The organism is Phreatobacter aquiterrae (assembly GCF_053471285.1).
Map to the genome: position 1 here is coordinate 1 of NZ_JBJPHW010000012.1, position 55800 is coordinate 55800.

50 protein-coding genes (1 of these 50 only partly in view) are annotated in these 55800 nt (G+C 67.6%); 23 read left to right on the top strand and 27 right to left on the bottom strand.

The genetic code is table 11. The annotated features are described in order from the left end of the window. Window positions 1–208: 208 nt before the first annotated feature. From ACJ4V0_RS17180 to ACJ4V0_RS17195, 4 genes are all read right to left on the bottom strand, one after another. Complete coding sequence (locus tag ACJ4V0_RS17180) at window positions 209–1147, bottom strand: YiiG family protein (RefSeq protein WP_448300825.1); 939 nt, start codon at window positions 1145–1147, stop codon at window positions 209–211. 159 nt (window positions 1148–1306) lie between these two features. Then, window positions 1307–1783 (bottom strand): transcription elongation factor GreA, encoded by a 477-nt coding sequence (greA, locus tag ACJ4V0_RS17185; protein ID WP_448300952.1) that lies wholly within the window; start codon window positions 1781–1783, stop codon window positions 1307–1309. A 106-nt stretch (window positions 1784–1889) separates the two neighbouring features. Beyond that, the gene (gene carB, locus ACJ4V0_RS17190; protein ID WP_448300826.1) at window positions 1890–5219 is read right to left on the bottom strand and encodes a carbamoyl-phosphate synthase large subunit; all 3330 of its coding nucleotides are present in this window, start codon (window positions 5217–5219) and stop codon (window positions 1890–1892) included. A gap of 269 nt (window positions 5220–5488) precedes the next feature. Then, window positions 5489–6052, bottom strand: coding sequence for a hypothetical protein (locus ACJ4V0_RS17195; RefSeq protein ID WP_448300827.1), 564 nt, complete (start codon window positions 6050–6052; stop codon window positions 5489–5491). A gap of 183 nt (window positions 6053–6235) precedes the next feature. Here ACJ4V0_RS17195 and ACJ4V0_RS17200 point away from each other — a divergent pair, with 183 nt between their 5' ends. Both ACJ4V0_RS17200 and ACJ4V0_RS17205 read left to right on the top strand, forming a co-directional pair. After that, window positions 6236–6955: a response regulator gene (locus ACJ4V0_RS17200; protein ID WP_448300828.1), complete on the top strand. Its 720-nt coding sequence runs from the start codon at window positions 6236–6238 to the stop codon at window positions 6953–6955. Continuing rightward, entirely contained in the window at window positions 6955–8286 is a 1332-nt protein-coding gene (locus tag ACJ4V0_RS17205; protein ID WP_448300829.1) for an ATP-binding protein, read from the top strand. The genes ACJ4V0_RS17200 and ACJ4V0_RS17205 overlap by 1 nt, the downstream gene beginning before the upstream one ends. A gap of 6 nt (window positions 8287–8292) precedes the next feature. Here ACJ4V0_RS17205 and ACJ4V0_RS17210 read toward each other — a convergent pair whose 3' ends face one another. The 4 genes from ACJ4V0_RS17210 to ACJ4V0_RS17225 all read right to left on the bottom strand — a co-directional run bounded on the left by ACJ4V0_RS17210 (window position 8293) and on the right by ACJ4V0_RS17225 (window position 11813). Then, entirely contained in the window at window positions 8293–9150 is an 858-nt protein-coding gene (locus tag ACJ4V0_RS17210) for an SGNH/GDSL hydrolase family protein (protein ID WP_448300830.1), read from the bottom strand. After that, on the bottom strand, window positions 9078–10277 hold the full coding sequence (locus ACJ4V0_RS17215; RefSeq protein ID WP_448300831.1) for an OpgC family protein: 1200 nt from the start codon (window positions 10275–10277) through the stop codon (window positions 9078–9080). The genes ACJ4V0_RS17210 and ACJ4V0_RS17215 overlap by 73 nt, the downstream gene beginning before the upstream one ends. A 117-nt stretch (window positions 10278–10394) precedes the next feature. Beyond that, on the bottom strand, window positions 10395–11234 hold the full coding sequence (locus tag ACJ4V0_RS17220) for an alpha/beta fold hydrolase (RefSeq protein WP_448300832.1): 840 nt from the start codon (window positions 11232–11234) through the stop codon (window positions 10395–10397). A gap of 99 nt (window positions 11235–11333) precedes the next feature. Further along, a complete protein-coding gene (locus ACJ4V0_RS17225) occupies window positions 11334–11813 on the bottom strand; it encodes an Lrp/AsnC family transcriptional regulator (protein WP_448300833.1) in 480 nt (159 codons plus the stop codon). Between the two features lie 248 nt (window positions 11814–12061). On the opposite strand from ACJ4V0_RS17225, the gene ACJ4V0_RS17230 reads away from it, so the two are divergent. The 3 genes from ACJ4V0_RS17230 (at window position 12062) to ACJ4V0_RS17240 (ending at window position 14789) form a co-directional block, all read left to right on the top strand. Beyond that, complete coding sequence (locus ACJ4V0_RS17230) at window positions 12062–12700, top strand: 2OG-Fe(II) oxygenase (protein WP_448300834.1); 639 nt, start codon at window positions 12062–12064, stop codon at window positions 12698–12700. Window positions 12701–12902: 202 nt separating this feature from the next. Next, window positions 12903–13865, top strand: coding sequence for a thioredoxin-disulfide reductase (gene trxB, locus ACJ4V0_RS17235; protein ID WP_448300835.1), 963 nt, complete (start codon window positions 12903–12905; stop codon window positions 13863–13865). 33 nt (window positions 13866–13898) lie between these two features. Continuing rightward, on the top strand, window positions 13899–14789 hold the full coding sequence (locus tag ACJ4V0_RS17240; RefSeq protein WP_448300836.1) for a LysR family transcriptional regulator: 891 nt from the start codon (window positions 13899–13901) through the stop codon (window positions 14787–14789). A gap of 28 nt (window positions 14790–14817) precedes the next feature. On the opposite strand, the gene ACJ4V0_RS17245 is transcribed toward ACJ4V0_RS17240, so the two are convergent. Then, a complete protein-coding gene (locus ACJ4V0_RS17245) occupies window positions 14818–15072 on the bottom strand; it encodes an accessory factor UbiK family protein (RefSeq protein WP_448300837.1) in 255 nt (84 codons plus the stop codon). Window positions 15073–15187: 115 nt separating this feature from the next. On the opposite strand from ACJ4V0_RS17245, the gene lgt reads away from it, so the two are divergent. From lgt to ACJ4V0_RS17265, 4 genes are all read left to right on the top strand, one after another. After that, complete coding sequence (gene lgt / locus ACJ4V0_RS17250; RefSeq protein WP_448300838.1) at window positions 15188–16003, top strand: prolipoprotein diacylglyceryl transferase; 816 nt, start codon at window positions 15188–15190, stop codon at window positions 16001–16003. Further along, entirely contained in the window at window positions 16000–17076 is a 1077-nt protein-coding gene (locus ACJ4V0_RS17255; RefSeq protein ID WP_448300839.1) for a class I SAM-dependent methyltransferase, read from the top strand. Before lgt ends, ACJ4V0_RS17255 begins: the two co-directional genes overlap by 4 nt. Window positions 17077–17109: 33 nt before the next feature. Continuing rightward, window positions 17110–17877 (top strand): peptidoglycan editing factor PgeF, encoded by a 768-nt coding sequence (gene pgeF, locus ACJ4V0_RS17260; protein ID WP_448300840.1) that lies wholly within the window; start codon window positions 17110–17112, stop codon window positions 17875–17877. A 164-nt stretch (window positions 17878–18041) separates the two neighbouring features. After that, window positions 18042–18992 (top strand): ribose-phosphate pyrophosphokinase, encoded by a 951-nt coding sequence (locus ACJ4V0_RS17265; RefSeq protein ID WP_448300841.1) that lies wholly within the window; start codon window positions 18042–18044, stop codon window positions 18990–18992. Window positions 18993–19059: 67 nt separating this feature from the next. On the opposite strand, the gene ACJ4V0_RS17270 is transcribed toward ACJ4V0_RS17265, so the two are convergent. Continuing rightward, window positions 19060–19653, bottom strand: coding sequence for an NAD(P)H-dependent oxidoreductase (locus tag ACJ4V0_RS17270; RefSeq protein WP_448300842.1), 594 nt, complete (start codon window positions 19651–19653; stop codon window positions 19060–19062). A gap of 71 nt (window positions 19654–19724) precedes the next feature. Between ACJ4V0_RS17270 and ACJ4V0_RS17275 the strand changes: the two genes are divergently transcribed. Next, the gene (locus tag ACJ4V0_RS17275) at window positions 19725–21536 is read left to right on the top strand and encodes an ABC-F family ATP-binding cassette domain-containing protein (protein ID WP_448300843.1); all 1812 of its coding nucleotides are present in this window, start codon (window positions 19725–19727) and stop codon (window positions 21534–21536) included. Window positions 21537–21542: 6 nt separating this feature from the next. Here the strand turns inward: ACJ4V0_RS17275 and phoB are convergent, their stop codons facing one another. From phoB to ACJ4V0_RS17305, 6 genes are all read right to left on the bottom strand, one after another. Continuing rightward, a complete protein-coding gene (phoB, locus tag ACJ4V0_RS17280; RefSeq protein ID WP_448300844.1) occupies window positions 21543–22247 on the bottom strand; it encodes a phosphate regulon transcriptional regulator PhoB in 705 nt (234 codons plus the stop codon). 32 nt (window positions 22248–22279) lie between these two features. Continuing rightward, window positions 22280–22987, bottom strand: a complete 708-nt coding sequence (gene phoU / locus ACJ4V0_RS17285; protein ID WP_448300845.1) for a phosphate signaling complex protein PhoU — start codon at window positions 22985–22987, stop codon at window positions 22280–22282. A gap of 174 nt (window positions 22988–23161) precedes the next feature. Then, on the bottom strand, window positions 23162–24487 hold the full coding sequence (locus ACJ4V0_RS17290) for an ATP-binding protein (RefSeq protein WP_448300846.1): 1326 nt from the start codon (window positions 24485–24487) through the stop codon (window positions 23162–23164). Between the two features lie 65 nt (window positions 24488–24552). Continuing rightward, window positions 24553–25314 carry a TIGR02186 family protein gene (locus tag ACJ4V0_RS17295; RefSeq protein ID WP_448300847.1) on the bottom strand — a complete coding sequence of 254 codons (762 nt, stop codon included), beginning with the start codon at window positions 25312–25314 and terminating at the stop codon, window positions 24553–24555. After that, the gene (locus ACJ4V0_RS17300; protein WP_448300848.1) at window positions 25311–26243 is read right to left on the bottom strand and encodes a sulfite exporter TauE/SafE family protein; all 933 of its coding nucleotides are present in this window, start codon (window positions 26241–26243) and stop codon (window positions 25311–25313) included. The genes ACJ4V0_RS17295 and ACJ4V0_RS17300 overlap by 4 nt, the downstream gene beginning before the upstream one ends. Window positions 26244–26339: 96 nt before the next feature. After that, window positions 26340–27509: an acyl-CoA dehydrogenase family protein gene (locus ACJ4V0_RS17305; protein ID WP_448300849.1), complete on the bottom strand. Its 1170-nt coding sequence runs from the start codon at window positions 27507–27509 to the stop codon at window positions 26340–26342. 154 nt (window positions 27510–27663) lie between these two features. Here ACJ4V0_RS17305 and ACJ4V0_RS17310 point away from each other — a divergent pair, with 154 nt between their 5' ends. The 4 genes from ACJ4V0_RS17310 to ACJ4V0_RS17325 all read left to right on the top strand — a co-directional run bounded on the left by ACJ4V0_RS17310 (window position 27664) and on the right by ACJ4V0_RS17325 (window position 35327). Further along, complete coding sequence (locus ACJ4V0_RS17310; RefSeq protein WP_448300850.1) at window positions 27664–30984, top strand: transglutaminase family protein; 3321 nt, start codon at window positions 27664–27666, stop codon at window positions 30982–30984. A gap of 7 nt (window positions 30985–30991) precedes the next feature. Then, on the top strand, window positions 30992–33493 hold the full coding sequence (locus ACJ4V0_RS17315) for a circularly permuted type 2 ATP-grasp protein (protein ID WP_448300851.1): 2502 nt from the start codon (window positions 30992–30994) through the stop codon (window positions 33491–33493). Beyond that, complete coding sequence (locus ACJ4V0_RS17320; RefSeq protein WP_448300852.1) at window positions 33493–34374, top strand: transglutaminase family protein; 882 nt, start codon at window positions 33493–33495, stop codon at window positions 34372–34374. Before ACJ4V0_RS17315 ends, ACJ4V0_RS17320 begins: the two co-directional genes overlap by 1 nt. A 128-nt stretch (window positions 34375–34502) precedes the next feature. Next, window positions 34503–35327 carry a nitrogen regulation protein NR(II) gene (locus ACJ4V0_RS17325; protein ID WP_448300853.1) on the top strand — a complete coding sequence of 275 codons (825 nt, stop codon included), beginning with the start codon at window positions 34503–34505 and terminating at the stop codon, window positions 35325–35327. Window positions 35328–35403: 76 nt separating this feature from the next. On the opposite strand, the gene ACJ4V0_RS17330 is transcribed toward ACJ4V0_RS17325, so the two are convergent. Then, window positions 35404–35658 (bottom strand): hypothetical protein, encoded by a 255-nt coding sequence (locus ACJ4V0_RS17330; RefSeq protein ID WP_448300854.1) that lies wholly within the window; start codon window positions 35656–35658, stop codon window positions 35404–35406. 65 nt (window positions 35659–35723) lie between these two features. Further along, window positions 35724–36524, bottom strand: coding sequence for a creatininase family protein (locus tag ACJ4V0_RS17335; protein ID WP_448300855.1), 801 nt, complete (start codon window positions 36522–36524; stop codon window positions 35724–35726). Window positions 36525–36646: 122 nt separating this feature from the next. On the opposite strand from ACJ4V0_RS17335, the gene ACJ4V0_RS17340 reads away from it, so the two are divergent. After that, a complete protein-coding gene (locus ACJ4V0_RS17340; protein ID WP_448300856.1) occupies window positions 36647–37819 on the top strand; it encodes an amidohydrolase/deacetylase family metallohydrolase in 1173 nt (390 codons plus the stop codon). Between the two features lie 88 nt (window positions 37820–37907). On the opposite strand, the gene ACJ4V0_RS17345 is transcribed toward ACJ4V0_RS17340, so the two are convergent. Then, complete coding sequence (locus tag ACJ4V0_RS17345) at window positions 37908–39578, bottom strand: methyl-accepting chemotaxis protein (protein ID WP_448300857.1); 1671 nt, start codon at window positions 39576–39578, stop codon at window positions 37908–37910. A gap of 169 nt (window positions 39579–39747) precedes the next feature. Between ACJ4V0_RS17345 and ACJ4V0_RS17350 the strand changes: the two genes are divergently transcribed. After that, a complete protein-coding gene (locus tag ACJ4V0_RS17350) occupies window positions 39748–41115 on the top strand; it encodes an FAD-binding oxidoreductase (protein WP_448300858.1) in 1368 nt (455 codons plus the stop codon). 57 nt (window positions 41116–41172) lie between these two features. Next, window positions 41173–41757, top strand: a complete 585-nt coding sequence (locus ACJ4V0_RS17355) for an NAD(P)H-dependent oxidoreductase (protein WP_448300859.1) — start codon at window positions 41173–41175, stop codon at window positions 41755–41757. Between the two features lie 2 nt (window positions 41758–41759). Here the strand turns inward: ACJ4V0_RS17355 and ACJ4V0_RS17360 are convergent, their stop codons facing one another. From ACJ4V0_RS17360 to ACJ4V0_RS17370, 3 genes are read right to left on the bottom strand one after another with little or no spacing between them, the layout of a single operon-like run. After that, on the bottom strand, window positions 41760–42644 hold the full coding sequence (locus ACJ4V0_RS17360) for an ABC transporter permease (protein WP_448300860.1): 885 nt from the start codon (window positions 42642–42644) through the stop codon (window positions 41760–41762). Further along, complete coding sequence (locus tag ACJ4V0_RS17365) at window positions 42641–43420, bottom strand: ABC transporter ATP-binding protein (RefSeq protein WP_448300953.1); 780 nt, start codon at window positions 43418–43420, stop codon at window positions 42641–42643. The genes ACJ4V0_RS17360 and ACJ4V0_RS17365 overlap by 4 nt, the downstream gene beginning before the upstream one ends. Window positions 43421–43451: 31 nt before the next feature. After that, window positions 43452–44486: an ABC transporter substrate-binding protein gene (locus ACJ4V0_RS17370; protein WP_448300861.1), complete on the bottom strand. Its 1035-nt coding sequence runs from the start codon at window positions 44484–44486 to the stop codon at window positions 43452–43454. 247 nt (window positions 44487–44733) lie between these two features. Between ACJ4V0_RS17370 and ACJ4V0_RS17375 the strand changes: the two genes are divergently transcribed. Beyond that, window positions 44734–46119, top strand: a complete 1386-nt coding sequence (locus ACJ4V0_RS17375; RefSeq protein ID WP_448300862.1) for an FAD-binding oxidoreductase — start codon at window positions 44734–44736, stop codon at window positions 46117–46119. 197 nt (window positions 46120–46316) lie between these two features. Here ACJ4V0_RS17375 and ACJ4V0_RS17380 read toward each other — a convergent pair whose 3' ends face one another. Next, window positions 46317–47072 (bottom strand): SDR family oxidoreductase, encoded by a 756-nt coding sequence (locus ACJ4V0_RS17380; RefSeq protein ID WP_448300863.1) that lies wholly within the window; start codon window positions 47070–47072, stop codon window positions 46317–46319. A gap of 71 nt (window positions 47073–47143) precedes the next feature. Between ACJ4V0_RS17380 and ACJ4V0_RS17385 the strand changes: the two genes are divergently transcribed. Continuing rightward, window positions 47144–47776, top strand: coding sequence for a TetR/AcrR family transcriptional regulator (locus tag ACJ4V0_RS17385; protein WP_448300864.1), 633 nt, complete (start codon window positions 47144–47146; stop codon window positions 47774–47776). Window positions 47777–47883: 107 nt separating this feature from the next. Here ACJ4V0_RS17385 and ACJ4V0_RS17390 read toward each other — a convergent pair whose 3' ends face one another. Both ACJ4V0_RS17390 and ACJ4V0_RS17395 read right to left on the bottom strand, forming a co-directional pair. After that, window positions 47884–48813, bottom strand: a complete 930-nt coding sequence (locus ACJ4V0_RS17390) for an N-carbamoyl-D-amino-acid hydrolase (protein WP_448300865.1) — start codon at window positions 48811–48813, stop codon at window positions 47884–47886. Further along, entirely contained in the window at window positions 48810–49988 is a 1179-nt protein-coding gene (locus ACJ4V0_RS17395; RefSeq protein WP_448300866.1) for a diaminopropionate ammonia-lyase, read from the bottom strand. Before ACJ4V0_RS17395 ends, ACJ4V0_RS17390 begins: the two co-directional genes overlap by 4 nt. A gap of 319 nt (window positions 49989–50307) precedes the next feature. Between ACJ4V0_RS17395 and ACJ4V0_RS17400 the strand changes: the two genes are divergently transcribed. From ACJ4V0_RS17400 to cynS, 4 genes are read left to right on the top strand one after another with little or no spacing between them, the layout of a single operon-like run. Continuing rightward, the gene (locus ACJ4V0_RS17400; protein WP_448300867.1) at window positions 50308–51690 is read left to right on the top strand and encodes a CmpA/NrtA family ABC transporter substrate-binding protein; all 1383 of its coding nucleotides are present in this window, start codon (window positions 50308–50310) and stop codon (window positions 51688–51690) included. A gap of 4 nt (window positions 51691–51694) precedes the next feature. Beyond that, window positions 51695–52540 (top strand): nitrate ABC transporter permease, encoded by an 846-nt coding sequence (gene ntrB / locus ACJ4V0_RS17405; protein WP_448300868.1) that lies wholly within the window; start codon window positions 51695–51697, stop codon window positions 52538–52540. A gap of 6 nt (window positions 52541–52546) precedes the next feature. Next, window positions 52547–53440, top strand: a complete 894-nt coding sequence (locus ACJ4V0_RS17410; protein ID WP_448300869.1) for an ABC transporter ATP-binding protein — start codon at window positions 52547–52549, stop codon at window positions 53438–53440. 37 nt (window positions 53441–53477) lie between these two features. Further along, window positions 53478–53966 carry a cyanase gene (gene cynS / locus ACJ4V0_RS17415; RefSeq protein ID WP_448300870.1) on the top strand — a complete coding sequence of 163 codons (489 nt, stop codon included), beginning with the start codon at window positions 53478–53480 and terminating at the stop codon, window positions 53964–53966. Window positions 53967–53975: 9 nt separating this feature from the next. On the opposite strand, the gene ACJ4V0_RS17420 is transcribed toward cynS, so the two are convergent. Next, window positions 53976–55505: an aldehyde dehydrogenase family protein gene (locus ACJ4V0_RS17420; protein WP_448300871.1), complete on the bottom strand. Its 1530-nt coding sequence runs from the start codon at window positions 55503–55505 to the stop codon at window positions 53976–53978. Next, window positions 55502–55800: the final stretch of an NAD(P)-dependent oxidoreductase gene (locus ACJ4V0_RS17425; RefSeq protein ID WP_448300872.1), read on the bottom strand. It continues 577 nt past the right edge of the window; 299 of the gene's 876 nt are visible here — the last part of the coding sequence; its start codon lies off the right edge, out of view; the stop codon is at window positions 55502–55504. The genes ACJ4V0_RS17420 and ACJ4V0_RS17425 overlap by 4 nt, the downstream gene beginning before the upstream one ends.

Genomic DNA, 55800 nt, shown 5'->3' on the forward strand with positions numbered 1-55800 from the left:
TGGAAACGCGGCCGCCCCGGCTGCGAAACCCTGGCCAGCTACGCCGGGGCGGCCGCTCGCATCTGCGCCCTCAATGGGGGCCTGCTTTGGACGCGAAATAGGGGTGGCGATTGGAAGCGATTTGACAACCGATGCCCCATCAACGCAAGAACGGCCCCGACAGACCAGCCCGCGCCGCTCACGCCTTCGTGAGGCGGCCGGAAGCGCATCAACGGCGCGTTCTCAGGCGCATATCCGACATGCTGACCATCATGTTGTAATTGTTGACGATCCAGGTGCGCTCATGGCCCCCGGCGCGGCGTGCGTCGCCCCGCGCGCGGGCGAGCTTCTGGCGATATTCGCGCAGCGAGCCCAGCCAGGAGCCAGCCTGGCTGTCGAGCATCGAGGCACCCTCGGGATCGGTCTCCTTGAGCTTGTCGAGATCGCGCAGCGCCGCCGCATAGCGCTGGATGGCCTCGTCGAAGGCCGCCATGTCGACCACGGGCCGCTCGTTCGAGGGCATGAGGTCCATGACGCCGCGGGCCGCGATCATGACGTTGCGGACATTCCAACGCGCAGAGCGGCCTTCGCGGCGCTCGATATCGGCCAGTTCGCGGTTGTTCAGGTCGGCGCGAAACGCCCGCATGGCGCGCTCCACATCGGCGCGATCCTTCAGGAAGGCCTCGGCGGCCGGCACCATCTCGCGGTGCAGCTCCCGGCCCAGCGCCGCGCCATCGTCCTGATAGTCCTTGCGCTCGTAATAGACGTTTGCCCGGGTGATCAGGGGGGCGAGCGTCCGGTAGGACTGGATGTAGCGCCGCATCGCGTCGTCGAGGTCGGGCAGCGCCGGCTCCTGCGTCACCGCCTGCTCGGCCTTCTCGATCTCGCCGCGGACGTCATAGAGGCTGTAGAGGCCATAGACGATGTAGCGCTCGCGACCGGTCGGGCCGCGCTGCATATTCACCCAGCTGCGATAGCGGTCCCAGGATTCGACCGCGCGCAGGGTGCGGTTGAGCAGCGCCGTATAGGCGTTGGACTTGACGATGGCCGCCTGCAGTGCGGCGTCCGGTGCAGGTCGATCCTGGGCGAAGGCAGGCGCACTGACGCCAGCGGCCGCGGCGAGAAGCGCGCCGAGAAGGGCGTCGCGTCGGGCAAGAACGAGGGTCATGGATCGGGCTCCCGTTTGAACAGGCACACAAGATCATGCACCGGCGTTTCAGAACAATCCCGATCGGCCGTGGCCTGCGTTTCAGGACGCAGGCACTCCGTGACATGAAAACGGCGCCCCAGGGGGCGCCGCAGTCAGGCCAGACAAGGGGCATCCGGCTCAGCCCCAGCGGATTTCCAGAACCTCGTAGCTCTGGGCGCCCTTCGGTGTGTTCACCTCGACGCTGGTGCCGGCGCTCTTGCCGATGAGGGCGCGGGCGAGCGGCGAGGAAATCGAGATGCGGCCTGCCTTAGCGTCAGCCTCGCTGTCGCCGACGATCTGCCAGACGCGCTCCTCCTCGGTGTCCTCGTTGACGAGTTTCACCGTGGCGCCGAACTTCACCGTGGTGCCGGAGAGCTTGGTCACGTCGATCACCTCGGCGCGCGCGATCAGGCTTTCCAGCTCGGCGATCCGGCCCTCATTGAGCGACTGCTGCTCCTTGGCGGAATGATATTCGGCGTTCTCGGACAGGTCGCCGTGCGAGCGGGCCTCCGAAATCGCCGCGATGATGCGCGGGCGCTCCACTTGCTGGCGTTGCTTCAGCTCGACTTCGAGCTTGGCGAAACCGCCGACGGTCATTGGAACCTTTTCCATGATGCTCGCCCTGACCTTTCAACGACGAATAGAGGATCGGGAGCCGAGGACGCCGGCCCCGCGAACCTTCAGGGTGGATACGAAACGCAGTTTCGGCAGGACCCGAAGATCAGGAATTGCCGAAATAGCTCTGCAGCGCGCGCACCTCAAGGTCCCCCTCAAGATAGGCCTTGATGCCCTGCGCGGCGGCAACAGCTCCTGCAAGAGTGGTGTAATAGGGGACCTTCTGCAAGAGGGCCGCACGGCGGAGCGAGCGCGAGTCCGACAGCGCCTGGGCGCCCTCGGTGGTGTTGAACACCAGCTGCACCTCGCCGTTCTTGATTGCATCGACAATATGCGGGCGGCCTTCGAGGACCTTGTTGATCTTGCCGCAGGGCACCCCCTCCTCGACCAGATAGCGCTGGTTGCCCGAGGTGGCGATGATCTTGAACCCCATGCCGTGCAGCGACCGGATCGCCTCGAGGATGCGCGGCTTGTCGTCGTCGCGCACCGAGACGAACACCGTGCCCGATGTCGGAACGATGACCCCGGCCCCGAGCTGGCTCTTGGCGAAGGCGGTGGCGAAGGTGCGGTCGAGGCCCATCACCTCGCCGGTCGAGCGCATCTCGGGCCCCAGCAGCACGTCGACGCCGGGGAAGCGCGCGAAGGGGAACACGGCTTCCTTGACGCCGATGTGGCCGAGCGTCTTCGGCTTGAGGCCGAAGGATTCAAGGCTCTCGCCCGCCATGATGCGTGAGGCGATCTTGGCGATCGGCTCGCCGATGACCTTCGCCACGAAGGGCACCGTGCGCGAGGCGCGCGGGTTGACCTCGAGCACATAGACGTCGCCGTCCTTCAGCGCGTACTGGACGTTCATCAGGCCGCCGACGTCGAGGGCGATCGCCAGCGCCTTGGTCTGGCGTTCCAGTTCCGCGATCGTCTCCGGCGACAGCGAATAGGGCGGCAGCGAGCAGGCCGAATCGCCCGAATGGATGCCGGCCTCCTCGATGTGCTCCATGATGCCGGCAACGTAGGAGGTCTTGCCGTCGGCGAGGCAGTCGACGTCCACCTCGATGGCGTCCGACAGGTAGCGGTCGAACAGCAGCGGGTTCTTGCCGAGGACGGTGTTGATCTGGCCGGTCTTGTCGTTGGGATAGCGCGCCTTGACGTCGGCCGGCACCAGTTCGGGAAGCGTCCCCAAGAGATAGTCGCCCAGCTGGCCTTCCTCGCGGATGATCTGCATGGCGCGGCCGCCCAGCACGTAGGACGGGCGGACGACCAGCGGATAGCCGAGCTCGCCGGCGATCAGGCGGGCTTGCTCGACCGAATAGGCGATACCGTTCTTCGGCTGCTTCAGGCCGAGCTTGTCCAGCAGCCGCTTGAAGCGGTCGCGGTCCTCGGCGAGATCGATGGCGTCCGGCGACGTGCCGAGGATCGGGATGTCAGCCTCCTCCAGCGCGCGGGCGAGCTTCAGCGGCGTCTGGCCGCCGAACTGGACGATGACGCCCTTCAGCGTGCCGTTGGTCTTCTCGCGCTCGAGGATCTCGAGCACGTCCTCGGCGGTCAGGCTCTCGAAATAGAGCCGGTCGGAGGTGTCGTAATCGGTCGACACGGTCTCCGGGTTGCAGTTGATCATGATCGTCTCGAAACCGGCGTCCGAGAGCGCAAAGCAGGCGTGGCAGCAGCAATAGTCGAACTCGATGCCCTGCCCGATGCGGTTCGGTCCGCCGCCGAGGATGACGATCTTATCGCGATCCGTGGGTCGGGCCTCGTCGGCGAGCGCCCCGGCGAACGGCGTCTCGTAGGTCGAGTACATGTAAGCGGTCGGCGAGGCGAACTCGGCGGCGCAGGTGTCGATCCGCTTGTAGGCGGGGCGCACGTCGAGCGCCCGGCGCGCCCTTGAAACCTCGGCCTCGGTCTTCTCGGTCAGCACGGCGAGGCGCGCGTCGGAAAAGCCCATGGCCTTCAGGCGGCGCAGCGCGCCGGCCGTCGTCGGCACGCCCTTGGCGCGGATTTCGGCCTCCATATCGACGATGCCGCGGATCTGCTCGAGAAACCACGGGTCGATGCGGCAGTAGGAATGGATTTCCTCGTTGGAGATGCCGAGGCGCATGGCCTGCACCACCTTCAGCAACCGGTCGGGCGTCGGCGTGCCGAGGGCGGCGCGGATGGCGTTCTTGTCGTCACCCTTGCCGAGGCCCTCGATCTCAATCTCGTCGAGGCCGGTGAGGCCGGTCTCCAGGCCGCGCATGGCCTTCTGCAACGATTCCTGGAAGGTGCGGCCGATGGCCATGACCTCACCCACCGACTTCATCGAGGTGGTGAGCACCGGGTCGGCGCCGGGGAATTTCTCGAAGGCGAAGCGCGGCACCTTGGTGACGATGTAGTCGATCGTCGGCTCGAAGGAGGCCGGCGTCGCCCCGCCCGTGATGTCGTTGCGCACCTCGTCGAGCGTGTAGCCGACGGCGAGCTTGGCCGCGACCTTGGCGATGGGAAAGCCGGTCGCCTTGGAGGCGAGCGCCGAGGAGCGCGACACGCGCGGGTTCATCTCGATGACGACGAGGCGGCCATCGGCCGGGTTGACGGCGAACTGGACGTTCGAGCCGCCGGTCTCCACCCCGATCTCGCGCAGGACGCGGATCGAGGCGTCTCGCATCATCTGGTATTCCTTGTCGGTCAAGGTCAGCGCCGGCGCGATGGTGATCGAATCACCAGTGTGGACGCCCATCGGATCGACGTTCTCGATGGAGCAGACGATGATGGCGTTGTCCGCCTTGTCGCGGACCACCTCCATCTCGAATTCCTTCCAGCCGAGCACCGATTCCTCGACCAGCACCTCGGTGGTCGGCGAGGCGTCGAGGCCGCGCTCGACGATCTCGATGAACTCGGCCTTGTTGTAGGCGATGCCGCCACCCGTTCCGCCCATGGTGAAGGACGGGCGGATGATCGCCGGCAGGCCGATGTCGTCGAGGACGTCGAGGGCGGCGCCCAGCGACTGCACGACGTGGCTCTTCGGCGTCTGCAGGCCGATCTTGGTCATCGCCTGGCGGAACCGCTCGCGGTTCTCGGCCTTGTCGATGGCGTCGGCCTTGGCGCCGATCATCTCGACGTCGAACCGGGCGAGAACGCCCATCTCCTCAAGCTTCAGCGCCGTGTTCAGCGCCGTCTGGCCGCCCATGGTCGGGAGGAGCGCAAAGCCGCCGGGCAGGATGTTGCGCTCCTTCTCGATGATCTTGGCGACGATCTCGGGCGTGATCGGTTCGATATAGGTCGCGTCCGCCAGGTTGGGATCGGTCATGATCGTCGCCGGGTTGGAGTTCACCAGGACGATCCGGTAGCCCTCCTCCTTCAGCGCCTTCACCGCCTGGGTGCCGGAATAGTCGAACTCGCAGGCCTGTCCGATGACGATCGGCCCCGCGCCGATGATCAGGATGGAGGAGATGTCGGTGCGTTTCGGCATGGGGCTCCGGCCCTTTTGAGGCTCGTTCGTGTCACAGGGGACGTGCGGCGCAAAAAAAGAGGCCGGACCCGTATCGAGCCAGCCTCCCGCAACCGCATACCCTGACAGTCGGGTCGCGTGATTAAGCGGCCCCTATAGACGGCTTTCCCGCCGATGGGAAGCCGCAGCGGTGTCGCCACCAACAGGTTCCCCGCCGGCTGACATGGCAAGGCCGCCGCGGGGGTCTTCGCGGCGGCCAGGATGACAGGCGGAAAGTCTGCGTCCCTCCATCAGGCCGAAACGTCGAACAGGAGCGAGGACGAGGTGCCGGAGGTCGACTGACCGGCGGTGCCGTAGCCCGACGCGAGCTTTTCATGAAGCTGCTTCAGGAAGTCCTGCAGCGCCTTGCCGACGGACGAATCATCGGTAGTGATGCTGAAGGTCGTCGTGCCGTTGCCGCTCTCCCCGCCCGGCGGCGGGTCGGGGGGCGGACCACCGGGACCACCGGGACCGCGCCCCCCGCCCGGACCCTGCGCGAAGGTCTCGGAGAAGATCTCCTTCAGCTCGGCGGCCTGGTCCTCGGTGAGGGTGCCGGCCTCGACCTGTTCGGCGATCAGGCTGTCGATCTTGGCCTTTGCCTCGTCCGGGCTGGGCGGCGCCGTCCGCGTCGCCGAGAACGAACCGCGTTCGGCCTTCATGGCCTTGTCGATGGAATCGAGCGCCGTGGACAGGGCGCTTTCGTCGGATGCGGAGACCTCGCCGGTCGAAACCTGCGAGGCCAGCGTATTCTGCAACATCTCGCGCGGCGACAGCCTTTGCGAGCTGAACGATGACGATGATATCGTCGTCGTCATGGGGACCTCCTTGTGTGGCGGTGACGGACTGTACTGACATGTTGCAGGACGCGCCGGGATGCTTAATGAGCGCTTAGCGCCGATCACCACTTGGTTTCCTTTTGTTTCCAGACCCGGCATGCGAAACACAGGGAAACAATTTTCGTGTTCGCGGCGCGGCCGCCCTCGCCTATCTGTGCCCCGATGTCATCCGAACCCCACATCCTGATCGTCGAGGACGACCGCGAGATTCGCGGCCTCATCGCCCGTCTGCTGAAGTCCAGCGAGTTCCGCGTCTCGACCGCCGGCGACGGCCGGGAGATGGACCGCATCCTCGCCGACAGCCGCATCGACCTGATCGTCCTCGACGTCATGCTGCCGCAGGAGGACGGGCTGTCAATCTGCCGGCGCCTGCGGGCCCAGACGAAACTGCCCATCGTCATGGTCTCGGCCAAGGGCGAGGAACTCGACCGCGTCCTGGGTCTCGAACTCGGCGCCGACGACTATCTGGTCAAGCCCTTCGCCTCACGCGAACTGCTGGCGCGGGTGCGCGCGGTGCTCCGCCGCTCGTCCGGCGCGCAGGAGGATCCCGTCGCCGACACGGTCCACACGTTCCGCTTCCACGGCTGGACGCTCGATTCCCTGCGCCGCAGGCTGACCGATCCTGCCGGCGCCCAGGTCTCGGTCACGGACGGCGAATTCGACCTGCTGCGGGTCTTCTGCCAGCGGCCCGGACGGCTGCTCAGCCGCGACCAGTTGATCGACCTGACCCAGGGCCGCGCCGCGGGCCCTAACGAGCGCAGCATCGACATTCTCGTGGTGCGCCTGCGCCGCAAGATCGAGACCGATCCGCAGCGTCCCGACTTCATCAAGACGGTGCGGTCGGGCGGCTACATGTTCACACCGGACGTCGAGGCCGCGTGATGCCGGACACGCGGCAACGCGCGCGCTGGCAGCGGGTATGGCCGCCCGGGATCGCCGGCCAGCTCGCCATTCTCATCATCGTCGCCATTCTCGCGATCAACACCATCCTCACCCTGTCGTTCATGCTCGCGAACACGGCCCCGCGGGCTCATCCCGCCGAGACGACGGGCCGCCAGGCTGCGGTCGTCGAATTGCTCGACCGTGCCGGGCCGTCCGAGCGCCGTGCGTTGCTGGGAGCCGTTCGGGACGCCTTTCCGGAGTTTCGTGTCTCCCTCGCGTCCGCGGGCGCAACCTTCGACGAAGCCGCGGCGCCGGCTCCGCCGGCGCGCCATCTCGGCCGGCTCCTCGGCGCGGGCTTCAGGGTGTCGTCCATCCGGACCGATCGCGCGGTCACTGACGAGGCCGGTGAGGACCTCCTCGTCCGGCTCCGGGACGGGTCGCTGCTGCTTCTGTCATCGCCCCGCCCGTCGCCTCCGCCCGGCGGTCCTCTTGCGCTCATGATCGGCTTCATCGCCATCACGGCCGTGCTGCTGGGGATCTGGGCTGTTCTGGCTCTGACCAAGCCGCTGCGCGCCATCGAGGCGACGGTCGAGGCCTATGGACCCGATCAGACCTTCAGCCCGATCCCAGAGACCGGACCGCGCGAGATCCGCACCCTCGCCCGCGCCTTCAACCGCATGCAGGAGCGCATCGGCCGCCTCATGGACGACCGCACACGAACGCTCGCCGCGGTCGGCCACGACCTGCGCACGCCCATCACGCGCCTGCGGCTGCGGGCGGAGCTTCTCGACGACAGTCCGGAAAAGGCCCGGATGATTGCCGATCTCGACCAGATGGACGCCCTGGTGCAGAGCGCCCTCACTCACCTGCGCGACGGCCGCGGCGACGAGGCATCGAGCACGCTCGACCTGCAAAGCCTCCTGCAGTCGATCGCCGACGGCTATACCGATCTCGGCAAGCCGGTGGAGATGGCCCCGTCGGCGCGTCTCGCGATCCGCGGTCGGCCACTGGAGCTGGAACGCGCCATCACCAACATCGTCGACAATGCGATCAAGTACGGCTCGGGAGCATCCATCTCGCTGCATCGCGACGGCGATTGGGCGCTGATCGAGGTGGCCGACCGCGGGCCGGGCATTCCAGAGGCGATGCGCGCTACCGTGCTGGAGCCCTTCGTGCGGGGCGAGGCCGCCCGGACCATGAACGAGGCCGACGGTTTCGGCCTCGGCCTGACGATCGCCCGCTCCATCATCGAGGCCCACGACGGGACGATCACCTTCGCCGACGGAAATCCGGCAGGTTTCGTCGTCCGGATGAGCCTGCCGGTGGCCTGAACGTCGTCAGCGCGGCTCGGAGACGGCGCGGGGGGAGAGCTTCTCGGCGAGCGTCCGCGCCAGAGCGACTCCGACGCAGTAGTAGCTGGCATCGACCAGATGCTGGCTTCCCATGGGGAGGAGTTCTTCGGGCCTGAGACGGTGCTCAGCCAGCAGCACGGTCAGCATGGCGTTGCGACGGAACACCGGCGTGCCCGTCTCGACCGCAACCTCGTGAAGCGCGGCCACATAGGCGGCAAAGGCCGGAAACCGCTCGGCGCGTGGCAGAGGGAACTGGTCCATCAGCACGACATCCGCGCCGCCTTCGCGCAGTTGGGCAATGCCCTTGCGCAGGATGCGCTTGAACTTCTCGACGCCGATATCGTGGATCGCGTCATAGACCCCGGTCTGCCAGACGACCAGGCCCGGACTTTCCGACAGCACGTCGGCGTCGATGCGCTGGTACATCTGGTGCGCCGAATTGCCGCCGATCCCGGCATTGGTGACCTCGATCTCATGGCCGGGCATCAGGCGGGTCAGTTCGTCGCGCATGACGGCCGGATAGGCCCGGTCGATGGAGGAGGCCCCGGTTCCCAGCGTCGAGGAGGAGCCGAGGGTCACAATGGTAAGCTTCTGGCCCGCAGCAATGGCCGCCCGCGCCTGAGGCAGGTCGCCGGCAAAACTCCTCAGCTCGCGCGCAACGGTACAGCCAGGCTCGAATGGCGCACGCGGTTCCGATGCGCGGGCGGACATACCCGCGACAGCAAGCACCACGAGACTGGCCCAAGCGAGCCGCATCGACCGCTTCCCTCTCACGCCACCTTCACCTCGCCGGTGCCCGGCGGGCTCTTGGCCGGCGCCCTGGCGACTGACGTCCGATACCATTCAAACACTTGCGCCGTGGCAAGCAAGAGGACAATGCCGATCGCGTTCACGGCAATCTGCATCAGCGGCCCACGGCCGATCTCGGTGAAGGCAAAGGTGCCGAGCAGCGAGAGGATCACGCCGAAGCAGAACAGCGGCAGCGAATGTCGTCCGGCCTGCTCAAGAAGCCGCGCGACCGCAGAACTCAGCCAGGCGGCGGTCCTGGGCACATGGGCGGCAACGAGATAGGCGAGCGACAGCGCGTGCGCCAAGCGCCACAGCGACAGGTTGGTCTTGTCGAGATCGAGGCGCCATTGGTCCGGCAGGATGACACCCTCGAAGCCGGCGATCACCGCCCAGGGCGCCGCGCTGACGAGACCGAACAGCACGATCGCCACCGCGGCGATGGTGATCCACGGCGCACGCGGCAGGGCAACGCCGCGCAGCGCGCCATGTCCGGTGATCATGCCGACCGTGAAGAGAAGCTGCCAGGCGAAGGGATTGAAGAACCAGGCGCCGCCCGTCGACATGTTGGGAATTGCCAGCCCGAACCACCAACTCGCCGCATAGAGCCCCACCGACGCGGAAACGGCCAGGACCGGGGCGATGCGCGCCATCACCCAGAGGACGGGCAGCATGGCCAGCAGGACGACGTAGAGCGGCAGGATGTCCAGATAGTTCGGAAGGAAGATCAGCGCCGCCGTCTGCAGCAGCGTCGTCGCCGGATCCTGGAAGAACGGCAGGATCGAGACGTGCTCGTAGTAGAGCGGGTTGCCGAAGCGGACCGCCATGAAGGCGACGGCCACCGCGGTGAACACGAACAGGCCGAGATGGGCGAGATAGAGCTTCCAGATGCGGGCGACGACCTGCGCCGAACCGGTGACGAAGCTGCGGCGGTCGATCACCGACCCATAGGCCAGCGCCGCCGAGAAGCCGGCGAGCAGCACGAAATATTCGGCGGCATCGGAAAATCCCATGGACGTCGGAGTGATCCGCGTCAGCACGTTGCCGGCGACATGGTCGACGAAGATGATCAGCAGCGACAGACCGCGGAAGATGTCGACGCGCACGTCACGGTCGACGCGCACAGGCGAGGCCGGCGCGGCGCCAAACAGGAACCAGGAGCGGAAGGCGATCGGAGCGGACATCGTGACCGGTTGCATGGGTGGGACAATGCGACGTCGGAGCTTCGCATCTGGGCATTGTCCATACGCCGCAAAAGTGTCCGGGTTGCATCCGCCGCGATCACATGCCGCTGAAACTGGTCACGTCTTCGCGAGCATGCCGGCGAGGACAGCCCGGACATGGTCGGGCTGTTCCATCGGAAAGAAATGCGTCGTGCCGGACAGCGTCTCCGCGACGACGCGGGGAGCCACCCGTCGCACCCTGCCGAGCCCGCCGACCACGGTCGATCCCTCGCCCGCGGCGATCAGATGCACCGGCATGCGGAGCCGCCGCAGCGCCGCCCAGGAGCGATGGCGATGCGCGGCGAAGGTCGCCGACTCCCAGGCTGGCGGACAACCGAGGCGGACGCCTTCGGGATCATCGACGAAGCCGCCTTCGACATAGCCCTCCAGGAAGCCCGGCTGCCAGGTTGAGAAGGCCTTGCGGGTGCGGTAGGTGGAAAGCGCCTCCTCCTTCGACGCAAAGACCGGTCGCCGTTTTGCGGCGCCGACGGCAAGTCCGAAACGGCGCGCTTTGGCCCGGCCCCACGGCGTGAAGAGTGCCAGGCGCATGGTCACCGGCATCAGCACCGGGTCGAGCAGGACGAGGCCCCTCACCGCGCGCGGGCGCTCGGAGGCGGCGAGCAGCGCCACGATCCCGCCCATCGAATGGCCCGCCAGAACGACGGGCGGCGCGCCGTCCGGCACCCAGCGGTCGAGAAGAAGGATCAGGTCGCGGGCATAGGGCCACCAGTCGACCAGCCCTTCCGGATCCGTCGGCAGGCGCGTCAGCCCGTGACCGCGCTGGTCGAGCGCCGCGATCCGGTGCTCCGTCGCCAGCGGCGCGAGCAGCGGCCCATAGGTCTGGGCATTGAAGCCGGTGGCATGGAGGAAGACGAGGTCGAGCGGGCGATCGCCTGCGCCCCATTCGAGGACGGACATCGTCCCGTCCGGCATGGTTTCGGATCGCCGCGCGGCAGGAAGGCTGGAAAGTGTCGTCATGCAGGTTCTGCCTCGCGAGCGGCTCCGGTCGCCAGCCTCTCAGTCGGCCGGAGGTATCTCGAGCGGCACGCCGGCCTCGTCCTTGACCTGCCCGAGCGTGAGGACCGTGCGGACGTTGCGCACGTTCGGCGTCGCCGTCAGGTCGGAGACGAAGTGCTGGACGCTGGCCAGATCCGGCGCCACGCATTTCATGACGAAATCGAAGTCGCCGGAGACCGTGTGGCACTCGCGGACGACGGGCCAGTGCCGGACCCTGTCAGAAAAGGCATTGAGGTCCGCCTCCGCCTGGCTCGCCAGATGCACCATGGCGAAGACGGTCACGCCATAGCCGAGCTTCTCGCCGGCGAGCAGGGCCCGGTAGCCGCGGATGATGCCCATTTCCTCCAGCGCGCGCACGCGCCTGAGGCAGGGCGGCGCCGAAATCCCGACCCGGCTGGCAAGTTCCACATTGGTCATGCGACCGTCGGCCTGCAACTCCCGCAGAATCTTCCAGTCGATGGCGTCGAGGCGGGCCTTCACGGGACCAAGTCTCCAGGAGTGGCGGATGAGCGGCAACGGCGACGGGAAACCGCCGCGCAGGGCTCCCGCGCGACGCCCAAGCCGGATAGCGCAGCGCACCCTTGCGCGCAACAAAATTTCGCCGCGCGGCCGCACAACGAAACGGGACAGACGTGCCGACAGCCGCCAACTCACGAGGTCCGGCCAATGTGGACGACACCCTGACACCCGCCTATATGTCCGGTTATCTGTTCCCGGGAGGTTGTTTCATGACGTTTCTCGATATTGAGCGCCTGAAGTCCACGCCGCGCGAAACCAGTCCTTACGACTATGTCGTTGTCCGCAACTTCGTGAAGCCGGAGAAGCTCCAGGACGTTCTGAAAGACTATCCAGATGTCCCCGGCCCCGGCTCCCATCCGCCGTCCGTTCTCGACATTCGCGGTGACTTCAAGGGATTGATGGAGGAACTCGACCAGGAGCCCTTCCGCAAGGCCATCGAGGAGAAATTCGGGGTCGACCTCACCGGCAAGCCGACCATGTACACGGTGCGCGGCTTCACGCGTGCGACAGACGGCAAGATCCATACGGATTCCGAGACCAAGATCATCACCGTCCTGCTCTACATGAACGACTCATGGGACTCTGACGGCGGGCGGCTGCGCGTCCTGAACAACGGCACCGATCTCAACGACTACGCCGCCGAGATTCCGCCCGACGGCGGCACGCTCCTCGTCTTCCGGCGATCCGACAGATCGTGGCACGGGCATGAGCCCTTCACCGGCAAGCGCCGCGCCGTCCAGATGAACTGGGTAACCAGCCAGGCGGTGGTGGACCACGAGCAGGGACGGCACGCGCGATCGAGCCGATTGAAGAAGCTCATCCGATTCATCACCGGCAAGGCCGCCTGATCGATCCGGATCGCATCGCATATCGCTAGTCTTGTATCGACATGCGATGCGATCCATTCCGTTTTGTGACGTTTTCCATCAACGCATTTCGTTGACAAGATGAAGAAGTCCATGGAATGAGCCTTGCGTCAAGCGCATAGCTGCTCCAGATTATCGGTCGTGAAGGGGCTATCTCTCCCCTTGTTTCCCCCGGCCGGACATCATGGGCACCCAGCACGAGCGCGTCGTCATCATCGGTTCCGGCCCGGCGGGCTACACCGCTGCCATCTACGCCGCGCGCGCCATGCTGAAGCCGGTCCTGATCCAGGGCATCCAGCCCGGAGGTCAGCTCACGATCACTACCGACGTCGAGAACTATCCCGGATTTGCCGACGTCATCCAGGGTCCCTGGCTCATGGAGCAGATGGAGAAGCAGGCGGCCCACGTCGGCACCCGCATCGTCTCCGACCATGTCGCGAGGGTGGACCTCAAGCAGCGCCCGTTCCGCATCGAGTGCGAGTCCGGCGACGTCTATGAGGCCGAGGCGCTGATCGTCTGCACGGGCGCGCAGGCGAAGTGGCTGGAGCTGCCGTCCGAGCAGAAATTCCGCGGCTTCGGCGTCTCCGCCTGCGCCACCTGCGACGGCTTCTTCTATCGCAACAAGGAGGTGCTGGTCGTCGGCGGCGGCAACACCGCGGTCGAGGAAGCGCTGTTCCTGACCAATTTCGCCTCGAAGGTCACGGTGGTCCACCGCCGCGACGCCTTCAAGGCCGAGCGCATCCTGCAGGAGCGCCTCTTCGCCCATCCCAAGATCGAGGTGATCTGGGATTCCGCGCTCGACGAGATCATCGGCCGCGAGGACCCGATGGCGGTCACGCGCGCACGGCTGAGGAACGTCAGGACCGGCGAGACGCAGGAGCGCGCCGTCGACGGCGTGTTCATCGCCATCGGCCATGCCCCGGCCGTCGAGCTCTTCCAGGGACAGCTGCGGCAGAAACCGTCGGGCTACCTGTGGACCGCCCCCGATTCCACCGCCACCGACGTTCCCGGCGTCTTCGCCGCGGGTGACGTCACCGACGACATCTACCGCCAGGCGGTCACCGCCGCCGGCATGGGATGCATGGCCGCCCTCGAAGCCGAACGGTTTCTCGCCCACCACGCGACGATCCGCCAAGCCGCAGAATAAAGCGGGCAACGCAGCCGGCTCCGGGAGACACCGATGGACTGGGACAAGCTGAGGATTTTCCACGCCGCTGCGGCTGCGGGCAGCTTCACGCATGCGGCCGATACGCTCGGCCTGTCGCAATCGGCCGTCTCACGGCAGGTATCGTCGCTGGAACAGGACCTGAAGGTTCCCCTCTTCCACCGTCATGCCCGCGGCCTGGTGCTCACCGAGCAGGGCGAACTTCTCTACCACACGGCGCAAGACGTGCTGATGAAGCTCGAGAGCGCGAAGATCAAGCTGACCGATTCCAAGGAGCGCCCGAACGGCGAGTTGAAGGTGACGACGACCGTCGGCCTCGGCACCGCCTGGCTGGCCCCGCGCCTGGGCGAATTCCTCGACCTCTATCCCGACATCCAGATCAAAATGATCCTCACAGACGAGGAGCTCGACCTGTCGATGCGCGAGGCCGATGTCGGCATCCGCGTGCGCCAGCCGGTGCAGCCGGACCTGATCCAGCGCAAGCTGTTCCAGATCAAGTTCCACGCCTTCGCCTCGTCCGACTACCTCAAGCGCCACGGCTCGCCGAAGAGCGCCACGGAACTGGACGGACACCGCCTGCTTGCCTTCGGCGGCCGGGCCCCGAACTACATGCAGAATGTCACCTGGCTGTCGACGGCCGGGCGCAACGGCATGGCGCCGCGCACCTTCGCCATGACGATCAACAACATTTCCGGCCTGGTGGCGGCGGTCGAGAACGGCATCGGAGTGGCCGTTCTGCCGGATTACCTGATCCGCGACGGCTCGGGGCTCGTGCAGATCCTCGACGACGAGGAAATGCCGGTGCTCGACGCCTGGTTCGTCTATCCGGAAGAGCTGAAGTCGGTCGCCCGCGTGCAGGTGTTCCGCGACTTCCTCGTCTCCAAGGCGCAGCGCTGGCCGGGCTGAGCCCGCCCCGGTGCAACAAGGCGCCGGCTCAGCCGGCCGACAGCCTCGCCTCCAGCGCCTCGATCCGCGCCTTCAGCGTTTCGTTCTCCTCGCGCGCCTTCACGGCCATGTCGCGCACGGCCTCGAACTCCTCGCGCGTCGGCAGGTCCATGTCGCGCAAGAGCCGCTCGGCCTGCGTCTTCACGAAGGTGTCGGCCTCGCGCTTCATGCCCTGGGCGAAACCCGCGGCGTCGGTCATGAACTTGGCGAATTCGTCGGCGATGCGGTCGGTGGTCTGGGTCATGGCGCTTCTCCGCTGTTGAGGCAGGGTATGGGGTGCGGCGTGTCATGGCGCAAGGGGACGCGCCCGCTCGGACCGCAACCTTGACCTTGCCGGCCGCTGCGGGCACATCCGCGCCATGCCGCTGCTCGCCCTGCCCTTTCCCGTCATCGACCCGGTGCTGATCGAGATCGGCCCGCTCGCCATCCGCTGGTATGCGCTGGCCTATATCGGCGGCTTCCTGTTCGGCTGGTGGCTGGCGAAGAAGCTGCTGGCGACGGACCGCCTGTGGGCCGGTGGCAAGGCGCCCTTCCCCCCGGCCGTCATCGACGACGCCATCGTCTGGGCGGCGCTCGCCGGCATTGTCGGCGGCCGGCTCGCCTTCGTCTTCGTCTACAATCTCGACTACTACCTCGCCAATCTGCTGGCGATCCTCGCGGTCTGGGAAGGCGGCATGGCCTTCCATGGCGGCATCGTCGGCGCCGTCATCGGCCTCCTGATCTTCGCGCGGCGGAACTCCCTGCCGCTCCTGCCGCTGATCGACCTTGCCGCCATCGTCGCGCCCATCGGCATCGCGCTCGGCCGCATCGCCAATTTCATCAAGCCGGAACTCTGGGGCCGCGTCACCGACATGCCCTGGGCGATCATCTTCCCCGGCGCCGGGCCGGAGCCGCGCCATCCGAGCCAGATCTACCAGGCGCTGACCGAGGGCCTGCTGCTCTTCGTCGTGCTGCTGCTCATCGCCCGCGCCGGCGGCCTGAAGCGGCCCGGCTTCCTCGCCGGCTGCTTCGGCATCGGCTACGGGCTGGCGCGTTCCTTCGGCGAACTGTTCCGCCAGCCTGACCCGCAGCTCGGCTTCCTCTATGCCGGTGCCACCATGGGCCAGCTCCTGTCCGTTCCGTTGATCGCCGTCGGCCTCTGGCTGGTGCTGCGCTCGCGGCGCGCGTCCGCATGACGCCGCTCGGCGAGGAACTGCGGACCCTGATCGCCACCGACGGGCCGATGCCCGTCGACCGCTTCATGGCACTCGCCCTCGGCCATCCCCGCCACGGCTACTACATGACCCGCGATCCCTTCGGTGCGGCCGGCGACTTCGTCACCGCCCCGGAGATCAGCCAGGTCTTCGGCGAACTGATCGGGGTCTGGGCGGCCGGAGCGTGGAACGCCCTCGGACGCCCCGCCTCGGCGCACCTCATCGAGCTCGGCCCCGGGCGCGGCACGCTGATGGCCGACCTGCTGCGCACCGCCCGCGCCCTGCCGGCCTTCCATGACGCCATCGCCGTCCATCTCGTGGAGATGTCGCCGGCTCTCGCCAACCGGCAACGGCAGGCGCTCGCAGCGACCACCCGACCTGTCACGTGGCACCGCGATCTCTCCGACATCCCCGGCGGCCCGGCCATCCTCGTCGCCAACGAGTTCCTCGACGCCCTGCCGGTCCGGCAGTTCGTCATGACAGGTCGCGGCTGGCGCGAACGCGTCATCGGGGTGGCTGACGGCGCGCTCGCCTTCGGCCTCGCCCCCGATCCTGTCCCGCCGGCGATCCTCCCCGAGGCCCTGCGCGAAGCACCGCCGGGCGCGGTGTGCGAGATCCGCCCCGCCTGCGCCAGCCTTGCGGAGCAACTGGCCGCCCGGACGGCCCCGCTCGCCGGCCTGTTCATTGACTACGGCTACACCGAACCCGCCCATGGCGAGACCCTGCAGGCGGTGAAGGCGCACCGCTTCAGCTATCCCCTCGCGGAACCCGGCGAGGCGGACATCACCGCCCATGTCGACTTCGCAGCCTTCGCGCGGGACATCGGCGCGGCGGGTCTCGTCGCCGGTCCGGCCGTCCCGCAGCGCGAGTTCCTCTTCTCGCTCGGCATCCGCGAACGGGCCGAGGCGCTGGCGCGGCACAACCCGGATGCCTTCGAGCCTGTCCGGGCCGGCGTGGAGCGGCTGATCGATCCGGCCCCCACCGGAATGGGCGCGCTGTTCAGGGCCATGGTCGTCACCAGCGAGGGCCTGACCATCGGCGCGCCGGCTGATTGACACCGCCGCGCGAAGCAGATTTCGCTTGCCCCCATGATCGTCACCTCGCCCGCCCTCGCCGCGCTGCCCGGCATCCGCCACGCCTTCTTCACCCGCCACGGCGGCGTCTCCGACGGCGTCTATGCCTCGCTCAATGCAGGCTTCGGATCGGACGACCACGGCGACAACGTCCGCGAGAACCGGCGGCGCATGGCCGCGGCGCTCGGGGTGGCCGAGAACGCGCTGATCTCCTGCTACCAGATCCACTCGCCGACCGTCGTCATCGCCGAGAAACCCCATGAGGGCGGCGACCGGCCGCGCGCCGATGCGGTGGTGACGAAGGTGCCCGGCATCGCCTGCGGCGTGGCAGCCGCCGATTGCGGCCCTGTGCTCTTCGCCGACGAGGCGGCGGGCGTCGTCGGCGCCGCCCATGCCGGCTGGAAGGGCGCCATCGGCGGCGTGCTCGAGGCGACGATCGATGCCATGGAAGGCCTCGGCGCCGATCGCAACCGCATCCGCACCGCCATCGGCCCGCTCATCCGCCAGCCGAGCTACGAGGTGAGCGAGGCCTTCGTCGACCAGTTCCGCGCGGCGGACGAGGCCTATGAGCGCTTCTTCGCCGTCGGCCGTCCCGGCCACGCCCAGTTCGATCTGCCCGGATTCATCGCCCACCGGCTCGCCACGGCAGGCATCGCCCATATCGACGACCTCGGCCTCGACACCTATGCCGACGAGGTCCGGTTCTATTCCTACCGGCGGACCACCCATCGCAAGGAGCCGGACTACGGCCGGCACATCGCCGGCATCGCGCTGGCGCGATAGGCGCCGGCCCTCCCCGTATCGGCCTGCGGCACGCAGACCAGCCCCGATTCGTCACATGATCGTCACAGCCTGTTGATTGTCCCGTTGCAGGCCGCCACGCGGCATTGTGGCGCGGGGGTTCGGTTGCTATGAGGGCGCTCCGTCGCTCCGCCGAGACCCACACGATGTCGCGAAAACCCGGGATCAAGATCGTTTCCGGCAATTCCAACCGACCGCTCGCGGACGCGATCGGCGCCTATCTCGGCACGCCGCCGGCCAAGGCTTCGGTCCGTCGCTTCGCCGACATGGAGATCTTCGTCGAGATCCAGGAGAACGTGCGCGGCGAGGACGTCTATATCGTCCAGTCGACCTCGTTCCCGACCAACGACCACCTGATGGAACTGCTGATCATCTGTGACGCGCTGCGCCGGTCCTCGGCCAAGCGCATCACCGCGGTGATCCCCTATTTCGGCTATGCCCGCCAGGACCGCCGCTCCGGCTCGCGCACGCCGATCTCCGCCAAGCTGGTGGCGAACCTCATCACCCGCGCCGGCGCCGACCGCGTCATGACGCTCGATCTCCATGCCGGGCAGATCCAGGGCTTCTTCGACATCCCGACCGACAATCTCTTCGCAGCTCCGCTGCTCGCCAAGGACATCCGCGAGACCCGCAGCATCCAGGACGTCATGGTCGTCTCGCCGGACGTCGGCGGCGTCGTGCGCGCCCGCGCGTTGGCCAAGCGCATCGACGCCCTCCTCGCCATCGTCGACAAGCGCCGCGAGCGCCCCGGCGAGAGCGAGGTGATGAACGTCATCGGCGACGTCGAGGGCAAGAGCTGCATCCTGGTCGACGACATCGTCGATTCCGGCGGCACCCTGGTGAATGCCGCCGAGGCGCTGCTGGCCCGCGGCGCCAAGGACGTCTCCGCCTATATCACCCACGGCGTGCTCTCGGGCGGCGCGGTGTCGCGCATCACCTCCTCCAAGCTGAAGGAACTGGTGATCACCGATTCCATCCAGCCGACCGAGGCCGTGCGCGTCGCCCGCAACATCCGCACCCTCTCCGTCGCGAGCCTCATCGGCGAGGCCATCGCCCGCACCGCGAGCGAGGAAAGCGTGTCGAGCCTGTTCGACTGAGGCGCTTTGTTCTAACGCAGACGCATTGTCGTCACGCGAACCGGTCACCGCTTCGCCTGGACAGGCTCTAGCGGATCGTCGCGACCCGCCGCCGCACCCGGTCGAGGAAGGCCTGCCGCTGGTCGGCACTGGCCGAATCCATCCGGTGCAGCGCCAGCCACAGCGTGCGGCAGCGCGGCGCGACCAGCGGCCGCAAGCCCCTGAGCAGCGTCCGCCGCCCCGGCTCCGACATCACCAGCCGCCACCACCACCAGGGCGAGCCCAGCGTCGAAACGGCCCCCACGAAGCGGATGTTCGTCAGCACCCGGCCGATCGGCTTGCCGCCGTCGGGCATGGTGAAGGTCGCGTGCGGGATCCAGACACGGTCGAGCCAGCCCTTGAGCATGGCCGGCAGGCCGTACCACCAGGTCGGATAGACGAAGAGCAGGCCCTCGCACCAGCGCAGATGGTCGAGATGGCCGGCGACGGGCGCCTCGTTCAGTCCGGCGGTGTGATAGGCGCGCCGCTCGTCCGACCTCATGACCGGGTCGAAGCCCTCGGCGTGGAGATCGATCAGCCGGACCTCGTGGCCGGCCGAGGCCAACGCCTCCAGCGCCCGGTCGCGGATCGCCGCGGTGAAGCTCTCCGGACAGGGATGGCAGTAGATCACCAGCATGCGCATGAACGGTCTCGGCACAGAATCGTCGGCTGTCAGGGTGCACATCCGCCCGCCGGGATGCTAGACGGCGCGGCATGGCTCCACCGCTCCTTCAACTGCAAGACATCAAGCTGACCTTCGGCGGCACGCCGCTGTTGACCGGCGCCAATCTGTCGGTCGACGCCGGTGACCGGCTCGCGCTCGTCGGTCGCAACGGCTCCGGCAAGTCGACGCTGCTGAAGATCGCGGCGGGCCTCGTCGAGGCCGATTCCGGGACGCGCTTCGCCCAGCCCGGCGCGACGATCCGCTATCTGCTGCAGGAACCGGACCTGAGCGCCTTCCCGACCACGCTCGCCTATGTCGAGAGCGGTCTTGGGCCCGGAGACGACGCCCATCGCGCACGCCTGCTGCTGGAGGACCTCGGCCTCACCGGCGAGGAAGGCACGGCCTCGCTGTCCGGCGGAGAAGCCAAGCGCGCCGCGCTGGCGCATGCCATCGCGCCGGAACCCGACATCCTCATCCTCGACGAGCCCACCAACCACCTCGACCTCCCGGCGATCGAATGGCTGGAGAAGACGCTGCGGCGCCTGTCCTCGGCCATCGTCATGATCAGCCATGACCGCCGCTTCCTCGAGACGCTGTCGCGCGCCACCGTCTGGCTCGACCGCGGCACGACGCGGCGCCTCGACAAGGGCTTCGCCCATTTCGAGGCCTGGCGCGACGAGGTGCTGGAGCAGGAAGAGAAGGAGCAGCACAAGCTCGACCGGCAGATCGTCCGTGAGGAGCACTGGCTGCGCTATGGCGTCTCGGCCCGGCGCAAGCGCAACGTCCGCCGCCTCGGCAACCTGCACGCCCTGCGCAAGGATTTCCGCGAGCACCGCAAGGCCGTGGGCAATGTCGCGATGACGGTCAGCGAGGCCGACGTGTCCGGGAAGCGCGTTGTCGAGGCGGTCGGCATTTCCAAGCACTTCGGCGACCGCGCCATCGTCGACAACCTGACGATCCGCATCCTGCGCGGCGACCGCCTCGGCATCGTCGGCCCCAATGGCGCCGGCAAGACGACGCTTGTGCAGATGCTGACCGGGACGCTGCCCCCTGACAGTGGCTCCATCGTGCTCGGCACAAACCTCGCCATGGCGACGCTCGACCAGAAGCGCGAGGCGCTCGATCCCGCGACGCCGCTCACCGAGGCGCTCACGCGCGGGCGCGGCGACTACGTGACGATCAACGGCGAGAACCGCCACGTGATCGGCTACATGAAGGACTTCCTGTTCTCCCCCGAGCAGAAGGGCACACCTGTCGGCGTCCTTTCCGGCGGCGAGCGGGGCCGCCTGCTGCTGGCGCGGGCGCTCGCGAGCCCTGCCAATGTCCTTGTCCTCGACGAGCCGACCAACGACCTCGACCTCGAAACACTCGACCTCTTGCAGGAGATGCTCACGGACTTCCCCGGCACCGTGATCCTGGTGTCGCACGACCGCGACTTTCTCGACCGCGTCTGCACCTCGGTTCTGGTCAGCGAGGGCTCCGGCCGCTGGATCGAATATGCCGGTGGCTATTCCGACATGATCACCCAGCGCGGCGCCGGCGTGACGGCGCGGACCGTCGAAAAGACGGCAAGGCCCGGGACCCCGGCGGTGGAACGGAGCGACCGGGCGCCGGATGCCGCAAGGCGCAAGCTGTCGTTCAAGGACAAGCACGATCTCGACAGCCTGCCGGGGCGCATGGAGGCGCTCGGCCGTGACATCGCCAAGCTGCAGGCGATCCTCTCCGATGCGGCGCTCTATGCGCGCGACCGCGCCGCCTTCGACAGGGCGTCCGCCGCCCTCACCCGGGCGCAGGGCGAACTGTCCGCCGCCGAGGATCGCTGGCTGGAACTGGAACTGCTGAAGGAAAGCCTCGAGGCGTGACGCCGGTCAGGCCGCGACCCCGGCGAACCGCTCGTTGAAGGAATAGCCCGAGCCGCGCACGGTGCGGATCGGATCAGTCTCCCGTCCCCGCTTCACCGCCTTGCGCAGGCGGCCGATATGTACGTCCACGGTGCGCTCGTCGATATAGACGTCGCGGCCCCACACCCCGTCCAGAAGCTGTTCGCGCGTATAGACGCGGCCGGGCGACTGCATGAGGAACTCAAGCAGGCGAAACTCGGTCGGTCCGAGATTGATCTCCCGGCCGGCGCGATGGACACGCCGCGTCTCGCGGTCGAGTTCGATATCGCCGGATTTCAGCAGGCTGGACAGATGCTCGGGCTTCGCCCGCCGCAGCAGCGCCCTGACGCGGGCGAGCAGTTCGGGCACCGAGAAGGGCTTCACGACATAGTCGTCGGCACCGGTGGCGAGCCCCCGCACCCGCTCGCCCTCCTCGCCGCGCGCCGTCAGCATGATCACGGGAAGGCGCTCGGTCTCGGGGCGCAGGCGGATGCGGCGGCACAGTTCGATGCCCGACAGGCCCGGAAGCATCCAGTCAAGGAGAACCAGGTCCGGGACGACCTCGCGCAGCCTGACCTCGGCCTCGTCGCCGCGCCCGACGACCTCGACGCGATAGCCCTCGGCCTCAAGATTGTAGCGCAGGAGGACGGTGATCGCTTCCTCGTCCTCGACGACCATGATGCGTGCGGTCATGGCATTCTTTCCGGTTCTGCCCGCGGCAACCGTCAGGACCCGACGGACACCATGGTCGTCGTGTCGAGCTTCGGCCGCTCGTCGGTGAGCGTCACGCCGTTGACCATGTAGTAGACGGTCTCGGCGATGTTGGTGGCGTGGTCGCCGATCCGCTCAAGGTTCTTGGCGCAGAACAGCAGATGGGTGCAGGACCCGATGTTGCGCGGATCCTCCATCATGTAGGTGAGCAGTTCGCGGAACAGCGAATTGTACAGGGCGTCGACGTCGCCGTCGGCCTTCCAGACCTCCAGCGCCGCCGCCACATCGCGCTGCGAATAGGCGTCGAGCACCTGCTTGACGCGCTCGAGGGCCAGGCGCGCCATGGCGTCGAAACCGCCCGAGACCTTCGGCAGCGACAGCGCGCCGTTCATGACGATGACGCGCTTGGCGATGTTCTTGGCGAGATCGGCGATACGCTCAAGGTCGCTCGCAATCCGCAGGGCGCCGACGACCTCGCGGAGGTCGATCGCCATCGGCTGGCGCTTGGCGATGATGAGGATGCCAGTCTCCTCGATCTCGCGGTGAAGGGCATCGATCTGCACATCGGCCTCGCGCACCCGGTGCGCCAGGTCCATGTCGCTGCGGATCAGCGCGTCGATGGAACTGGCGATCTGCCGCTCGGAAAGTCCGCCCATCTCGGCGATGCGCTGAGCCAGGCCCTTGAGCTCGTTCTCGAATGCGCTCACGGTATGTTCGGTCATGCCAGGCTCCTGCAAACGGCGGGTGGGACTCGTTGGATAGTCCTTGCCCGCGACGGTTCTATGCCCGTCGCGTGACGTATCGATGACACGGAATATCGTCCCGATTCAAACACTTGTCACTGTTGCGACAACTCAGACCGGATCAGGCCCCTGGAAGGGCGGCTGTTGGCGGTATCAGGCGGGAGGGTTGGATGCCGTGCCTGCATCACCGTCGGCGGGCTCGGCCACCTCGATCCTGACCGTGAAGATCGCGCCCTGGCCCGGCACGCTCTCGATGGACAGCCGGCCGCGATGCCGGTTGAGGATGTGCTTGACGAGAGCGAGCCCGAGGCCGGTTCCGCCCTTCTCCCGGCTCGACGCCACATCGGCACGATAGAAGCGCTCGGTGAGCCGCGGCAGATGCTCCGCCGGAATGCCGGGACCATGATCGCGGATCGCCACGACGGCGTCGTCGCGCCGCCCCTCGCGAGCCTCGCGGTCGATCAGGATGTCGACCCGCTTGCCCTCCGCGCCGTACTTGATCGCGTTCTGCACGAGGTTCTCGAACAGCCGGATGAGCTCGTCCTGATCGCCGTTCACCGACAGCACGGGCATGGAACTGCGGATCTCCACCTCGACATCCTGCCCGCGCGCGTAGGGCCCGAGCGTGTCGCGCACATGCGCGAGCAACGGGACGAGATCGACGATCCCGACGGGCCGCACATGTTCGTTGAGCTCGACCCGCGACAGCGACAGGAGATCGTCGATGAGGCGCGACATGCGGCGGGCCTGCGCCAGCATGATCTCGAGGAACTTCTCGCGCGCCTGCACGTCGTTGCGCGCCGGGCCCTGGATCGTCTCGATGAAGCCGACCACCGAGGCCAGCGGCGTGCGCAACTCGTGGCTGGCATTGGCGACGAAATCGGCGCGCAGGCGCTCCAGCCGTCGCTCCTCCGTGAGGTCGCGCAGCGACAGGAGAACGAAGTCCGGACGGCTCCCGTCCCGCGCCTCGGAGGTCACCGCCACCGGGGCCGCCTCGACGCTGAACCAGCGGGCGACAGGCACGCGCTCGGCATAGTCGACGGTCTGCGGCAGGTTGCTTGCGAGCGCCCGGCGCACGGTCTCGATGACATCGGGAGCGCGGAGCGACAGCGTCAGGGGCTCGCCGCGCCGGAGGCCGGGCACGAGATCGGCCGCACGGCCGTTGAACGTCCGCACCGTGAGCTTGGGATCGAGCAGGATCGCCGGAACCGGCAGCGAGGCCATCAGACCCTCGACCGTCAGATCGGTCAGCCTCGCGGCGCGCCGGGCCAGCAATTCGCTGTCCAGCGGCGCCGCGGTCCGGGGCCGGCGGCGGACCACGAGGCCTGCAAGGGCGAGCGCCGCCCCCGCGCCGGCCGCATAGGGCCAGGGGAGCGACCCCGCCGTCATCAGCGCGATGGCCAGCACCGCACCGCAGGCATAGAGAAACCAGCGCCCGGCCCAGCCTTCGGTCCAGCTCTGCCGGATGTCATCGGCCATGCGCGCACCCCTCTTCCAGGCCCGGTCCCTGACACGTCGTCGAGACGGCTCTGTGACCGCGGGGATCAGTCACGACGAAACACGACGCTGGCGGCCCAGCCGGTGAACAGCGCCAGCATGGCGGCGGCCAGTCCGTAGAGGATGCCGTGATCGCGGGCTGCATTGGCGATGAAGGCCTCGAAGCCGGTCTTGGTGACCTCGAAATTGGTACTCTCGCGGGCCAGCACAACGCCGCCCGACATCAGGAAGATGTCGACGTCGAAGTTTCCGACCGGCGTGTTCGGCACCACCGGAATGTTGGCGCGGAACAGGTTCGGGGTGAGGAAGGTGACGCCCGTCGGGTTCTCCCGATAGAGGCCCTTGGCCCGGTTGATGCGCAGGAAGGCCTCGCGGAAGGCGGGGGTCGCGGAGGGATTGGTGCCGAGGCGCGGCGTGATCGCCGTGATCGCGTCGACGCCGATCTGCTGGCGGCTGCGCAGTTCGAGGTCGGCGAGTTCGGCCGCCGGCTTGTTCGCGAGCAGGGCATAGAAGCTCGGCACCTCGACGAACTCGCGCGCGTCGGTGTTCACCCAGATGCCGAAGAAACGGGTCTTCTGGCGGGTCACGACCATGGCCCGGGGTCCCCGCACGACGACGGCCAGATCATAGCCGCCGGCGCGCGAGATGGTCTGCGCATCGCGTTCGATCGCCCCGAACAGGACGATCTGCGAGCCGATGAAGCTGGAGGTGATCTGCAGCCGGTGCGTCGAGAGCGACGTGATCATCGTCTCGGCGAAGGCAGCCGGGGCGACGATCAGCAGCGCGAGGACGAGGATGATCCGCCTCATGCCCGCACCACCCATTCCATGATGGTGTTGGAGAACGGGTCGTCCGGTCGCGCCACCAGGTCGATGAAGAACCGCATGCCGACCGCGAGCACGACCAGACCGAGCAGCAGGCGCAATTCCTCCCCCTTCAGCGCCAGCGATGTGCGCGCGCCGAACTGCGCCCCGACGACGCCGCCGATCATCAGGAGCAGGGCCAGGACCACGTCGACGGTGGCGTTGGTGGCAGCGTGGAAGACCACCGCCATCAGCATGGTCACGAGCGTCTGCAGGCTCGACGTGCCGATGACCACCGCGGTCGAGACGCGCAGCAGGTAGATCAGCGCCGGCACCAGAAGGAAGCCCCCGCCGATGCCCATCATCGAGCCGAGGAAGCCGATGCCGAGGCCGATGGCGACCACCGGAATGGCGGAGACGGTGATGCGGGACTTCGGAAAATGCATGACGAAGGGAAGCCCGGAGGCGATCCGCCGGTCGCGCGCGGGGAGAAGCTTCGGCGGTTCACCGGATCGCGCGCGGGCGATGGCGCGGCTGCTCTCCACCACCATCAGCAGGCCGATGCCGCTGAGCAGCGTCACGTACGACAGGGCGATGAAGAGATCGAGCTGGCCCTCCCGCCGGAGCAGGGAGAAGGCGGCGACGCCGCCGGCGGTTCCGACGCCGCTGCCGATCAACAGAACCCCGACGAGCTTGGCGTCGACCGCGTTCTTGCGCCAGTAGCTGAGCGTCCCCGACAGCGACGACGCCGCGATCTGGCCGGAGACGGAGGCGACGGCGATGGCAGGGGGAATGCCGATGAAGATCAGCAAGGGCGTCAGCAGGAATCCGCCACCGACCCCGAACATCCCGGAGATGAAGCCGATCGCGAGCCCCATGCCCAGAATGAGGAGCATGTTGACGGGCAATTCGGCGATCGGGAGGTAAAGCTGCACGGAGATCCCCGGTCAGGGTGTGCAACCATCGAAGGCCGGAAAAACTCCGTCGCGTCAAGGCCTTTGCCGGAAAATCCGTACCCCTTCCGCGCGGGGCTAGTATGAGCGCGGCATTCCCAGCACATGCTCGCCGACATAGGCGAGGATGAGGTTCGTGGAGATCGGCGCCACCTGATAAAGCCGCGTCTCCCGGAACTTGCGCTCGACGTCGTAGTCGGCGGCAAAGCCGAAGCCGCCATGGGTCTGGATGCAGGCGTTCGCCGCCTCGAACGAGGCGTCGGCGGCGAGAAGCTTGGCCATGTTGGCCTCGGCGCCGAACTCGTCGCCCGCATCGCAGAGCGCCGCCGCCTGGAAGCGCATGAGATCCGCGGCCCGGATGTTCACATAGGCCCGGGCGATGGGGAACTGGATGCCCTGGTTCTTCGCGATCGGCCGGTCGAACACGATCCGCTCGCTGCCGTACTTCTTCGCGCGGTCGATGAACCAGTAGCCGTCGCCGATGCATTCCGCCGCAATCAGCGTGCGCTCGGCATTGAGCCCCGACAGGATCGTCTTGAAGCCCTTGCCCTCCTGCCCGATCAGGTTCTCGGCCGGGATCTCCAGATCGTCGAAGAAGACCTCGTTGGTCTCGTGGTTGACCATGTTGCGGATCGGCCGGACGGTCATGCCATTGCCGATCGCCTCGCGCAGGTCGACGAGGAAGACCGACAGGCCGTCGGACTTCTTCGCTACCTGGTCGAGCGGCGTGGTGCGGGCCAGCAGCACCATCAGGTCGGAATGCTGGACACGGCTCGTCCACACCTTCTGACCGTTGACGACATAGCGGTCGCCCGTCCTCACCGCCGTCGTCTTCAGCCTGGTGGTGTCGGTGCCGGTGGTCGGCTCGGTCACCGCCATGGTCTGGAGCCTGAGTTCGCCCGCCGCGATCTTGGGCAGATAGCGCGCCTTCTGCTCATCGGAGCCGCCACGCAGGATGGTGCCCATGTTGTACATCTGGCCGTGGACGGCACCGGAATTGCCCCCCGAGCGGTTGATCTCCTCCATGATGATGGAGGCCTCCGTCAGTCCGAGGCCCGAGCCGCCATATTCGGTGGGAATCAGCGCCGCCAGCCAGCCGGCCCTGGTGAGTTCTTCCGTAAAGGCCTCCGGATAGCCCCGTTCCTCGTCGACGCGGCGCCAGTAGGCGTCGTCGTAGCGGCCGCACAGATCGCGGACGGCCTCGCGCAGGTCGGAATGGTCGTGGGCGGTCGGGATCGTCAGCGGCATGTCGGTTCTCCAGCGATGCACGTTATGGGTCGCTTCGCCATGGCTGGAAAGTCCGTCGCTCGAAGGGCGGCGGCGCAATGTTTGCTTGGCCGGGTGGCGCCTCGTGCGACGGCGCCTTTGACCCGCCGCGTTTCACCCTTTACCCATCGTAGCCATGGCCATTCTCGCAAAGCTGCACCACGTCACGCGCTATCTCTACGATCGCCCGGTCACCCTCGGCCCGCAGGTGATCCGGCTGCGGCCGGCGCCCCACAGTCGCACGGCGATCCAGAGCTATTCCCTGAAGGTGGTTCCCGAGCAGCATTTCGTGAACTGGCAGCAGGACCCGCACGGCAACTGGCTGGCCCGGTTCGTCTTTCCGGAGAAGTCGACGGAGTTCTCGATCACCGTCGACCTCATCGCCGACATGGCGGTGGTCAACCCCTTCGACTTCTTCATCGAGAGCTATGCCGACAGCTATCCCTTCGCCTATGCACCCGCCCTGGCCGAGGAGCTTGCGCCCTATCTGATCACCGAGGCGGCCGGCGAGCCCTTCGAGCGCTATCTGGCGGCGGTTCCCCGCGGCCCGACCCAGACGATCGACTTCCTCGTCGCCCTGAACCAGCGCCTGCAGCAGGAGATCCGCTACATCGTCCGCATGGAGCCCGGCGTGCAGACGCCGGACGAGACGCTGGAGAACGCCTCCGGATCGTGTCGCGATTCGGCCTGGCTGCTGGTCCAGATCGCGCGGCGCCTCGGCCTCGCTGCCCGTTTCGTCTCCGGCTACCTCATCCAGCTGAAGCCGGACCTCAAGGCTCTCGACGGACCCGCCGGCACCGACAAGGACTTCACCGACCTGCACGCCTGGACCGAGATCTACATTCCCGGCGCCGGCTGGATCGGTCTCGACCCGACCTCCGGCCTGCTCTGCGGCGAGGGACATATTCCCCTGGCCGCGACGCCGCACTACCGCTCGGCCGCCCCCATTTCGGGCGCCGTCGATCCGGCGGAGGTGAGCTTCGCCTTCGACATGCGCGTCGACCGCGTCGATGAGCGGCCGCGCGTCACCGCGCCCTTCTCCGACGAGGCCTGGCAGCGGCTCGACGCCCTTGGCGACAAGGTCGATGCCGACCTCTCAGCCGGCGACGTGCGCCTCACCATGGGAGGCGAGCCGACCTTCATCTCCATCGACGACTATGAGGGCGAGGAGTGGAACACGGGGGCTGTCGGCCCCACCAAGCGGGCCCGCGCCGACGAACTCATCCGCCGCCTGCGCGACAGCTTCGCGCCCGGTGGCTTCCTGCACTACGGCCAGGGCAAATGGTATCCGGGCGAGAGCCTGCCGCGCTGGACCTTCGCGCTCTACTGGCGCCGCGACGGCAAGCCGATCTGGAAGGACGAGACCCTCATCGCCCGCGAGGAGGCGCCGGTCCCGGCGACCATCGACGGCGCAGGGGCGCTCGCCTCCGGCATCGCCGAGAAGCTCGGGCTCGATGGAGACGCCGCCCTGCCGGCCTATGAGGACCCGGCGCACTGGGGGATCAAGGAGGCCGAGCTTCCGGTCAATGTCGACGCGCTCGATTCCAAGCTCGAGGACGCCGAGGCCCGCGCCCGCATCGCCCGCGTCTTCGAGCGCGGCCTGACACACCCTTCCGGCTTCGTCCTGCCGATCCAGCGCTGGAACGCCGCTCCGGCGAAATCCAACTGGATGACGGAGAAATGGAAGCTGAAGCGCGAGAAGCTCTTCCTCGTTCCCGGCGACAGCCCCGTCGGCTACCGCCTGCCGCTGGGCTCCCTGCCCTATGTGCCGCCGGCCTCCTATCCCTATGTCGTCGCCGCCGATCCCTGGACGGTGCCCACCGACCTGCCCGATCCGCAGGATATCGAGGGGCGGATCACCCAGCGCGTCTCGGTCGAGCGCGAGCGGGACGCGGAGCGCACCGAGCAGGTCGAGCAGGTCCTGACCGAAGACAATTCGGTGCGCACGGCGCTGGCCGTGGAGCCGCGCGACGGCAAGCTCTGCGTCTTCATGCCGCCGACCGAGCGGCTGGAGGACTATCTGGAACTGCTCGCTGCGACCGAGGCCACTGCCAGGGAGCTGGGGCTGACCGTCCATGTCGAGGGCTATGCGCCGCCGACCGACCCGCGCCTCAACGTCATCAAGGTGACGCCCGACCCCGGCGTGATCGAGGTCAACGTCCATCCGGCCGCCTCCTGGCGCGAATGCGTCGCGATCACGCAAGGTCTCTACGAGGAAGCGCGCCTCGCCCGTCTCGGCACCGAAAAGTTCATGGTCGACGGCCGCCATGTCGGCACTGGCGGCGGCAACCATGTCGTGGTCGGCGGCGCGAGGCCCGCCGACAGCCCCTTCCTGCGGCGCCCGGACCTCCTGAAGAGCCTCGTGCTCTATTGGCAGCGCCACCCCTCGCTCTCCTACCTCTTCTCCGGACTGTTCATCGGCCCAACCAGCCAGGCGCCGCGCGTCGACGAGGCGCGGCACGACGGGCTGTATGAGCTGGAGATCGCCATGGCCATGGTGCCGAAGCCCGGCGCGGGCGTGGCCCCCGCCCCCTGGCTCGTGGACCGGCTGTTCCGCAACCTGCTGGTCGATTCCTCCGGCAATACGCACCGCACGGAATTGTGCATCGACAAGCTGTTCTCGCCGGACAGTCCCTCGGGCCGCCTCGGCCTCGTCGAGTTCCGCGGCTTCGAGATGCCGCCGGACGCGCGCATGAGCCTCGCCCAGCAGTTGCTCATCCGCGCCCTCATCGCGACGTTCTGGCGCACACCGCTGGACGGGCCGCTGGTGCGTTGGGGCACGGCCCTGCACGACCGCTTCATGCTGCCGCATTTCGTCTGGGAGGATTTTCTCGGCGTTCTCGGCGACCTCGGCCGGGCCGGCTATGCCTTCGATCCCGCCTGGTTCGAGGCGCAGTTCGAGTTCCGCTTCCCGCTGGCCGGCCAGGTCGATCATGCCGGCGTCCGGATGGAGATCCGGCAGGCGCTGGAACCCTGGCATGTGCTCGGGGAGGAAGGCGCCATCGGCGGCACCGTGCGCTTCGTCGATTCCTCGGTGGAGCGGCTTCAGGTCCGGCTCATGGGTCTCCAGCCCGAGCGCCACACCGTCACCTGCAACGGCCGTCCCGTGCCGCTGACCGCGACGGGACGCAGCGGCGAGTTCGTCGGCGGCGTCCGGTTCAAGGCCTGGCAGCCCCCGTCCGGACTGCACCCGACCATTCCGGTCCAGGCGCCGCTGACCTTCGATCTCGTCGACAGCTGGAGCCGGCGGTCGATGGGCGGCTGCGTCTATCACGTCGCCCATCCCGGCGGGCGCAGCTACGATACCTTCCCGGTCAATGCCTATGAGGCCGAAGCGCGGCGGCGCGCCCGCTTCCAGGATCACGGCCACACGCCCGGCCTCATCGACCCGCCCCGCGCAGAACATTCCGGAGAATTCCCCGCAACCCTCGACCTGCGGCGCCCACCGGTGCATTGAAGGTCCCATGACTCACCGGGGACAACGATCCATCGACAACCGCGCCGAGCGGATGCTGGCGATGCTGGGCCGGTACGAGCCGGTGCCCGGCCTCTATGACGAGATCCTCGACGAGCGCGGCGAGGTCCGCCCGCACTGGCGTCCCTTCCTCGCCACTCTGGCCGATCTCGGCCCGCGCGAACTCGAGAAGCGTTTTTCCGGCGCCGACCGCTACCTCCGCGATTCCGGCGTCTATTATCGCGTCTATGACGACACGCAGAACCGCGAGAAGACCTGGCCCCTCGCCCATGTGCCTCTGGTCATCGCGCCTGACGAGTGGCGCGCCCTGTCGGAAGGCCTGCGCGAAAGGGCGGAACTGCTCGAATGGGTCCTGAAGGACCTGTTCGGACCGGGAGACCTGGTGCGTGACGGACTGCTTCCCGGCGCGGCGATCGCCGGCGCACAGGACTACCTGCGCCCGATGGTGGGCGCCAAGCCCAAAGGCGGCAACCATCTCCTCTACTATGCCGTCGATGTCGGTCGCGGGCCCGACGGGCGCTGGTGGGTGCTCGGCGACCGCGCCCAGGCCCCGTCCGGTGCCGGCTATGCCTTGCAGAACCGCCTCGCCATGGCGCGCTCGCTCCCGGAGATCTACCGCTCGCTCCCCGTCGAGCGGCTCGCCGGCTTCTTCCAGGACCTCCGCTCCGAATTCTCGGCCCATGCGGGTGCGACCGACTCGCGCGTCGCGGTTCTGACGCCGGGGCCTCTCAACGAGACCTATTTCGAGCATGCCTTCCTCGCCCGCTATCTCGGCTTCCTGCTGGCCGAGGGCGCCGACCTGACGGTGCGCGACGACACGCTCTACGTCCGCACGGTGTCGGGCCTGAAGAAGCTCGAGATGGTCTGGCGGCGGCTGGATGCGGATTTCGCCGATCCGCTCGAACTCAATCCCCGCTCGCGGCTCGGCGTCGCCGGCCTCGTCCACGCGATCCGCGCCGGCAAGGTGACGCTCGCCAATGCCCTCGGCTCCGGCGTCGTCGAATCCCGCTCGCTCCTCGCCTTCCTGCCGACCATCGCCCAGGCGCGGAACGGCCGGGATCTCGCCATCCCCCACGTCGCCACCTGGTGGTGCGGCCAGCCGATCGAGCGCGGGGCGGTCATTGCCGACCTCGAATCCTTCGTCATCGCCCCGGCCTTCAGCCAGTCCATCCCCGGCCTGCTGCCGGAGGGAGCTGTGCTCGCCTCCAGCCTGTCCGCCGAGGCGCGGCTCAGGCTGTCGGAGGAAATCCGCGTCCGGGGCTCGGACTTCGTCGCCCAGGAGGTGGTGCAGCTCTCCACCATGCCGGTGTGGCGCGACGGCTATCTCGAACCCCGGCCGTTCATTCTGCGCTTGTTCCTCGCCAAGATCGGCGACCACTGGGAGGTCATGCCCGGCGGGCTCTGCCGCATCGGCGACCGGATCGACGCCCGCGCCGTCACCATGCAGCGCGACGGCAGTTCGGCCGATGTCTGCGTCCTCTCCGACGGCCCCGTCGAGGAGACGACCCTCCTGCCGACGCCGGACAAGATCGAGCTCCGGCGGGCGACGGCCTCGCTGCCGAGCCGGGCCGCGGACAACCTGTTCTGGCTCGCCCGCTACATGGAGCGCGCCGAACAGACCCTTCGCCTGCTGCGGGCTCTCGGCGACCAGGTCGGCAGCGGCGAGGCCATGAGCGCCGAGGTCGTCAAGCGGCTGGTGGAACTGCTCACCGCCTGGGAGGCGTTGCCCAAGGAGCGCAGCATCGGCGATCCCCAGGCCATTGCCGGCATTGCCCTGCACGGGCCATCGTCCGGCGGGCTCCTGTCGCTGTCGCGATCGGCCCTCAATGCGGCCTCGGTCATCCGCGACCGGTTCTCGCCGGATGCCTGGAAGACGATCAACGACATGGTTCACCTCGCGGACAGGGGCAACAAGCCGGAGGTCGGCGCCTTCGACCGCATCGAAGCCGGGCTCAGGCTCGCGGCCGTGTTCTCCGGCCTGACCCAGGAGAACATGAACCAGCTCATCGGCTGGCGCTTCATGAAGATCGGCAAGCGGATCGAGCGGGCGCTCGCCGTCTGCCGCTTCGCCCGCACCTTCGCCGACGCCAAGGCGGGAACGGCCGGGTTCGACCTGCTGCTAGGCCTCGCCGACAGCCAGATCACCTACCGCCGCCGCTACGTCATGATCGCCGCGCGCGCGCCCGTCCTCGACCTCGTCATTCTCGACCCGAACAATCCGCGCTCGGTCGCCTTCCAGGTCGAGCGCCTCGCCGACCATCTCGCCCACCTGCCGGATCATGTCGCCGACGGCCGTCTCAACGTTCCGGAAAAGCTGATCGCACGCGCGCGGGTCGATCTGCAGACCGCCGATGCGCATTCGCTCGACGCGCGCCACATCCTCGCCATCGAACAGCGGCTCTCGGCCGTCTCCGACGAGATTTCCGAACGCTATTTCACGCATCGCGACGGCGCACGGCCCCTCGGCGCCGCCGCAAATGAGCTGTTCTGATGATCTACGACGTCCGCCAGGTGACCGACTACCATTACGCCCGGCCCGTGGTGTTCGCTCAGCACGTGCTGCGCATCGTGCCGGTGGACCGTCCGGGACAGAGCGTCGAATCGTGCCGCCTTGCCATCTCGCCGGAACCGTCCGGGCGGCGCGACGACATCGACTTCTTCGGCAACAACCGCATCTTCCTCGACCTCGACCGGCCGCATCGCGAACTCAAGATCGAGATGAGCGCCCGCATCACCGTCGAAGGCCGCAGCCGCCCCCTGCCCGGCATGGACCCGCCCTGGGAGCGCGTCCGCGAGACCGCCTTCGCCAGCGCCGACATGTCGCCGCACTCGCCCGTCCACGCCCTCTTCCCCTCGACCTATGTTCCGCGTGACCCGGCGATCCGCGCCTATGCCAGCGCGTCCTTTCCGCCCGGCCGCCCGATCATCGAGGCGGCGCTCGACCTCGCCCGCCGCATCCAGGCCGATTTCGACTATGCCCCCGGCGAGACCGACACCTCCACGCCTGCCGCGAAGGCCTTCGCCATGCGCAAGGGCGTCTGCCAGGACTTCACCCACATCATGATCTCCGGCCTGCGCGGGCTCGGCCTGCCGGCGGCCTATGTCTCCGGCTTCCTGCGCACCATCCCGCCGGCCGGCAAGGAGCGCCTCGAGGGCGCCGACGCGACCCATGCCTGGGTTTCCGTGTGGTGCGGCGCGGCGCTCGGCTGGTGGGGGTTCGACCCGACCAACGGTCTCATCGTCGGCGAGGACCACATCGTTCTCGCCATCGGCCGCGACTTCGTCGACGTCGCGCCGAACGGCGGCGTCGTCATCGCCTCCGGCGACCACGACATCGCGGTGGCGGTCGACGTCAAGCCGCTGGGCGCGTGAGCCGCGCCATCTCTCCGCGCGATGACCGGCCGCGCCACTGATACTGGCGTTAGCGAATTGTTTTCATTGTTTTTTCTCGAATGGTTTAATCATCGAAACTAGACTTCATCGCAGGAAAGGGTGCGCCCATGTCCCTGCATCTCTCGACGGGACCCGCCGACATCCAGCGGTCCGACATTGCGAGCCCGCCGCTCGCTCCCGGCGACGCGCCGCTGGCGCCGAGGCACAGCGAGCTTCTGTCGCGGCTCGGCATCCACTCCTGGTCGATCGATCTGAAGAGCGAACGGGTGAGATGGGAGACGGTCGATCCGAACGGCCGCGTCGTCGCGATCACCGGCACGCTTTCCGCCCTCTTGGGACAGGCCGGCGACGCCGACGCCGCCAAGTTTCGCACCCACATCAAGACGGCCATCGATACCGGGGCCGCCGGCCCCGACATCTTCTCCTTCGACGACCGGGACCATGCGAACAGCCAGATCGAGTCGGTCTGCGTTCTCCGATGGATCAGCGGGCGACCGATCCTCGCGGGCTTGTATCGCGATACAGAGAGGGAACATCAACAGGAAGACCAGATCGGCCATCTCGTCGCCAACCTTGACGCGTTCCTGATGCACTCGCCCAGTTGCACGCTGGTGCTGGCCCGCGACGGAACAGTCTTCAACTGCAATCCGGCCTTCCTGAAGTTCGGGCAGGTCACCGAGCGGCGCCAGGTCGTCCGCCGCAATGTCTATGACCTGGCCGAGCTGATCTCGCCGAAACTGGTCAGCATCGTGCGCGGCGCGCTCGCCTCGGCCGAGACCCTGCATGGGCATTCCGTGGTGGCCTTCCGCCACGGCCAGATGCGCGACGTCCACTGGCGCTGCTTCAGCCTCGAGGGCCGTACGCCGGACGCCGTGACGCGCGTCTTCGCCTTCGACCTGCGCCGGCCCGACGTCGACGACCTCGTCGAATAGGGTCGGCGCGGTCGCGGCATCATGGCGCTATGGCGGTGACGCCAGCTGATGCTGGGCTTGAGCGAAGGCTGCGCCTTCAGGAGAACTTCCAGCCGACGAAGATCGCCAGCGCCGCCGGGATGCCGAACACGACGAGCAGGATGGGCGTCTCGACCGCCACGGAATAACCCGCCCGGGTGACACCCACCCACATGTTGACCAGCGAGGCCAGCAGCCACAGCGGAAGCACGATCTTCGGGATCATCCAGCCGTCGGCCCCGAACATGCGGACGGCAAGTGTCGTGACGGCCAGGAGAACCAGGCCGGCTCCGATCACGATCACAGTGTGCATGCCGTCCTCCGTCGATATCCGTGCATGAGCGTGGCCCGGACCGGGCCGCGAGATCAACAGCGACGTCACGCCGTCGGGTGGTAGAGCCGTCCGATATCGAACCGCGCCATGTCGTCGAGCAGCTTGACGAATTCGCCCGCCTGGAAGGCGGCTGTCGCCCGCCCCTTCTCGGCCGTCGCCAGCGAGGCGTCGCCTGCGGCACCGTCTGGATGGATGTCCTGCGCCATCCAGCCGAAGGCATGATTCACGGTGGGGCGCAGATAGGTGAACTCCGTCTCCATCGACACCATGACCGGCTCGAACAGCTTCGCCTCCGACATGTCGACGAGGTCTGGCCGGAAATGCAGCATCAGCGAGGTCTCCACGTCGCCGCCGTGGATGCCGTGCTTGATGTCGAGGTCGCCGTAGAGGCCGGGCGGGCGGCCGAAGGCGGTCCAGCTCGTCACCACGGCGAGTTGGCGGAAGCGGATGCGCAGTTCGCGCGCCACCACGCGCATCGGGTCGAGATTGCCGCCATGCGAGGTCAGCAGCGCGATCTTGTCGATGCCGGCGCGCTTCACGCTCTCGCCAATCTCGACCCAGCCCCGGAGGACGGTCTCCGCAGAGAGGGTCAGCGTGCCCCTGGAATGCAGATGTTCGTTCGACTTGGCGACCGCCTCGATGGGCAGGAACAGCGCCGTCACGTCCGGCCCGACGAGGGGAAAGGCCGTGTCGATCATGCCCTGCATGATGGAGGTGTCGGTGGAGACCGGCAGATGCGGGCCGTGCTGCTCGATGGCCGCCAGCGGCAGGACCGCGATAGTGGTCGCCGGATCGAGCCGGTCGAAGTCCGTTGTCTTCAGGTCGCCCCAATAGCGCGCCGGCATGGGAGGTCTCCGCAAAGGTCATGTCACGGCTGTTGGCAAGCCGCCTTCCCGCGCGCAATGTGCGCGCCGCACAAGGGCCGAGCAATGCACCGGTCCGGACTTTCCAGCAAGCGGAGCATTCGATGACCTACGACCTGATCCTGCGCGGCGGGCGCGTGATCGACCCCTCGCAGAAGATCGACGGGGTGCGTGACGTCGCTTTCACCGGGGGCAAGGTCGCGGCCGTCGGCAAGGACCTGAAACCCGGCCCGAAGACCGAGATCCGCGACGTGTCCGGCTACATCGTCACGCCCGGGCTCATCGACCTGCACACCCACGTCTACTGGGGCGGCACCTCGCTCGGCATCGACGCCGAGGAGTTCTGCCGCACCTCCGGCGTCACCACCGCCATCGACACCGGTTCGGCCGGCCCCGGCAACTGGATGGGCTTCCGCAAGCACGTCATCGAGAAGAGCCAGGTCCGCATCCTCGCCTATCTCCATGTCAGCCATGCCGGCATCTACGGCTTCGACAAGCGGGTCATGGTCGGCGAGAGCCGCGAGATCATGCATCTCAATCCGGTCGACTGCGTCAAGGTGGCGGACGAGAACCGCGACCTCATCGTCGGCATCAAGGTGCGCGTCGGCCTGCATGCCTCCGGCATGAACGGCGAGGCCGCCCTCGACATGGCCCTGCAGGTGGCGAACGAGGTCGGCATGCCGCTGATGGCCCATATCGACCATCCGCCGCCGTCCTACGAGCATGTCATCGGCCGGCTGCGCCCGGGCGACGTCCTCACCCACGCCTTCCGCCCCTTCCCCAATGCGCCGGTCACCGCCCAGGGCGCGGTGAAGCCCGAGGTCGTCGCTGCCCGCAAGAAGGGCGTCATCTTCGACATCGGCCACGGCAAGGGCTCGTTCGCGTTCAAGACGACGCGCAACATGCTGGCGAACGGCTTCGAGCCCGACGTCATCTCCTCCGACGTCCACACGCTCTGCATCGAGGGGCCGGCCTTCGACCAGGTGACCACCCTGTCGAAGTTCCTCTGCCTCGGCATGCCGCTCGACCGCGTCATCGCGGCATCGACGGTCAATGCCGCCATGGCGCTGAAGCGGCCCGAACTGGGCAGCCTGAAGCCCGGATCGGCGGGCGATGCCACCATCCTCTCCATCAGGGAGGGCAAGTTCGACTATGTCGACGTGGTCGGCGAGCACCTGATCGGCGACAAGAAGATCGTCTCCGAGGGCACTGTCGTCGCCGGCAAATGGTGGCACCCGAAGCGCTCGAACAAGTTCCGCAAGCTCGCGGTGGCCTGACGGCCATCGACCGGATGCGAATCGAAAAGCCCGGCTGCAAGGCCGGGCTTTTCTCGTTCGGGAAGCGACCTTGCCGAAGGCGGGGTCGTCAGGCCGCGCGGATGCGGCCGAGGAAGGCGGCCACTGCTCCGTCCAGCTTCACCGATCCATCCTGGAGTTCGCGGGCCGCCTGCGTCATGGCGGTCGCGGCCTCGTCCGTCTCGGCGGCGGCGCGGGTGACGCGGTCGATGTCGCTCTCCACCGTCCGCGTGCCCTGGGCCGCGTCCGAGACGGAGCCGGCAATGCCGTTGGTGACGGCCGACTGCTCCTCGACCGCCGCCATGATCGAGAACGACACCGAATTGATCTCGCCGATCGTCTTGTTGATCGCCTCGATCGCCGCTACCGCGTCGCCGGTGACGGACTGGACCGCGCCGATCTGGGCGGCGATCTCTTCCGTAGCCTTGGATGTCTGGGCGGCGAGGCTCTTCACCTCGGTCGCGACGACAGCGAAGCCCTTGCCCGCCTCGCCGGCGCGGGCCGCCTCGATGGTCGCGTTGAGGGCGAGGAGATTGGTCTGCGCGGCGATGGCGTTGATCAGGTTGACCACGTCGCCGATCTTCTGGGTCGAGGTGACGAGCGTGCCGACGATCTCGCCGGTGCGCGTCGCCTGATCCACCGCGGAAGCTGCGATCTGCTGGGCCTGCGCCGTCCGGCTGGAGATCTCGCCGATCGATGAGGCGAGTTCCTGCGCCGAGGTGGCGGCGCTTTCCACGCTCTGCGTCGCGCTGGCCGAGGTCGCGGCCACGGTCTGGCCGAGGTCGGTGACGTTGCGGGCGACGTCGCCGACGCGGGAGGCATTGCCGACGATGGCGTCGGCGGACTTGGTGACCGTCGCGACCACTGCCTGGACGGTGCCGGAGAATTCATCGGCGAGCGCCGCCATCTCGCGGCTGCGCTGCTCGCGCATCCCGGCTTCGCGCTCCGCCTCGGTCATCTTCAGGCGCTCGACCTCGCGGACATTGTCGCGGAAGACGAGCACGGAGCGCGCCAGGCCGCCGATTTCATCCTTGCGCTCGGTATCGCTGACCTCGACGTCCGTGCGCCCTTCGGCGACGGCGTCCACGGCGCCGGTAAGGCGGCCGAGCGGACGCGTCACGCCCGACAGGATGGTCCAGAAGGCCATCAGGCCGGCGAGCAGAGCCAGACCGACCGTTGCGCCGATCAGCCAGGAGAGACTGCCCTTCATCTCCTCGATCCGGACCGCCAGAGCCTCCACCCGCCGCGCATTGGCGGCTGCGAAGGCCGACATCTCGGCGTTCAGCTTCTGGCGCGTGGTGCGATTGGATTCGTTGTCGCCGATCACCCGCGCCGCCTCGTTGCCCTGCGCGCGCCCGGCCGCGGAAAGGTCGTTGCGCAGCTTGATGAAGGCCTCGGCCTGCTCCAGCAGGCGATCGCGAACCGCGACGTCCTCAGGGCGGGCAAGACCGGCCCACTCCGTCACCACGGTGCGCAGCTTGGCGAGTTCCTTGTCCTGATTGGCGGCGAAGCGCTCCAGAGCGGGCTTCTGCGCCGACATGTAGATGCCGCGCGACTCCATGACGACCGCATAGATGAGGCCGTTCGCCTGCTCGGCGAGTTGCGTCACGCGGGCGTTGCGCTGATTCTCCTCGATGGCCAACTGATACCGCTGGAATCCGTAGGCAGCCACGGCCCCCACCACCAGCGAAGCGGCCGTGAGGCCACCGACGATCGAAAAGAGCCTCGTCTTGATCTTCAATGGATGTCTCCGAGTTTCCGTTCAACAGCAACTTCTCGTGAAAAAGTTTGGATTCCTTTAATCACGACCGGTCCCTGTTCTTGCCGGCTTGCCCGTGGCCGGGATCCCGGGCGAGCTTGCGCCCCTGCGCGCGGGTCACGATGATGGCCGCGAAAGGTTCGCAGTCCCCATGACCCATACGCCGTCCCTCGCCAGGGCCCCGATCGACCTCCCTGCACTCTCGCTGCTCCTCGGCGACATCCCGACCGAACGCGAACCGGTGATCGTTCGCCGCCGCTCGCGCGATTTCTTTTGGTACTCGCCCATCCTCGCCGAGCAGCTGAAGAGTGTTTCCGCCGACATCATCGTCAGGCCGCGCGACGAAGCCGACGTGGTCAGGACGGCCGCGGCCTGCGCGAAGCTCAGGATCCCCATCACCGTGCGCGCCGGCGGCACCGGCAACTACGGGCAGGCCATGCCGCTCGCCGGCGGTGTCCTCCTCGACATGACCGAGATGACCGGCGTCCTCTGGCAGAAGCCGGGATCGGTGCGCGTCAGGGCCGGCACCAATATCCTGGCCCTCGACCAGGAGACGCGGCCGAACGGCTACGAACTGCGCATGCACCCCTCGACCAAGCGCACGGCGACCATCGGCGGCTTCGTCGCCGGCGGATCGGGCGGCGTCGGATCGGTCGCCTATGGCGGCTTGCGCGAGCCCGGCAACATCCTCGCCGCGCGGATCGTCACCGTGGAGGAAGAGCCCCGCATCCTCGAACTGAGGCAGGACGCGGCGCAGAAGGTGAACCGGGCCTACGGCACCACCGGCATCATCACGGAACTCGAGATGCCGACGGCCCCCGCCTGGACGTGGATCGACGTCATCGCGGCTTTCGGCACCTTCCAGGAGGCCTTCGAGGCCGGCAAGGCGGTCGCCCATGCCGATGGCGTCGTGAAGAAGCTGGTGACGCCCATCGCCTGGCCGATCCCCGGCCATTTCTCGGCCCTCAAGGAGGTCTGTCCGGACGGCAAGGCCATCCTCATCTGCATGATTGCCGAGCCTTTCATGGAGAGCTTCGAGGCGATCCTCGGCGGGCGCGGCACCATCACCTACCGCGAGCCGTCGCGGGAGGGGCCGACGGAGACCCCGCTCTACGAATATGCCTGGAACCACACGACGCTGCAGTGGCTGAAGACCGACCGCTCCGTCACCTACCTGCAGCTCCTCTATCCTCACGACCGGCTCGACGAGAGTGTCCACCGGATGGCGGCCCTGTTCGACGGCGAAGTGCTGCCGCATCTCGAGTTCATCCGCTTCGGCGGCAAGCTGACATGCTCAGCGCTGCCAGTCGTCCGCTACACGACGCCGGAGCGGCTTTTCGAGATCATCCGCCTGCACGAGGAGCATGGGGTCATGGTCGCCAATCCGCATGTGTTCGGCCTGGAGGGCGGCTCGCGCCACAAACGCGCGGAGGCCGACCAACTCGGCTTCAAGGCGGAGGTGGACCCCATGGGCCTTCTCAATCCCGGCAAGATGGAGAGCTACGTCCCCGTTCGCTGAGGCGAGAGGCACGGGACTTGCCCGTCGCAGTCGCCCTTCCTTCAGCAGGCCCACCCCATGCGCGTTCTCTACCTCTACTGCCACCCCCTCCCCGAGAGCTTCCATGCCGCGATCCGCACAGAGGCCCTCGCCGCCCTGAGCGCGGCCGGCCACGAGGTCGACCTGCTCGACCTCTACGCGGAGGGGTTCGATCCCGTGCTGTCGGAGGACGGGCGGCGGCGCTATCACGACGAGAGCGTCAACCAGCAGGGGCTTGAGCCGTTCATCGCCCGCATCCGGGCAGCCGAGGCTCTGGTGGTGCAGTTCCCGACCTGGAGCTTCGGCCCGCCGGCCATGCTGAAAGGCTTCTTCGACCGCATGTTCATGCCCGGCGTCGGCTTCGACATTTCCGACCCCGCCGCGGTGAAGCCCCTCCTCGGCCACATCCGCTCCATCACCGGCATCGTCACCTATGGCCGGCCGTTCTGGTATGCGTTCTATATGGGCGATCCGCCGAAGAAGATCGTCACGCGCTACCTGTGGTGGTTCACCGGCTGGAAGGCGCGTCGCCGCTACCTCGCGCTCTATCACCTCAACGTTGCCAGCGCGGAGAAGCGCGCCGGCTTCATCGCGAAGGTGAAGGCGGCGATGGCGGGGGTGTAGCCTCAATTCTCCCGCTTCAGCGCGCTCTCGTGCCAGCGGCGCAGCAGCAGGTGAGAGACCCAACTGATCGTCAGGAAGATGGCGATGCCCGACATGGAGATCATGATCAGCGCCGCGAACATGCGCGGGATCTTGAGCTGGTAGCCGGCTTCAAGGATGCGATAGGCGAGCCCCGAGGCCGAGCCGCCCGATCCCGCCACGAACTCCGCCACCACCGCGCCGATGAGCGCGAGGCCGCCGGAGATCTTCAGGCCGCCGAGAAAATAGGGCAGCGCCGCCGGCAGGCGCAGGAAGCGCAGCGTCTGCCAGCGCGAGGCCCCGTAGAGCTCGAACAGGTTGCGCAGGTTGTGGTCGGCCGAGTTCAGCCCGAGGATCGTGTTGGAGAGGATCGGGAAGAAGGCGACGATCCAGGCGCAGATCAGCAGCGACAGGTTGATGTCGCCGACCCAGATGATGATCAGCGGCGCGATCGAGACGACCGGCGTCACCTGCAGGATCACCGCGTAGGGAAAGAGTGACTTCTCCAGCCATTTCGACTGGGTGAACAGCACCGCGAGGCCGACGCCGAGCGACACCGCGGCGATGAGAGCGGCGGCGGTGATGCGCAGCGTTACCCAGAGCGAGGCGGAGAGCGTGGCCCAGTCGGCGACCAGGGTCTTGGCGATCAGCCAGGGGCCCGGCAGGATGAACGAGGGGATCTCGCGCCACCAGACGATGAACTCCCAGGCCCCCAGCGCGATGACGCCGATGGCGAGCGGCGCGAGGATGCCGGGCCAGGCCTCGGTGGAGATGCCGAGAACCTTCCGATCCTCGCGGAAGATCGGGCGGGCCTCGGCATCGGTGCCGTCATGGGGAACGGAGCCCGGAGGAAGCGTCGCGTCGGTCATGCGGAGATCGCCTCCTTCAGCTTCTCGGATGCGATCCGGCACCAGTGGGCGTAGTCCGCCGAGGTGCGGAACAGGTCATCGCGCGGATAGGGCGCCTCCACCCTGAGGTCCGCCATCACCCGGCCCGGACGCGCTGCCATCACGACGATGCGCTGTGAGAGATAGACGCTCTCGAACACCGAATGGGTGACGAAGACGGCGGTGAAGCGGTTCGTCTCCCACAGGCGCAGGAGATCATCGTTGAGCTTGTGGCGGGTGATCTCGTCGAGCGCAGCGAATGGCTCGTCCATCAGGAGTATCTTCGGATGCGTCACCAGCGCGCGGGCGATGGAGACGCGCATCTTCATGCCGCCGGACAATTCGCGCGGATAGCTCGCCTCGAAGCCCTTGAGACCGACGAGGGCGAGCATCTCGGCGCCGCGCGCATCGGCCTCGCCGCGGTTCGTGCCGAGGAGTCTGAGCGGCAGGATGACGTTGTCGAGCGCCGTCGCCCAGGGCATCAGCGTCGGGTCCTGAAAGACGAAGCCGAGTTCGCGCGCCGGCCGCCCCCAGGCGTCGTGGCTCATGGTCGCCCAGTCGATGGTGCCGACGCTCGGATCGCCGAGCCCGGCGATCATGCGCAAAAGGGTCGATTTGCCGCAGCCAGACGGCCCCAGCAGGCTGACGAACTCGCCGGCCGCCAGGTCCAGATTGACGTCGCGGACGGCGATGGTGCCGTTCGCGAACTGCTTCGAGACATGACGGATGGCGACGAGCGGCTTGCCGCCCGTCGTCATCGGCTGCTCCTGGATTGCCGCCACGCTCACCTCAGGCCTTGCCCACGCCCTTGTTGATGAAGCGCAGGTCGTAGGCCTTCTCCACATCGATGCCGGCGGGGAAGACGCCGGCGTCGCGCATCTGGGTGTAGAAGGTCTGCCAGCGGGCGTCGGTCATGGCGCCGATGCCGAGGGTGGTCGCGTCTCCCGACATGACGATGCCGTTCTCGGTCATCACCTTGACGGCATAGTCGATCTTCTTCTGATCCATGTCCGGGTTGTCGCGCATGATCAGCTTGTTGGCCTCGGCGACCGCCGGCCCGCCCTTCATGTATTCGGCCCAGCCCTCCAGCGAGGCGGTGACGAAGCGCTGCACCACGTCGGTGCGCTCGTCCACCATCTTCCGCGAGATGTTGAAGGTTGTGTTGTAATTGGCGAAGCCGGAATCGGCGATGAGATGGACGAGCGGCTTCACCCCGCCCTGCTGCTCGATGGCGAAGGGCTCGGACGACAGGAAGCCCTGCTGGCAGATGTTCTTGTCGGCGAGGAACGGCGCCATGTTGAAGGTGTAGGGACGCACCTGCTCGTCGGTGAAGCCGAAGCGGGCCTTGAGATAGGGCCAGAACGAGGTGCGTCCGCCGACACCGACCAGGATGGTTTTGCCCTTCAGCTGCGGGAAGCTGTCGTTGCCGACGCCCGGATGGCAGATGATGACCTGCGGGTCCTTCTGGAAGATCGAGCCGATGCAGAGGAACGGCAGGTTCTCCTGCACGTAGCGGATGGCCTCGAAGGAATTCGACATGATCATGTCGACGCGGCCGCCGAGCAGCAGCTGCGAGGGGTTCTGCTGCGGGCCGCCCATGCGGATGTCCGCCTCGATGCCGTACTTCTTGTAGATGCCGGCGGCCACCGCCTGGTAGAAGCCGCCATGCTCGGCCTGGGCGCGCCAGTTGGTCTGGTAGGAGACCTTGTCGAGGCCCTGGGCGGTGACGAGGTCCGACCGCATCAGATAGGCGGCGGAGACACCCGCGCCGAGCGCCAGTGCGCGGCGGCGGGTCATGCGATTCGCGGGGGACGTGACGGACATGGCGACCTCTCCTGTGGCGGGCCTCTCCGGCCCATGAAATCCATGACGACGACCAGAGCAACGGGCGTGCCGATTTATCCTACGGAAATACGGGGCCAGCCGATCCAAGTTGCACATTTTTTCGGCTGAGTGCCAGCTGGTTGAGCGCCGATGGCAGCTGTCTGGCCCGTTGTCCGAGGCCTTGGGCGCAATGGCGCTTTCGGTCCGGATTTGGCACTGTGGGCTTACCCATCGGATGGACCGCACCATGACCCCACTCGACCGCCTTCGCGCCGACCTCGCCGGCATCGCCCTCGCGGACGATGCCGCCTCGCTCCGCATGGCGAGCCGCGACTTCTTCTGGTTCTCGCCCGTGCTGAAGCCGGAGCTGGACGGCAAGGTCGCCGAGCTGGTCGCCACCCCGGCGAACAAGGACGAGCTTCGCCGCATCGCGGCCGCCTGCGCCAGCCACCGCGTGCCGCTGGTCATCCGCGGCGGCGGCACCGGCAACTATGGACAGGCCGTGCCGCTCGCCGGTGGCCTCGTCGTCGACATGCGCCACATCAACCGCATGGTCTTCGCCAGGCCCGGCGCGGCGCGCTTCGAGGCCGGCGCGATCATGCTGGACATCGACAAGCTGCTCGATCCGCACGGGCAGGAACTGCGCTTTCACCCCTCGACACGGGCGCAGGCGACCATCGGCGGCTTCGTCGCCGGCGGCGCGGCGGGGGCCGGCTCCTGCACCTGGGGCCAGATCGACAATCTCGGCGCCGTCACCGCGCTGGAGGTGATGACGGTGGAGGAGGACCCGCGCCTCATCGAGCTGCGCGGCCGCGAGATCCTGAAGGTGATGCACGCCTACGGCGTCAACGGCATCATCACCGAGGTGGAGGTGCCGACCGCCCCGGCGCACGACTGGGCCGAGCGCATCGTCACTTTCGACAGCTTCATGGCCGCCGCGCGCTTCGGCCAGGCCTTGATGGAATGCGACGGCATCGCCAAGAAGCTCGTCTCCATCCACGACCCGCGCATCGGCCCCTATCTGAAGCGGCTGCAGCCTTACCTGCCGGCGGGGCGCGCCTTCGCCGTGCTGATGGTCTCCGAGCCGCAGGCCGACACGCTCGATCTCCTGATCGCCGACCACAAGGGCGAGGTCACCTTCCGCCGCGGCGCCGAGGAGGCCAAGGCGGTCGCCTTCGGCACCCACAAGGGTCGCGGCGGCCCCGGTCCGCTCTACGAATACACCTGGAACCACACGACGCTGCACGCGCTGAAGATGGACCCGTCCATCACCTATCTGCAGCTGCGCTTCCCCGCCCCGAACAACCTTGCCCTTGTCGAATGGGCGGCCAGGGAGTTCGACGAGGACGTGATGTTCCACCTTGAGTTCCAGCGCCGCGAGGGCAAGGTGATCACCTCCTCGCTGCCGCTGGTGAAGTTCACGACGCCCGAGCGCCTCGACCAGATCATGGCGCGCGCGGCGGAGGGCGGCGTGCAGCCGTCCAACGCCCACACCTACGTGCTGAACAATGTCGGCTGGAAGCGCGTCGACGCCCCGCAGCCGGAGTTCAAGCGGCTGGCGGACCCCTACGGCCTGATGAACCCCGGCAAGCTGCTCGGCTGGGAGGCGGAAGCGCAGGAGGCGGCGGAGTAGCCCTCTTCACCAGATCGCCGAAATGCGCGGCGCTCCACCCGCCACGCCCGGCCTTGCTCCGGCAATCCACGAATTCCTTGCCTACCCGTGCTGAGGTCACCTCGCATCCCTCAGGTGGACGGCTGCCCCAAGATGCTCCCACGGCCAGACGATAGCCAGGGAGGCGGCGCATCGCCGTGGTCGCCCTGGTCGGCTGCTCAGTCGCCGTTAGACCAGGCGATCGCATCTGCCCCGGCGGGCAAGACCATCGGACAGTCCGGATCGGTAGCAGCACGGTATATGACCTCTGCGACATTGTCCGCAGTCGTGAGATCGCCAGAGGCTTCCGCTTGCATCGCCGCCAGGGTCCGGCCCGCGAACTCCTCATAGGCGGGCGGGAACCAGCCGCCCTCAGCGATCCGCCGCTGCGCGCTCGCGGCGAAGCTGGTCGTCGGCGCCCTGCCCGGAAGAACGACCCGCGCGCGAATGCCGAAGGCGGCCAGTTCGATCGCGGCTGACTCGGTCAGTGCGTTCACCGCAGCCTTGCTGGCTCGATAGACCGAGAGCAGCGGCAGGGGCTTCAACGTCGAGCTGGAGCCGACGTTGACGATTGCGCCCGAGCGCCGCTCGCGCATCCCAGGGAGCACAGCCTGCATCATTGCAATGGTGCCGAAGACATTCGTCTCGAAAAGGTTCCGCACCGTCTCGATCGGGGTGCCTTCGACCGCGTTGAACCAGCCGATCCCGGCATTGTTCACGAGCACGTCGATGGGTCCCGCCTGCTCCACTGCAGTCGCGATGCTAGCGGCGTCGGTGACATCGAGCGGCAGGACGCGAAGCCGATCCGAAGCGGTCAGGGTACTGGCGGCCGGATTGCGCATCGTCGCCACGACGCTCCAACCGTGATTGAAGAAATGCTGTGCGATTTCGCGGCCAAAGCCGGTCGAGCAACCGGTGATGAGAACCGATTTCATGGGGGTAATCCTTGCTATCTGCTACTTGCAGCGGCAATATATGAAGGATTCTTCAGGTCTGGAATTCGCATATGAATCGCCCGGCGCCGGCGCTGCTAAAGCCACGGAAAACACCGCGCCAGACGCGTTCGACAGCCACCGTCGAGGCGATTTTCGAGGCGACTGTTCAGGTTTTGCTGGCGGACGGAGTCGGCAAGCTCACCACGACAAGGGTGGCAGAGCGCGCAGGCGTGTCAGTCGGCACCATGTATCAATATTATCCGCACAAGCAGGCGCTGCTCTTCGCGATTGTCGAGCGGCAGTTCGAGACCATGACATCCGCCATGCGCGTCGCCGCGGGTCGGCTTGCGGGTAAGGATGTAGCGACCGTTGCCGACGGGCTTGCGTTGGCTTGGCTCGACGTCAAGGCGGCCGATGTCGTCGCTTCGCGGGCGATCTACGGCATTGCTGCCGAGTTTGATCTGGGAGAGCTCATGCAGCGGGGCATGCGCCGAATGACCGGGATCATTGGGGAAGCGCTCGCCGCTGCACCGGACGCGCGCTTCGCTGACGTCAACTCCGCTGCGTTCATGACCGCCGCCTTGCTCGGAGGGTCGGTGCGCGTGGTGATGGAAGCCGATCCGTCGGACGATGGTCTCGCGCGTCTGCGCGCGGAACTGCCGCGTGCCTGCCGGGCTTACCTCGTCGCCGCGAACTGCTGCTGAGAGAGGCGTTCGACCCGCTCACAGGACAATCCGAATGTCCGCGAATGCAGACCGGCATCCAGAGGCGGCCTGTCTCCTCGGGCCCAAAGCCTGCCGAAATACAAAGCCTAGTTTACCGGCCCCACCGCGCCGCGCTGCTCGACGATCCGCCGGTACTGGTCCGGCTGGCGGTGCATGTCGAAATTGAAGGTGGTCGCCTTGTAGCTTTTGGTCAGGTCGAGGTCGCAGCGCGCGACGATCAGTTCGTCTCCTTGAGTCAGCGCCTGGCCGATGACCTCGCCGGTCGGGGCGATGATGGAGGAGCCGCCGATCATCTCGCAGCCCTCCTCCACGCCGCACTTGGCGACGCCGACAACCCAGGTGCCGTTCTGGTAGGCGCCGGCCTGCATGACGAGTTGGTTGTGGAACTCGGAGAGGCGGTCGTGGTCGGGGGCCGGCGGATTGTGACGCGGCGTGTTGTAGCCGAGCAGGATCATCTCCACCGACTGCAGGCCCATCATGCGGTAGGATTCCGGCCAGCGGCGGTCGTTGCAGATCATCATGCCCATGTTGCCGCCGAGCGTGTTCCACACGCCCCAGGAGAGATCGCCCACCTCGAAATAGCGCTTCTCGAGGTGCTGGAAGGCGCGCCACGGCTCGTGGTCGGCATGGCCGGGAAGATGGATTTTCCGATATTTACCAACGATATCGCCGGACTTTTTGACAAGAATGGCGGTGTTGTAGTGCCGTCCCTCCGGAGTGAGTTCCGCATAGCCGAGCGAGAAGCCGATGCCGAGCCGCGAGGCTTCGTTGAACAGCGGCGCCGTCTCGTTGGACGGCATCTCGCGCTCGTAGAAGCTGTCGATCTCGGTCTGGTCCTCCATCCACCAGCGCGGAAAGAAGGTGGTCAGCGTCAGTTCGGGGAAGACGATGAGATCGCAACGGTGGGACGCGGCCTCGCGCATCAGTTCCACCATGCGGGCGACGACCTCGCGCCGCGAATGGGCGCGCTGGATGGCGCCCATCTGGGCGGCGCCGACGGTGACGATGCGGCTCATGCGGTCTCCTTCTCGACGTCGGCGGCATCCTGCCCGACGATCTCGCGATAGATTTCAGGGTCGGTCGCGCCTTCGGTGCCGATGCACAGGATGCGCGAGGCGGCATCGAGGCCGAGCGCCGCCCGCACGCGGGCATCGCCAGCCACCGCCCTGAACCCGGCAAGGCCCGCGACGCCGGATTCGCCGGCCGCGATGCCAAGCGTGGCCAGGGCGCGCATCGCCTCGGCGGCCCGCTCATCGGGGATCGAGATGAAGGCGTCGGCCCCCGGCGAGAGCAGCGCCCAGGCAAGCTCCGAGGGCTCGCCACAGGCAAGGCCCGCCATGATCGTGTCGAGGTCGCCGCCGACCGTGGTCCAGCGGCCTGCGACGGCGCTGGCGAGAAGGCAGTCGGCCTTGTCCGGCTCGACCACCACGACCGTGGGCCGTTCAGCCCCCTGCTTCTCCCAGTACCAGGACAGGATACCGGCGGCGAGACCGCCGACGCCGCCCTGCACGAAGACATGGGTCGGGGACACCCCCTGCTCCTCCGCCTCCAGCGCCAGCACGGCATAGCCCTGCATCACGTCGCGCGGGATGAGGTCGTAGCCCGGCCAGGACGTGTCGGAGACGATGGTCCAGCCATTGGCTGCCGCAGCCTCCGCCGAGGCGCGCACCGCATCGTCGTAGTTGCCGGGAACGCGCCGCACCTCCGCGCCGAAGGCGGCGATGGCGTCCGCCCTGCCCTGGCTGACCGTCTCGTGGACGTAGATCACCGCCTTGACGCCCAGCCGCTTCGCCCCCCAGGCGACCGCCCGCCCGTGATTGCCGTCGGTGGCGCAGGTGACCGTCAGGCCCTCGGCCGAACCGCGCTGCGCCACCAGCCTCTGCACGGCATAGGCCCCGCCCAGCGCCTTGAAGCTCTTCAGCGCGAACCGCCGGCCCTCGTGCTTGTAGAGCACCGCGCCCACTCCGGCCTCGCGCGCCATTGCGTCCAGCGACAGGACCGGGGTCGGCGTGTAGCCGTCCCAGGCGGCGATGGCGGCCTGCGCCGCTCTGGCGCCATCGAGGGAGAGAATGGCGCGCTCCGCCGGCCCGTAGGGCTTGCCGCGATCGAGAGCGGGATTGGCGAGGAAGCGCGCGCCGGTCTCCGCAACGGAGATGGGCGACGGCTTGGGCGAGGAGGCTGAGGAGGTCATGCCGCGAACAACGCGCGACAGGGCCGGAACGTCAAGAGGCAAAGGATCGGAGGACTTCGCTGGAATGCAGCCATGCGGCGTGACAGGGCCGATTGACCTTCGCGTGGGCCATTGATCACAGCAGCGCCATCGACATCGCTCAAATCGGCCTCACCCGACCTAAAGCATGCCTATTTTCTGTTCATTCTTGCCTTGCCGCAAGGGCGGGAGACTTCTCCACGCCAGCATTTCCGCGACCTTTCTGCGTATGCAACGGTCCCGCGCCGGCTGGCACGACACTTGAAACCGGACAGGTCATCCACCCGGGAAGGACGACGCCATGGCCCTGTTCGACAACCCCTTCAATGCCGCCAAACGATTTCTCAAGGGCTGCGTCTGCGGCCGCCACGCCTCCGAAGCGGAGCATGAGAACGCCATCCGCGCCGAAGCGGTCGCGGTGGAACAGGCCGGCGAGGAGAGCCGCTACCGCCGTGTCGTCGAACAGGCGGTGATGCGCGCGCTCTTTCCGAACGACCACCAGCGCCGCGCCTTCCTGAAGGCCGTCGGCGCATCGACCGCCGCGGCGGCGATCTCGACCTTCTTCCCCATCGGCGCGGCCACCGAGGCCCTCGCCCAGACCGGCCCGATCGAGAAGAAGGACCTGAAGGTCGGCTTCATCCCGATCACCTGCGCGACGCCCATCATCATGGCGCACCCGCTCGGCTTCTATTCGAAGCACGGCCTGAACGTGGAGGTGGTGCGCACGGCCGGCTGGGCGGTGATCCGCGACAAGACCATCAACAAGGAATATGACGCCGCCCACATGCTGGCGCCGATGCCGATCGCCATCACCATGGGCGCCGGATCGAACCCCATCCCCTATTCGGTCGCCGCCATCGAGAACATCAACGGCCAGGCGATCACCCTTGCCAACAAGCACAAGGACAAGCGCGATCCGAAGGACTGGAAGGGCTTCCGCTTCGCCGTGCCCTTCGACTACTCCATGCACAACTACCTGCTGCGCTACTACCTCGCGGAGCATGGCCTCGACCCCGACACCGACGTGCAGATCCGCTCGGTGCCGCCGCCGGAAATGGTCGCCAACCTGCGCGCCGGCAATATCGACGGCTATCTCGGCCCGGACCCGTTCAACCAGCGCGCGGTCTTCGACGGCGTCGGCTTCATCCACATGCTGTCGAAGGAGATGTGGGACGGCCATCCCTGCTGCGCCTTCGCCGCCAGCCGCGAATTCGTCACCACCCTGCCGAACACCTACAAGGCCCTGCTGAAGGCGATCATCGACGCCACGGCGCACGCCCAGAAGGCGGAGAACCGCAAGGAGATCGCCACGGCCATCGCCGCGCCGAACTACCTGAACCAGCCGGTGACGGTGCTCGAGCAGATCCTCACCGGCACCTATGCCGACGGCCTCGGCCAGGTGAAGCGCGATCCGAACCGCGTCCAGTTCGATCCCTTCCCGTGGGAGAGCTTCGCCATCTGGATCATGAGCCAGATGAAGCGCTGGGGCCAGATCAAGGGCGACGTCGATTATGCCGGCATCACCCGCCAGGTGTTCCTGGCCACCGATGCGGCCGCCATGATGAAGGAACTGGGCCTCACCCCGCCCGCCACTTCGACCAAGACCTTCTCGGTCATGGGTAAGGCCTTCGATCCCGCCAAGCCGGAAGAGTACATCGCCTCCTTCGCCATCAAGCGGACCTGACGCGATGACCCGCTCCGTCGGCGCGCGGGCCCTGGTCCTGTCGCTCGTGATCCTGTCGGTCTTCCTGATCGGCTGGCACGTGGCCGTCAGCGGCGGCGGCGCCGGCGGACAGGCCGTCGATCCCGAATATGCCAGGCTCGTCGGAGCGGCCGCCGCGACCGGCGGGCAGACGCCCATGCCCGGCCCCATCGATGTCGGACGGACGATCTGGAAGCACGTCTCCGACCCGTTCTACGTGCGCGGCACCAACGACATGGGCATCGGCATCCAACTCGCCTATTCGCTCGCCCGCGTCCTCATCGGCTTCGGCATCGCCGTGCTGGTCGCCGTGCCGCTCGGCTTTCTCATCGGCATGTCGCCGCTGGTCTATCGCGCCCTCGACCCCTTCATCCAGGTGATGAAGCCGATCTCGCCGCTCGCCTGGATGCCGCTCGCCCTCTACACGATCAAGGATTCCTCGCTCTCCTCGATCTTCGTCATCTTCATCTGCTCGCTCTGGCCGATGCTGATCAACACGGCCTTCGGCGTCGCCAGCGTCCGCAAGGACTGGCTGAACGTCGCGCGCACGCTGGAGGTCGGGCCGGCCCGCATGGCCTTCACGGTGATCCTGCCGGCGGCGGCGCCAACGATCCTCACCGGCATGCGCATCTCGGTCGGCATCGCCTGGCTGGTCATCGTCGCGGCCGAGATGCTCGTCGGCGGCACCGGCATCGGCTACTTCGTCTGGAACCAGTGGAACAACCTGTCGCTGACCGACATCATCACGGCGATCCTGCTGATCGGCCTCGTCGGCATGGCGCTGGACCAGATCCTCGCCCGCCTCACCCACCTCGTGACTTATCCGGAGTGATGCTGCGTGGCCGGTTCCTACATCTCCATCGAGGGCATCGCCCGCCGCTTCCCCGCCCCCGAGGGCGGCCGCACCACCATCTTCGAGGACCTGTGGTTCGCAATGGAGCGCGGCGAGTTCGTCTGCGTCATCGGCCATTCCGGCTGCGGCAAGACGACGGTGCTGAACATCCTCGCCGGCCTCGACGAGCCGAGCGAGGGCGCGATCATCATCGACGGCAAGGCGATCGAGGGCCCGAGCCTCGACCGCGCCGTCATCTTCCAGAGCCACGGCCTGCTGCCCTGGCGCACTGTGCTCGGCAATGTCGCCTATGCCGTCTCGTCGAAGTGGCGGGACTGGCCGAAGGCGAAGGTCGAGGAGCACGCCCGCAAGGCCATTGCCACCGTCGGTCTCGCCGGTGCCGAGATGAAGAAGCCTGCGCAGCTCTCGGGGGGCATGAAGCAGCGCGTCGGCATCGCCCGGGCGCTCTCCATCGAGCCGAAGATCATGCTCATGGACGAGCCCTTCTCGGCCCTCGACGCCCTCACCCGCGGCACGCTGCAGGACGAGGTACGCGGCATCTGCCGCAACACCGGCCAGACGGTGTTCATGATCACCCACGACGTCGACGAGGCGATCTACCTCGCCGACAAGATCGTGCTGATGACCAACGGACCGGATGCGCGCATCGCCGAGATCGTCGCCAACCCCCTGCCCGCGACCCGCGCCCGCAACGAGGTTCACAAGCACCCGGCCTACTATCCCGTCCGAAACCACATCATCGACTTCCTGGTGACCCGCTCGAAGAGCTTCGCCGCCGAACTCGCTCAAGCGGGCAATGCATGGAACCGCCGCGCTCCGCCCGTCGTCATGCCGGGTGCGCCCGACGCAGCACCGCCGCCGCTGGCGCGGGCGGGCTGATCCCCACCCCACCCGACCAATCCCCAAGGAGACGGACATGATCCGCGAAGAGCTCACGGAAAAGATCCTCGACATCAAGCGCGAGAAGGGCTGGACCTGGAAGCACATCACCACCGAGATTGGCGGCATGTCGCCGGTGCTGGTCATCGGCGCGCTGCTCGGCCAGCACAAGCTGGTGAAGCCGCTCGCGAAGAAGGCGGCCGCGCTCTTCAGCCTCTCGGCGGCCGAGGAGGCCATGCTGAACGAGGTGCCGATGCGCGGCGCCGGAACGTCCATGCCGCCGACCGACCCGCTGATCTACCGCTTCTATGAGCTGGTCCTCGTCAACGGCCCGGCCTGGAAGGCCATCATCGAGGAGGAGTTCGGCGACGGCATCATGTCGGCCATCGACTTCAACATGGAGTTCGAGCGCGAGCCGAACCCGAAGGGTGACCGCGTGAAGATCACCATGTCCGGCAAGTTCCTGCCCTTCAAGTATTACGACAACGAGCAGGGCATTCCCGACTACGGCTTCAAGGAGAACTGATCGCTCCCCTCAGCCCGCATAGCCGAAGCCGACGGCCGGAGCCTCCGCGGTCTCGACCCAGACGCTCTTGGTCGTCGTGTAGGCGTAAAGCGCATCGATGCCCGACGAGCGGCCGTAGCCGGACTGGCCGAAGCCGCCGAACGGGCTCATGACGTTGATGGTCTTGTAGGAGTTCACCCAGAAGGTCCCGGCCCTGACCTTGGCCGCGACACGGTGTGCGCGGCCGACGTCGCGGGTCCACACCGCTCCGGCGAGGCCGTAGTCCGTGGCGTTGGCGATGGCCACCGCCGCCTCCTCGCAGTCGAAGGGCGTCACCGCGACGACCGGTCCGAACACCTCCTCGCGGGCGATCTCCATGGTCGGCGTCACCCGGTCCAGCACGGTCGGCGCGTAGAAGAAGCCGTCCTCACGCCCCACCGGACGGCCGCCGCCGGCGGCGACCGAGGCGCCCTCGCCGACGCCGGCCTTTACCATGGTGTCGATCTTCTCCCACTGTCCGCCATGGACGATGGGGCCGATCTGCGTCGCCTCGTCCATCGGGTCGCCGACCGGGATGCGCGGTGCGGCTGCCGCCAGCCGCTCGACGAATGCGGCGTGGATCGAGCGATGGACGAGGAGCCGCGAGCCAGCGACGCAGGACTGGCCGGCGCCGGAGAAGATGGCGGCCTGCGCGCCGAGCACGGCGCGGTCGAGATCGGCATCGGGGAAGACGATGTTGGCCGACTTGCCGCCGAGTTCGAGAAGCGTCGGCACGACCCGCTTCGCCGCCGCCTGGGCGATGCGCGAGCCGGTCTCCTTCGATCCGACGAAGACGACGAGCCGCGTCAGCGGATGCGACACGGCGGCGGCCCCGGTCGTCGCGCCATAGCCGGCGAGCACGTTGACGAGGCCCTTTGGGACACCGGCTTCCTCGCAGATGACGGCGAGCGCCAGCGATGTGAAGGGCGTCAGTTCGGACGGTTTCAGCACCACGGCATTGCCGGCGGCAATCGCCGGTGCGATCTGCCAGCCGGCGGTGAAGATCGGCGCGTTCCACGGCGTGATCTGCACCACGGCGCCAAGAGGCTCGCGGCGGACATAGTTGAGATGCGAGGTCGGCACGGGGATGACGTCGCCGTGCAGCTTGTCGGCCCAGCCGGCATAGTACTCGAACATTTCCGCGACCTTCGCCACCTCGACACGGGTGTCGCGGATCGGCTTGCCGGAGGCGAGCGTCTCCAGTTCTGCGAGCGCCGCAGCCTTCGCGCGGACCCCCTGCCCGATGGCCCAGATGATGCGGCCGCGCGCCGAGGCCGACATCGCCATCCAGGCGACGAAAGCCTCCGTCGTCGCGGCCAGCGCCTGGTTCGCCGCCGCATCGCCGCCGTCGCGATAGCTGGCGAAGGGCGACCCGGTCACGGGGTCGACCAGCGTGATCGTCTCCCCGGAGCCGGTCAGCGTCTCGCCGGCGATGCGGCTGCCGATGACGCCGCCGGGAACCAGCGAGGCATAGAGGGTCGCGACGCGGGCGGCGGTGTCGGGGCGATGGTGCGCGGTCATGCCTTCGGCTCGTCCTGAACGATGCGGTTGAAGTCCTCGCCGTCGGCGAGGCGGGCGGCGCTGTCGGCCCAGATGCGGGCGACGAGATCGCAGACAGGCAGGTCCACGCCGGTCTCGGCCATGAGCGATGTGGCAAGGCGAACGTCCTTGCGCATCAGGCCCATGGTGAAGCCCGAATCGAAGGCGCCGTTCAGCACCCAGCGCGGATAGTTGACCTCGGAGACGGCGGAGCGGCCGGAGGCGGCGTTCACCACCGCCAGCACATCCGCGGCGGGAACGCCGGCCGCCTCGGACA

Excerpts from the sequence above, each read along its gene's own strand:
- ACJ4V0_RS17180 (WP_448300825.1), bottom strand. The coding sequence starts at position 1,147 with ATGACCCTCGTTCTTGCCCGACGCGACGCCCTTCTCGGCGCGCTTCTC.
- carB (WP_448300826.1), bottom strand. The coding sequence starts at position 5,219 with ATGCCGAAACGCACCGACATCTCCTCCATCCTGATCATCGGCGCGGGG.
- ACJ4V0_RS17195 (WP_448300827.1), bottom strand. The coding sequence starts at position 6,052 with ATGACGACGACGATATCATCGTCATCGTTCAGCTCGCAAAGGCTGTCG.
- ACJ4V0_RS17200 (WP_448300828.1), top strand. The coding sequence starts at position 6,236 with ATGTCATCCGAACCCCACATCCTGATCGTCGAGGACGACCGCGAGATT.
- ACJ4V0_RS17205 (WP_448300829.1), top strand. The coding sequence starts at position 6,955 with ATGCCGGACACGCGGCAACGCGCGCGCTGGCAGCGGGTATGGCCGCCC.
- ACJ4V0_RS17210 (WP_448300830.1), bottom strand. The coding sequence starts at position 9,150 with ATGGTATCGGACGTCAGTCGCCAGGGCGCCGGCCAAGAGCCCGCCGGG.
- ACJ4V0_RS17215 (WP_448300831.1), bottom strand. The coding sequence starts at position 10,277 with ATGTCCGCTCCGATCGCCTTCCGCTCCTGGTTCCTGTTTGGCGCCGCG.
- ACJ4V0_RS17220 (WP_448300832.1), bottom strand. The coding sequence starts at position 11,234 with ATGTCCGTCCTCGAATGGGGCGCAGGCGATCGCCCGCTCGACCTCGTC.
- ACJ4V0_RS17230 (WP_448300834.1), top strand. The coding sequence starts at position 12,062 with ATGACGTTTCTCGATATTGAGCGCCTGAAGTCCACGCCGCGCGAAACC.
- trxB (WP_448300835.1), top strand. The coding sequence starts at position 12,903 with ATGGGCACCCAGCACGAGCGCGTCGTCATCATCGGTTCCGGCCCGGCG.
- ACJ4V0_RS17240 (WP_448300836.1), top strand. The coding sequence starts at position 13,899 with ATGGACTGGGACAAGCTGAGGATTTTCCACGCCGCTGCGGCTGCGGGC.
- ACJ4V0_RS17245 (WP_448300837.1), bottom strand. The coding sequence starts at position 15,072 with ATGACCCAGACCACCGACCGCATCGCCGACGAATTCGCCAAGTTCATG.
- lgt (WP_448300838.1), top strand. The coding sequence starts at position 15,188 with ATGCCGCTGCTCGCCCTGCCCTTTCCCGTCATCGACCCGGTGCTGATC.
- ACJ4V0_RS17255 (WP_448300839.1), top strand. The coding sequence starts at position 16,000 with ATGACGCCGCTCGGCGAGGAACTGCGGACCCTGATCGCCACCGACGGG.
- pgeF (WP_448300840.1), top strand. The coding sequence starts at position 17,110 with ATGATCGTCACCTCGCCCGCCCTCGCCGCGCTGCCCGGCATCCGCCAC.
- ACJ4V0_RS17265 (WP_448300841.1), top strand. The coding sequence starts at position 18,042 with ATGTCGCGAAAACCCGGGATCAAGATCGTTTCCGGCAATTCCAACCGA.
- ACJ4V0_RS17270 (WP_448300842.1), bottom strand. The coding sequence starts at position 19,653 with ATGCGCATGCTGGTGATCTACTGCCATCCCTGTCCGGAGAGCTTCACC.
- ACJ4V0_RS17275 (WP_448300843.1), top strand. The coding sequence starts at position 19,725 with ATGGCTCCACCGCTCCTTCAACTGCAAGACATCAAGCTGACCTTCGGC.
- phoB (WP_448300844.1), bottom strand. The coding sequence starts at position 22,247 with ATGACCGCACGCATCATGGTCGTCGAGGACGAGGAAGCGATCACCGTC.
- phoU (WP_448300845.1), bottom strand. The coding sequence starts at position 22,987 with ATGACCGAACATACCGTGAGCGCATTCGAGAACGAGCTCAAGGGCCTG.
- ACJ4V0_RS17290 (WP_448300846.1), bottom strand. The coding sequence starts at position 24,487 with ATGGCCGATGACATCCGGCAGAGCTGGACCGAAGGCTGGGCCGGGCGC.
- ACJ4V0_RS17295 (WP_448300847.1), bottom strand. The coding sequence starts at position 25,314 with ATGAGGCGGATCATCCTCGTCCTCGCGCTGCTGATCGTCGCCCCGGCT.
- ACJ4V0_RS17305 (WP_448300849.1), bottom strand. The coding sequence starts at position 27,509 with ATGCCGCTGACGATCCCGACCGCCCACGACCATTCCGACCTGCGCGAG.
- ACJ4V0_RS17310 (WP_448300850.1), top strand. The coding sequence starts at position 27,664 with ATGGCCATTCTCGCAAAGCTGCACCACGTCACGCGCTATCTCTACGAT.
- ACJ4V0_RS17315 (WP_448300851.1), top strand. The coding sequence starts at position 30,992 with ATGACTCACCGGGGACAACGATCCATCGACAACCGCGCCGAGCGGATG.
- ACJ4V0_RS17320 (WP_448300852.1), top strand. The coding sequence starts at position 33,493 with ATGATCTACGACGTCCGCCAGGTGACCGACTACCATTACGCCCGGCCC.
- ACJ4V0_RS17325 (WP_448300853.1), top strand. The coding sequence starts at position 34,503 with ATGTCCCTGCATCTCTCGACGGGACCCGCCGACATCCAGCGGTCCGAC.
- ACJ4V0_RS17330 (WP_448300854.1), bottom strand. The coding sequence starts at position 35,658 with ATGCACACTGTGATCGTGATCGGAGCCGGCCTGGTTCTCCTGGCCGTC.
- ACJ4V0_RS17335 (WP_448300855.1), bottom strand. The coding sequence starts at position 36,524 with ATGCCGGCGCGCTATTGGGGCGACCTGAAGACAACGGACTTCGACCGG.
- ACJ4V0_RS17340 (WP_448300856.1), top strand. The coding sequence starts at position 36,647 with ATGACCTACGACCTGATCCTGCGCGGCGGGCGCGTGATCGACCCCTCG.
- ACJ4V0_RS17350 (WP_448300858.1), top strand. The coding sequence starts at position 39,748 with ATGACCCATACGCCGTCCCTCGCCAGGGCCCCGATCGACCTCCCTGCA.
- ACJ4V0_RS17355 (WP_448300859.1), top strand. The coding sequence starts at position 41,173 with ATGCGCGTTCTCTACCTCTACTGCCACCCCCTCCCCGAGAGCTTCCAT.
- ACJ4V0_RS17360 (WP_448300860.1), bottom strand. The coding sequence starts at position 42,644 with ATGACCGACGCGACGCTTCCTCCGGGCTCCGTTCCCCATGACGGCACC.
- ACJ4V0_RS17365 (WP_448300953.1), bottom strand. The coding sequence starts at position 43,420 with ATGACGACGGGCGGCAAGCCGCTCGTCGCCATCCGTCATGTCTCGAAG.
- ACJ4V0_RS17370 (WP_448300861.1), bottom strand. The coding sequence starts at position 44,486 with ATGTCCGTCACGTCCCCCGCGAATCGCATGACCCGCCGCCGCGCACTG.
- ACJ4V0_RS17375 (WP_448300862.1), top strand. The coding sequence starts at position 44,734 with ATGACCCCACTCGACCGCCTTCGCGCCGACCTCGCCGGCATCGCCCTC.
- ACJ4V0_RS17380 (WP_448300863.1), bottom strand. The coding sequence starts at position 47,072 with ATGAAATCGGTTCTCATCACCGGTTGCTCGACCGGCTTTGGCCGCGAA.
- ACJ4V0_RS17385 (WP_448300864.1), top strand. The coding sequence starts at position 47,144 with ATGAATCGCCCGGCGCCGGCGCTGCTAAAGCCACGGAAAACACCGCGC.
- ACJ4V0_RS17390 (WP_448300865.1), bottom strand. The coding sequence starts at position 48,813 with ATGAGCCGCATCGTCACCGTCGGCGCCGCCCAGATGGGCGCCATCCAG.
- ACJ4V0_RS17395 (WP_448300866.1), bottom strand. The coding sequence starts at position 49,988 with ATGACCTCCTCAGCCTCCTCGCCCAAGCCGTCGCCCATCTCCGTTGCG.
- ACJ4V0_RS17400 (WP_448300867.1), top strand. The coding sequence starts at position 50,308 with ATGGCCCTGTTCGACAACCCCTTCAATGCCGCCAAACGATTTCTCAAG.
- ntrB (WP_448300868.1), top strand. The coding sequence starts at position 51,695 with ATGACCCGCTCCGTCGGCGCGCGGGCCCTGGTCCTGTCGCTCGTGATC.
- cynS (WP_448300870.1), top strand. The coding sequence starts at position 53,478 with ATGATCCGCGAAGAGCTCACGGAAAAGATCCTCGACATCAAGCGCGAG.
- ACJ4V0_RS17420 (WP_448300871.1), bottom strand. The coding sequence starts at position 55,505 with ATGACCGCGCACCATCGCCCCGACACCGCCGCCCGCGTCGCGACCCTC.